Below are 55,055 nucleotides of genomic sequence, written 5' to 3'. Positions count from 1 at the left end.
CGGTTTGTGGGGCGGTTACAATGGCGCAGGCTCGAAAACCGTGATCCCGTCCGAAGCCCATTGCAAGATCACCTGCCGTCTGGTCGGCGACATGGACCCCGACTCCCTGCGCACCAAAATCCGCAAACATGTCGAAGACCGCCTGTCACCTGACGCGAAGGTTGTGTGGGATAACGATCTTGAAGGCGCCCCTGCGTCGGTCATGAACCTGGACCGTCCAGAGTTCGAAGCCGCACGCGGCGCACTCTCGGATGAATGGGACCGTGAGGCTGTCTTCACCGGTATGGGCGGCTCGATCCCTGTCGTCGGCTACTTCGACAGCGTTCTGGGGCTGGATTCCATGCTGGTTGGTTACGCCAATGACGACGACGCCATCCACTCGCCGAACGAAAAGTATGATGTCAAAAGCTTCCACAAGGGCATCCGCTCTTGGGCGCGCATTCTGGAAGCTTTGAATAAGTAAAAGCACTTTGCGAGGCTCTGCCTCGCGCACCGAGGTATTTGAGGCCAGATGAAGTAAGGATCCCTCGCTTGATCTGGCTGAAAATACCTCGGGGGAGTCGCCGAAGGCGGCGGGGGCAGAGCCCCCTTCCCTTACATGTGGATCACACGACCGTAGGCGTCCAGCACACTTTCGTGCATCATCTCTGACAGAGTCGGATGCGGGAAGACTGTGTTCATCAGGTCTTCTTCCGTGGTTTCCAGCTGCCGGCCGACCACATAACCCTGAATCAATTCAGTTACCTCTGCGCCGATCATATGCGCGCCCAGCAACTCGCCGGTTTTTGCATCAAAGACCGTTTTGATCAGGCCCTCTGGCTCACCCAATGCGATGGCTTTGCCATTGCCGATGAAAGGGAACCGGCCGACCTTGATGTCGTAGCCCAGTTCCTTGGCCTTCGCCTCGGAATAGCCGACCGACGCAACTTGCGGCTGGCAATAGGTGCAGCCAGCGATGCTTTCAGGTTTTACCGGATGGGCGTGCTTGCCCGCGATCAATTCAGCGACCATAACTCCTTCGTGGCTGGCCTTGTGTGCCAACCAGGGTGCGCCGGCGATGTCGCCGATAGCGTACAAACCGTCAACGCCGGTGCGGCAGAACTCATCTGTCACTACATGGGTACGATCGATTTTGACGCCCAGAGCTTCGAGACCGAGGTTTTCGACATTCCCCACAATTCCGACGGCCGAAATCACGGTATCAAAATCGTGCTTCTCAACTTTGCCACCCGCTTCGATATGTGCGGTGACTTTGCCTTTGCCACGGTCCAACTGTTTGACCATCGCCTTTTCCATGATGGTCATGCCCTGCTTGGTGAAGGCTTTCTTGGCCAAGGCACTGATCTCAGCATCTTCAACCGGCAATACGCGATCCATCACCTCGACGACCGTCGTGTCTGCGCCCAATGTGTTGTAGAAGCTGGCAAATTCGATGCCGATCGCACCAGACCCAATAACCAGCAGCTTTTTGGGCATCCGAGGGGGTTGCAGCGCGTGCTTGTAGGTCCAGACCAGATCGCCATCGGCCTCAAGCCCCGGCAGTTCGCGCGCGCGCGCGCCTGTGGCAAGAACGATGTTCTTGGCCGTTAGTTCCTCGGTGCCCTTGTCGGTCTTGACGGTGACCTTACCCTTGGAAGGGATCGTGGCCTCGCCCATAACCACAATCACTTTGTTCTTTTTTAACAGGTGGCCGATGCCCCCAGAAAGTTGCGCCGCCACACCACGCGAGCGTTTTACGACCGCGTTCAGATCGTAGCCAACTTTGTCGGCACTCAGCCCGAAATCCTTGGCGCGCTCCATCAAGTGGAACACTTCGGACGAACGCAACAGGGCCTTTGTCGGGATACATCCCCAGTTCAGGCAGATGCCGCCCAGATGCTCACGCTCGACCACGGCCGTTTTCAGGCCCAGTTGGGCTGCGCGAATTGCAGCCACATAGCCGCCTGGACCGGCGCCGATTACGATCAGATCAAAAGATTGTGCTGCCATGTTTCCCTCTCGGCGCAGGTCGATTCAGAAATTAGTTTACCATTAAACTAATTTCTCGAACGCATCAATATATTGCTCCCGCGACAAAAGAGACGCCGGGTAAACTAGCGCAGATTGCGCTGAATTCAGCCTATACCGCGCGTGGTCGAATGGCTAGAACATAGGTACCGGCCCTGCCCGGACATTGCGAAACCCAAGTTATTCGAAAGGCTTACCATGGGCAAAACGCTCAAAGATCTGTTGCTCGCTCTATTGAACGCCACACTCATACTGGTCGCGCTGTGCCTGTTTTTGGGGTGGAAATTGGCATCTACAGTCGACGACATCACGGGTACATTCGCCGAAAAGGTTCAGATCGTTGCGCCTTTGAAAGAAGAAGTTCAGGGGGTCAGAGGCGAACTGACAGCTCTGCGTAGCGACCTGGCTTCCATTCAACTTGGGGAAACCGTCGCCAACAGCGCCACCGCCCAAAAGATTTCAGAGAGTTTGGCAAAACTGGACGGGCTGGAAGAAAAACTACAGGCGACGCAGGCGCGTATCGCAGATATTACGGAAACTCCGGACCAATTGGTAAACATCGCCATAGAGAACTCGGCCGACGTCATCGCCGACCGGATCATTGCAATCCGAGGCTGTGAGCCGGCGTCTTAGCCGGCTGCCTGCAGTTCGCGTACCGTCGATCCATATCCACCCATGTCGACATAGGCGGCCTCGTGCTCGGTCATCGGCCGTGACAATGCATCGTTGCGATACGGGAACCGACCGAATTTGCGGATCACCTCGCGATGCGCACGTGCGTGCAACAGGTTGCCGTCGTCGCTGTTGGTCATGTTCTGACACATCAGGCGCACACAGCGTTCCTGGTCACACAGGTTTTCCGAATGCATCATCGGCAGATAGAAGAACTGCCGGGCCGGTTCATCGATCTTGAGATCCCAACCCTTGTCCACAGCACATTTTGCCGCCGACAATGCCGCACGATCCGATGCAAAAGCCTTTGCGCTTCCGCGGAACATGTTGCGTGGGAACTGATCCATCAGGATGATGTACGCCAAAGCACCACTTGGGTATGTCAGCCACAGGGAAAATCTGCCTTCAATTGCAGCCTCCCAAGTGGTCAAGAACCTCTCGCGGATCTCTGTGTCCAATGCGTCGTCCTGTAAATACCAACCCTTCGGACCGACTTCATCTAACCAATAACTCAATACTTCTTCAGGACTTGCCATGCCCTTAACTCCGTCGTGTTTCCCACCCCAGGGACGTAGGGTCATTTAAGAACGTTTTACAGAGTTGTTACAGTAAAATATTGCAACACTTGCGACATAAACTTGTGTCTTAGGCAACATCTTGCGTCTCCTGCTCAGCTTCGGCGGCTTCGATGGCCACTTCTTGCGCAACTTCAACTGCAACCGGTGACGCTGTTGGATAGACCGGAGACATGGTTCCCGTTTCGTCGACCGGGATCGCCGCACGCTGTGTCGTACGGTACAGAGCGTACACCGCCATCGTGGCCAGCAGCGCCGCAATGAACAGGAAAAAGCCGGGCGGGCCAAACACCGCGTCGCCCATGAGCCAACCGGTAATCAGCGGGCCTGCGATCGCACCCAGACCATTGATAAACAGCAGCCCGCCCGAGGCGGCAGCCATGTCCTCATGATCCAGAAAGTCGTTCGCGTGGGCGATCAGCAAGGAATAAAGCGGGTTCGACATTCCGCCGATCACAAAGGCCGACACCAGCAGTAGCGGGAATGTCACGCCGAATACCATGCCCACTAAGGCCGCGCACGTCCCGACGCCGGCGACCAGCATGATCAGGAAACGGCGATCCATGCGGTCCGACATCCAGCCCAGCGGGTATTGCAGCACTAAAGCACCGACATAGAAAGCTGCAATGAAAGTCGAAATCTCGACCAGCGTCAGGCCCGCACGGGCACCATAGACCGACGCCATGCCGAACTGAGCCGAGAAAACGCCCCCCAGAAGGAACATGCCGACGCAACCCAGCGGCGAATACCCGAACAGCTCGCGCAGGGTCATCGGTTTCGTGGTGTCGAACGCTGGCGTGGGCGAGATGGACAAAAGGATTGGAGCAAAAGACACTGAAACCAAAATGGATGCGATGACAAAGGTATCGAAACCGGCTGGGTCGCCTAACAATACCAGCCCTTGGGCGCTGATGATGCCCATCATCTGGAAGATCATGTAAAGTGACAGCGCCTGACCGCGGTTTTCGTTGCTGGCGGCGTTATTCAGCCAGCTTTCCGCAGTCACATAAACACCGGAGAAGCAAAAGCCGATGACGACTCGACCCAGAATCCATACGATTGGGTCCGTCATCAGGGGGTAGAGGATCATGACGGCAGAAATGAATGATGCCAGCGCCGCAAAGACCCGCACATGTCCGACGCGCCGGATCATTTCTGGCGCAAGGCGCGATCCGCCCAAAAATCCCATAAAATAGGCCGACATCACAAAGGACATTTGCAGCGTCGAAAAACCCTCGATCTCGCCACGGACACCCAGAACCGTTCCTTGCAGGCCATTCCCGACCATCAACAGGCCCATACCAAGCAAAAGCGCCCACGCGCTGGAAAGGACCTGAATCATTTGGGCCTCCGAAAAGTTTCGACCTAGACTATGACGCCGTCCTGCAATCAAAAACGGCTTTGATCATGCTTGTCTACGACATTGGAAAGATTCGATCCCGACAACACGGCCTTTACGGGATCAAAAGCGACGCATCCCCGTAAGAGAAGAACCGGTATTTCTGTTCAATGGCGTGCGCATAGACCTGACGCATCCGCTCCTTCCCCATCAGGGCCGAGACCAGCATCAGCAAGGTAGATTTCGGCAGGTGGAAATTGGTCATCAGCGCATCGGTCACGTGGAACTGAAAGCCAGGGTAGATGAAGATATCGGTGTCCCCCTCCCACGGTTCGATCTCACCGGAGCGTGCCGCGCTTTCAATCAGTCGCAGGGCTGTAGTGCCCACGGGGATGATCCGTCCACCGGCGGCTTTGGTCGCGCGAATCTCCTGAACGGCGGCGGCGCTGACCCGTCCCCATTCAGCGTGCATTTTGTGCGTGGTCACGTCCTCGACCTTGACCGGTAAGAATGTGCCGGCGCCCACGTGTAGCGTGACGTGGCTGATTTCGACGCCGTGCGCGCCCAGCGCCTGCATCAGTGTTTCATCAAAGTGAAGAGAAGCCGTCGGTGCCGCAACCGCACCCGAGTTCCGCGCCCAGATCGTCTGATAATCCGTTTTGTCCTGTTCGTCTGCCGGACGTTTGGCCGCGATATACGGCGGCAGAGGCATTGCCCCGGCCTGTTCCAGGGCGGAGTCAAAGTCGTCGCCGGACAGATTGAACTTCAAATAGGCCTGCCCATCTTCGACGCGTTCCAGCGACGCGCTGAGTTGATCCGAAAACTGAATGTCCTCACCCAACTTCACCTTTTTCAGCGGCTTAATCAGCGCTGCCCATGTGCCGTCGGCTTGCGGGTCCAGCAATGTCGCCTCGATGGCCGCAGAAACCGGACCCTGCGCGCTGTCCCGGTGACGCCGACCGTTCAGGCGTGCAGGGATGACGCGCGTGTCGTTCAGCACCAGACGGTCGCCGGGCCGCAGCCAGTCGGGCAAATCAAACACATGCGCATCCGAGATCCCCTCGCCCTCGGCCACCAGTAGGCGCGCGGACGAGCGCGGGCTGGCGGGGCGTGTGGCGATCAGGTCTTCGGGCAGATGGAAATCAAAGTCGCTGAGTTTCATGGCCGCGCCATACAAGGCCGTACCGGATTCAGCAACAGCCCATTCAATGGTCTTTGGGGGGAGAGCCAAAGGTCTTTTTCGGCTCATCCGGTTTTGTCGGCTGCGCGTTTGGTCCGTCCGACACCGTTGGCGCCGGCGCACGCATCAGGTTTCGCAGGAACAGTGGCGCAAGTCCCGAAAGCGGGTTTACTGACACCTTCGGCTTTGTCAGCGGCCCAGTCAGGCTGTAGTTAAAGCCGATGACACCTTCACCCTTTCGGGTGAAAACACTCCCGATCGCATTCACCAAGTAGATCGGAGAGATCGCACCGCGCAAGTTCAGCATCCCTGCGACCGTATCTATCGTTCCGTCGAAGGACAGCCCCATGGACGGACCGACGGCGCTGCCGCTGAGAACCTTGATTTCGGTCGGCGTGATCCGCATACGGCTTTCGATCGCCGAGAAAAAGATCCCCTGCCCGGTCAATTCATCCAGCAAACCAACTACGCTGATGGCATCAAGCAGTGCGGCCATCGCGGGGGCATCGGTAATGCGAGTGTTCACGATTTTCAGTATCACGTCGTAGTTTCCCGGCGCGTTCACCGGCTCGAGCTGCATATCCAGCCCTCCACCACGAGCCTGCGTGATCACGCCGGCCGACCGCAATACGGCACCCGCATCATTCGACTTTATGTCGACCGCGCTGCGCCCGCCGCGCGGTGACACCTGACCGCTGACCGAAGCACCACCATTCACCTTCGCCGAGAACGTTCCGTTGACGCCCCCGGTGGTTTGGAAAACACCTCTGAACCCGGTGAGAGACACATCTTCGGTCACTTGAAGCCGATCCAGCAGGACATCGATCCTTGGACCAGGGCCAGACGCGCCACCTCCGCCACCCCCTGACCCGAAGGTTGCGCGACCCAGATTCATCACACCGCCCTGCACGACAATATTGGGAACAGGGCCACCGGTGTTGATCAGTTCTGCCGGAACCGCGAGCCAGCTGCCCAGTTCGAATGAGCTGAACCGCATCCGGTCGAACTGGCCGCCGTCTTTGAACGAGATTGTCGCCGTGCTGCGCAGACCGGCAACGTTCAGCGTAAGGTTATCTACTCTTGGCTGCTTGCCCAGCGTCGCGTCCAAGGACATCGTACCTGTCGCGCCTGTCCCCTTTCGCCAACCAAGCTCCGGGATTGCAAGACCAACACCGGCCAGATTCGACGTCGCAGTCAGTTTGATTGGTTCGTCCGCACCAATACCCACAGTGATGTCCGCCTTGCCCTTTCCGGTCAGCATGCCCGAGGGCAACGGCACCTTCAGTTCGGCCATCAACAGCGGTGACAGCTCGATCTGACCGGTCAGCGCACTACGTTGCGGCCCGGTGCCGCCAATCGGCTGACGCCACGCCGCCTGTATCGGAACCTGCCCAAACAGCCCATAGCCATCGATTTCCACCTCGGTTTGATTTCCGGACAGGTTGAGCTGATCCGCGCTGACCGAATAACCGGGAACCAGCTTGTCACTTTGGACATCATCGATATCGCCGGTGTAGTGGAACTCGGTATCCTCGAATTTCAGGCCTTTTTTCAAAGGCAGAGACAAGGTGCCGGAAAGGCTTACTTCACCTGACGCCAGATCAACCGGCAAATTGGCCTTGGTCATCAGACTTAGAGGCGGCCGGTCCAGCAATGACAATGCCGCCTCCACGTTGCCGCGCGCCTTGATCCGGGCCACTGCGGGCGTTGCCCCCTTGGCGGTCGTGTCGGGAATAATGAACGAGGTTCCGGACGCATCCACCTGACCACCTTGATCGGCAATTACGACGCCGCTTTCCGCAGTGACGGTGAAACGGTCTTTCAGCAGGCTCAGACGCCCCTGCGTGTTTTCAATCGGTGGCAGGGTTTTGGCAAATCTGATCTCGGCCTGCTCGAACCCGAGACCAAGATAGACATCCGGCTTGCTACCGGGTCTTACCCGGAGCGCGAATTCGACATCCGAAAACTGGCCTTTGAACAGGTTTTCGGCCACCCATTTCCTCGGGTTCGGTGCCAGCTGCTCGGGCCAATACCTCAGCAGGTTTTCAGACCCCATTTTGTCCAGTTGTGCATCCAGTTCCGCCACCCAACCGTCGGGCTGGCCGATCAGCTTGCCCGTGGCGTGAAGTTCATGATGGGCGTCCTTGATGGTCATCTGCCCCAGCCGCACCTCAAACGGCGCAAGCTTCATCTGGAAATCCAGATCCGCCCGCGCCGTTTCAAGCGATTCCGGGAACAGGCCGCCCGGATAGATATCGATACTGTTAAGCGTCAGTTGAGCTGTCAGGCTTTCCAGAACACCATTCTCAATTCCATTCAGAAACGCTTTGCCCTCAGCCTGTACCGCGCCAAGGTCAGAGACGACCGACGCCTCATTAAAGTCCAGAACCTGCCGCGCAGGATCATAGGTGAAATAGGCCCTAGCCGAGTCAAAGCGAATGGGCCGCGTTTCCGGAGTGGGTTGCACCACGCCCTCACCCAGGTTCAGCGTCGCAAAAAGCGGACCCAGCGCGGCCTGACCATCGACACTGCCCCGCAGCGCGCCTGAAATCGGCGCATTGAGCACCTGCAGCCAGGACAGCGCCAGACTTTGACCCGCGATATCCTCGGATGGCAAATCAGTGATCGAAACGCCAAACGTGGCCTGAGGGGTACCAAGCACGCTGGTATAGTTTGCCTCAATCGTGCTGGCATAGTCGCGCCCGGTCAGAACCGAGAACCCGGTTGCGAGACGCATTTCATAATCCTCTCGAGTGATCGAGATGTGCCCGCCGTCAAACACCCAGGCCCGCCCCAGCCGCAGGTCCTGATAATCCAGTGTCAGGGACTCCAGTTCGACGGACCGCAACCCCGACAGGATTGGCGACAGGAACACATCGTCGGATTCCTCGATAAGCTGGGCCAGCGTCGGCGCCTTTTGAACCGGAGTGCTTCCCGACCCCACGGTCAGCGACAGCGCACCGTCCTCTCCTCTGGTCAGTGCAATTTGCGCGCCAAGTAAAACAATCCGCCGGGGCCGAATCTGGCCGCGCAACAGGCCGCGCATCGACAACCGGGTCCTCAGCTCGGATACCTGAGCGATCTGTCGACCAGCGGCATCGCTGATCGTCACGTCCGTCAGCCGGATTCGCGGGCGCCAATTCTCGTTGACGATAAAACTGGCGTCCCCAAACGTGAACTTCAGGCCCCCAAGGCTCTGCTCAAGGCGTGCTTCGACTCTTTCCCGCACCCATTCGGGCGCATGCAACTGCTTGCCGATCAGAAAAAACCAACCTGCACCGGCCAGAAGACACAAAAACAAAGTGGCTACGATGGCCCAGCGCGCGGCGATACGGCGGCGCGACCGCCGGCGCACAGGCTTTTGTGGCCGGTCGGCACTTGTGTTTTCGTGCTGAACCAAATTTTTATCCACGTCTTTCAACCCGCTCGCGTCGCCCTATTATGCCGGGCAGCACTTAAAAACCTTTAGCGGAGTTTCCAATGCCCGACGTTACAGACATCGCCCCTGATTTCACATTACCCCGCGACGGAGGCGGCGAGGTGACCCTTTCGGACCTGCGCGGCGGCACCGTCGTGCTGTTTTTCTATCCCCGCGATGATACGCCGGGCTGCACCAAGGAATCCATCGGTTTCTCGGAACAACTTCAGGAGTTTGCCAATGCGGGCGCTCAAGTTTTCGGCATCTCGCGGGACAGCGTCGCCAAGCACGACAAATTTGTCGCCAAACACAACCTGACCACGCCGCTGCTGTCAGACGAAGGATCGACTGTCTGCGAGGATTACGGCGTCTGGGTTGAAAAGAACATGTACGGCAAGAAATCGATGGGCATTCAGCGCTCGACCTTCCTGATCGACGCCGAAGGCAAGATCGCCAAGGTCTGGCGCAAGGTCAAAGTCCCCGGCCATGTGGATGAGGTGCTTGAGGCCGTGCGCGCCCTGTAACGCTCTCGACCACGGTCGCCATCCGGTTTATGAGCCGCCAACCCAGATCAGCGGAGACAACACGGTGTCCAAAACACTGACTCAGATGGCGACCGAGGTCCTGACAACGGCGGATGGCCGCGAGAAGACCACCCTGTCCAAGCGGTACGCCGCCGAGTGGTTCGCATCGCGAAAAGGCGACGCGCCTGCGATTGAGGTCGGAACAGCAGCACCGCCCCTGAACCCGGCGCGCCCGGACAAGCCGGAACTGCTGTCACCTCGCGACGTCCCAAAGCGCCGTCCGGGGACCGAGGCAGGCCGCATCGCCCTGCTTCACGCAGTTGCGCATATCGAACTGAACGCTGTGGACCTGCATTGGGACATCATCGCGCGTTTTGGCCACGTGCCCATGCCGATCGGTTTCTACGACGACTGGGTTAAATGTGCCGAAGAGGAATCGCGCCATTTCGAGATGGTCTGCGATTGTCTGCAACAGATGGGCAGTCACTACGGCGCACTGCCAGCGCATGCCGGAATGTGGCGCGCAGCCGAGGACACGGCTGAGGACTTGATGGGCCGACTGGCCGTTGTCCCGATGGTGCTTGAGGCGCGCGGTCTGGACGTGACACCCGGCATGATCGACATCTTCCGCAAGGCCAAAGCGGAACAGGCGATTGCCGCGCTTGAAGTCATTTATGCCGAAGAAGTCGGCCATGTGGCCTATGGGTCAAAATGGTTCCATTTTTTGTGCGGGCGCGAAAACGCCGATCCCAAAGACGTGTTTCACGAACTGGTGCGACGCTACTTCCACGGCGTGCTCAAGCCCCCCTTCAATGAGGAAAAGCGCGCCGAAGCCGGGCTGCCGCCGGATTTCTATTGGCCTCTTACCGAAAATCTGCCTCCGCCCGGACAAGCGCAATAGTCCTGCGCAAGTTGACGTAATCGGCAATTTCCCGCCTAGAATTGGCGGTAAAATCCACTAACGCAGGGTCGGCTGGTTAACAAACTTGCCCAAAGCCCCCTCTCCATCTATGCACTTCGCCCAAGGGACGGCTATCACTCACGACCGGCCCGATCTTTGGGGATGGAGAGGTAAGACGCGTGAGAACACGTCTGGCAATCAAACTACACTCACTGCTCGAGCGGCATTTTCCTGAACGCCGTGTATTTCTGAAATCGGACAACGATACGCGATTCATCCGGCTCAGCTCGGAAACGCAGATTGTTGCTGTTGCCGGTGTCGGGCTGTTTGTCGCCTGGACGGCTGTTGCAACGGCGATCCTTTTGATGGACAGCATCGGGTCTGGCAACTTCCGGGAACAGGCAAAGCGCGATCAGGCGACTTATCAGGAACGCCTGAACATCATGTCCGCCGAACGCGATGCGCGCGCGCAAGAGGCCCTTGCCGCGCAGGACCGGTTCAATGCGGCACTGGATCAGATCTCGGCCATGCAGTCGGAATTGCTGGCCTCGGAAAACCGTCGCCGTGAGCTTGAGACCGGCATCGAGGTCATCCAGACGACCCTGCGCGCCACAATGAAACAGCGCGAAGAAGCCCGCACTGAGGTGGCCAAGCTGCAGCAGGAAGCCGGCGAAGGCGACATCTACATGGCCGCCGTTGCCAACCCCGAACAGATGAACTTCATGACCGAGGCCTTGTCCCGTACCGCTGAGGAACGGGACAAGATCGCGGCAAATGCCAAGGACGCGCTAGAACAGCGCGACGATCTTGAGCTGGAAATCCAGCTGATGCAGGAACGAAGCGACGAGATCTTCCGCCAGCTTGAAGAAGCTATGGTGATCTCGGTCGAACCGCTGGACAAGATGTTCCGTCAGGCCGGTATGCCCACCGACCGCATCATCGAAGAAGTCCGCCGCGGTTACAGCGGCATGGGCGGCCCCCTAACCCCTATCTCTTTTAGCACGCGCGGTGAGGAACTGACCCCCGACGAGATCCGCGCGAATACTCTGCTGCAGCAAATGGATCAGCTGAATCTGTATCGCATCGCAGCCGAGAAAGCGCCGTTTGCAAGCCCCGTCAACGCCGTCGTACGTTTCACGAGCGGTTACGGGACTCGCCGCGACCCCAAGACCGGTGGTCGCCGCATGCACAACGGCGCTGATTTCGCCGGTGCCCACGGCACCGACATTTTTGCCACCGCCGACGGCGTGGTCAGCCACGCCGGCTGGCAGTCCGGATTCGGACGGCTGGTAAAAATCAAGCATGCGTTCGGAATTGAGACACTTTATGCCCATAACACGAAGATACGTGTGAAGGTTGGTCAAAGGGTCTCGCGCGGGGATCATATTGCTGATATGGGTAGCACCGGACGGTCGACCGGCACGCATTTGCACTATGAAGTTCGCGTGAACGGAAAACCTGTTAACCCAATGACTTACATCAAGGCTGCGAGAAATGTTTTCTAAGAGCAAAATCAACGAGCCCGCGTCCACTGCCCCCGAGGCGGCAAAACCCGCTGCACCGGCGACTCCGGCGACCCCTGCACCGGCAGAAAACAAGGCCAGCACCGCGCCCAAGCCCAAGCCACCGGCATCGGTTCTGTCCTCGGACCTGCACATCACGGGCAACCTGAAGACATCGGGCGACATCCAGGTTGAAGGCACAGTCGAAGGCGACATCCGTGCACATCTGCTGACTATTGGCGAAACCGCTACCATCAAGGGCGAAGTCACCGCCGATGACGTCGTGATCAACGGCCGTATCGTTGGCCGCGTACGTGGTCTGAAAGTCCGTCTGACCTCGACCGCACGCGTCGAAGGCGACATCATCCACAAGACCATCGCGATCGAAAGCGGCGCGCATTTCGAAGGTTCGGTTCAGCGTCAGGACGACCCCCTGAACCCGGGCCGCAGCGGCAAGTCGGGCGCGAACCCGGCAGCCGAGGTCAAGCAGTAACGCTGACACCCAGCTAAAGTTCTGAACGCCGCGGGGAGACCCGCGGCGTTTTTCATTAGTAGAGGAGGATTGGGTTTTCCGGTTCCAACCGGCGGGAGGGTCCCTATAGTGATCCCCATGCTGTTTTTCTTTATTGCGCTTGCGCTTATCGCCGGATTCTTTCTGTATCGCCAATGGTCCAAATCCCAGGCGCGGCAGCAGCTTCTGTCAACCCGGCTTACGGACCATCAACGCATGATCATCGAACAGCAGGTGCCGCTTATCCGTCGCCTACCTCTGGACCTGAGCGTCAAGCTGGATGGCAAAGTGAACCTGTTTCTGGATCAGGTGCGCTTCTATGGCTGCGACGGGCTCGAGGTCATTGAAGAGATGGAACTGGCCATCGCCACACAGGCTTGCCTGCTGATCGTCAACAGCGACCTCTGGTATGACAATCTCACGACCATCCTGATCTACCCGAACGCCTTCAAGTCGCGGCAGCGCCGACAGGAAGGGTACGTGGTCAGCGAAAAGGAAATCGTGCGAACCGGCGAAAGCTGGGACCGCGGGCCTGTCATCCTGTCCTGGACACACAGCAAGCTGGGTGCCTTGAACGACCATGACGGGCAGAATGTTGTTCTGCATGAATTCGCCCATCAGATCGACGATCTGTCCGGCGGCACCAACGGCGTTCCCATCCTGAGCGACGGCCAAAGCTTTGCCGAGTGGGAACGCGTCTTTCTGACCGCCTATGACGACCTTGTCCGCGCGGTAGAAAGCGGGCGGCACACCGTCATTGATGCTTACGGTGCGACGGGACATGAAGAGTTCTTTGCCGTCTCGGTCGAAGTTTTCTTTGAGAAGCCCCGAGCGCTAAAGGCCGAGGCGCCGGATGTGTACGAACAACTGTCCAAACTGTTCCGTCTGGACCCCGTCAGTTGGAATTAACGCGCCAGATTCAGCACTCTCTGACAGGATGAACGTGTCACCTGAAGAAACCGGTGGTACCCTCATCGCTTTTTCCAGCTCGAGACGGAGCGGACCCCGTTCCCATCCAGTGCTCTATTGGCAAGAATAAAGCGTTCGCGCACCAGATTGATTTCATCGTCTGAATACAGGCCGTCCCCATCTGAATCCGCGGCGCTGGCTGCCGCCCAAAGCGGTTCGGTGAACTCCGCAAAAGTCAAAACTGCATCCCCGTCTGTGTCAAACTCCTCCAGATACGGTACCGGTTTCGGCTGAGCCGTTTCCTCTGCCCCGGTATATCCGCCTTGCGGGTCATCAACTACGATTTCTCCGGTCGCCGGCCCCCCATGAGATCCCGGATATAAGCCGTTTGTTGTCCAAGTTTATCCTTAAACCGTTCCGTCGCCGCTTCGAACGTTGCACCTTGCTTGTATTCATGAGCGGCTGATTTCCAGGCGTCTTTGGACCAGAAGACCTCAAGCTCAGATTGCGTGACGACGCTGTCACGATCCGGATCATACCGCGCCGGTTCTTTGGTAACTGAAAACGAATATTTGTTTGAGACCACTCGCAAATAGTCAACGGAATCCGCATGAGACAGCACGATATCCGCGTTAGACATCAGCGCGAAAAAGTTCAAAGCAATTTGCCCACGTACTTCTTCGGTTGAGACCTCAGACTGCGGGAATGTCAAGACACTGCGGAAGGGCGCCCCAAGGAAGAAATCCAAGCCCGCGCTTTCTGCCTGTTGCTGAGCATAGGCCGGGATCGGCGCAGCAAGACTCAGAACAGCGCAGAGAGGCGCGCAACGCGTCAGTTGAAACTGTTTTGCCATTCTTTATTCTAATCTAGCTCAAAAAATTCCTTCAAACTCACTCCATCTCATGAAAAGCGCGGCGCCAAGCGCTGTTTTTTTTTCAGAAGAGTGACGCAAATCCGACAGCGTTCCTCTCGAAATCAGTCGGCATAGAGAAGGGCGAGTATTGAAGGGGATCGAGTCAAAACCCAAACCACCGGGGAACAAATCAACCACTGAGGTAGTTACCCAAAAGAAATACTTAAACAGAAAAAACGTCCCTCATTTTCAAGTATTTCAAAAATTGTGTTTATTGAATTAACCTTAAATCAGTGTTTTCTGGAGGATTTTTCATGTCATCAAAACTCATGGCCGAGTTCTTCGGCACGTTCTGGTTGGTGCTGGGCGGTTGCGGTAGCGCCGTTCTGGCGGCTGGCGTGGCCGATGTGGGCATCGGATGGTTGGGCGTTGCCTTCGCCTTTGGCTTGACCGTTCTGACAATGGCTTATGCGGTTGGGCATATCTCGGGCGGGCATTTCAACCCGGCGGTCAGCCTTGGGTTGATGATTGGCGGAAGGTTCCCAGCCAAGGATTTGCTGCCCTATTGGATCGCGCAGGTTATTGGAGCAATTGCAGCCGCAGCCGTCCTTTACCTGATTGTCAGTGGCGCGCCGGGGTTCGAAGGCGCCGGCAGTTTTGCGTCAAACGGGTACGGAGAGGCTTCGCCCGAAGGGTACTCACTGACGTCGGCCCTAGTGATCGAGATCGTGATGACCGCCTTCTTCATCATCATCATTCTGGGCGCGACGTCTGCGGGCGCACCGGCGGGCTTTGGGCCGATCGCCATCGGTCTTGGCCTGACACTGATCCACCTGATTTCGATCCCGGTGACAAACACATCCGTCAACCCGGCTCGGTCAACTGGTGTGGCCCTGTTTGCAGATGGGCCGGCGCTGGCACAGCTCTGGCTGTTCTGGGTCGCGCCTTTGATCGGTGGGGCTATCGGTGCCCTGATTTGGAAAGCAATGGGCGACGACTAAAAAAGGCGGCGGGGGATTTTCCCCCGCGGCTCACCTTCCTCAGCTATCATCTCCGGCAGAACCGCGCCGCCCACGTGGCGTATGGCCCCAAGCAGAGAGATGCTCATGTTTCGATTTATTACGGCAATTGCGGTCATTCTGACCTCAACGGCAGCGTTGGCGCAGGACGTCTGGTTGACAATTCCCGAACCACCTTCGATGCCCGAAGCGGTGACCGGCGGCACCGCCAGCGTCAATGGTGTCGACATGTATTACGCCACCTATGGCGCATCGGGGGGCACTCCTGTGCTTCTGATCCACGGCGGTCTGGCACATGGTGATATCTGGGCGGCGCAAGTGGCTGACCTTTCCACTGACCATAGCGTGATCGTCGCGGATACACGCGGACATGGCCGATCCACTAATGACGGCAGCACCTATTCTTACGACCTTCTGGCGCAGGATTATTTGGCGTTGCTGGATCACCTAGGCGTAGATCAGGTGCATCTGGTCGGGTGGTCGGACGGAGCTAATATTGGCTACACGATTTCGTCTACGGCGCCCGAACGTTTGGCCAGCCATTTTGCGCATGCGGGAAACGTCACCCTTGATGGCATCGATCCATCGGTGGAAACCAACGAGCTCTTCGGTGCTTACGTCGGTATGATGGCCGAAGATTATGCTGCCATGTCCCCCACTCCGGACGGGTTCGACGCGTTTCTGGGCGGTGTCGCGGCCATGTGGGCCACAGAAAAGCCCGGCGGGCTTGAAGGGCTGAACTCATTAACGGTTCCTACCCTTGTCGTGCAGAGCGAACATGATGAAGCGATCCTCACCGAACACTCTGAGGTAATTGCTGAGGCAATCCCCGATGCTGATCTTCTGATTATGAAAGACGTCAGCCATTTTGCGTCGTTCCAGGCGCCGGACGCATACACACAGGCGATAAGGGACTTTATCGTCCAATAAGGAAAAACCCGGCGCCTATGTCAGTGCCGGGTCTAATCATTATTCGGTCACAGTGACTTTTTTCATCACGTCCGGTTGGCCGATCACGGCGCCATTCTGACCCTCTCCTCGTTTGATCGCGTCGACCACATCCATTCCGTCGGTCACCTGACCAACAACTGTATATTGGCCGTTCAGGAACGGGCCGGGCTCAAACATGATGAAGAACTGCGAGTTGGCGCTGTTCGGATCCTGCGAACGGGCCATGCCAACCACGCCCCGGTCATATTCATAGTCCGAGAACTCGGCAGGCAGGTCGGGACGGTCCGAACCACCGGTGCCGGCGCGGCGCATGTCGCCACCCAAACGGCCATGCTCGACATCACCAGTCTGCGCCATGAAGCCATCGATAACGCGGTGGAACACCACGCCATCATACTTGCCTTCGTTGGCCAGAGCCGAGATTTGCTCGACATGCTTAGGGGCCAGGTCATCGAACAGATCGATGGTGACAGTGCCGTTGGCCCCTTCACCTTCAATCTCGATCTCCAGGCCCGTGGCCAGCGCAGGGCTGGCCAGAAGGGCAAATGCAGCGGCCAGTTTATACATCGGCTGCTACCTTGACGCTGATCATGCGATCAGGGCTCATCGGCGGCTCGCCACGTACAATGGCGTCCACATGTTCCATCCCGTCGATGACGCGGCCGTAAACAGTGTACTGACCGTTCAGGAAGTGGTTGTCCTTGAAGTTGATGAAGAACTGCGAGTTGGCCGAGTCCGGGTTCTGCGAACGGGCAGCACCCAGCGTGCCGCGGTCATGCGGCAGTTTCGAGAATTCCGCCGGAACGTTCGGAAGAGACGAACCACCGGTGCCCGCCATACGCAGGTTGAACCCGTCTTCCATATCGCCGTGCTGCACATCGCCGGTCTGTGCCATGAAGCCGTCGATCACACGGTGGAAAGCCACGTTGTCATATTCGCCAGCCCGTGCCAGTTCCTTCATCCGCGCGCTGTGCTGCGGTGCCACGTCCGGCAGCAGTTCGATGACGACGTTGCCGTCTTTAAGCTCGACGATGATTGTGTTTTCGGGATCCTTGATCTCGGCCATGAGGCCCTCCTGTCGTTTTATCTTGCGCAAATACCTATGCGCCGGACGCGGGAATGCCAAGTGACGCATTGACCTGAGGGCAAAATGCAGGAAAAGAACCGCCTAAATGGATTTCACTTTTGTCGAGGATTGCGCGATGGGCTGGAAAACACTGGACGACATGGACCTGAACGGCAAACGCGTGCTGGTGCGCGTGGATATCAACGTGCCGGTGGTCGACGGGGTGGTCACAGACGCCACGCGCATCGAGCGCATCGTACCAACCGTGAAGGACATTCTGGCGGCTGGCGGCAAACCCATCCTGTTGGCCCATTTCGGACGCCCGGGCGGTGAACGCCGCCAGAACCTGTCGCTGAAACAGCTTGTTCCGACGCTGGAAACCGCCTTTGGCACCAAGGTGCGTTTCGGCGATGACTGTGTTGGGATCGAGGCGGAAACCGCGGCGGCGAACCTGGGCGCTGGTGAAGTGCTTTTGCTGGAGAACACCCGCTTTCACGCTGCTGAGACCAAGAACAGCCCTGAACTGGCTGCGGGCATGGCTAAGATGGGTGACGTATATTGCAACGACGCATTTTCGGCCGCACACCGCGCACACAGCTCGACCGAGGCTCTGGCGCGCCTGCTGCCCGCCTGTGCGGGCCGTCTGATGCAGCAAGAGTTGAGCGCGCTGGAAGCCGCACTTGGCTCGCCGAAACGCCCCGTGACAGCCGTTGTGGGTGGAGCCAAAGTCTCGACCAAACTGGATCTGCTGGGCAACCTGATCGAAAAGGTAGATTACCTGATCATCGGCGGTGGGATGGCGAACACCTTCCTCGTCGCGCAGGGCGTGAACGTCGGCAAATCGCTGGCGGAAACGGCAATGAAAGACACAGCCGCTGAGATCATGGCCAAAGCTGAAACAACTGGTTGCCAAATCGTTCTCCCCCGCGATGTCGTCGTCGCCGAGAAGTTCGAAGCCCACGCGCCCAACCAGACTTTGCCAGCCGATCAGTGCCCGGATGACAGCATGATCCTGGACGCCGGCCCTGAAACCGTTGCGGCCATCACCAAGATTTTTGACAAAAGCCAGACGTTGATCTGGAACGGCCCGCTAGGCGCGTTCGAGATCGAACCGTTTGACGCGGCCACCAACGCAGCAGCGCTGGAAGCTGCGGAACTGACACGGTCCGGGCAACTGGTCTCTGTCGCCGGTGGCGGTGATACGGTGGCCGCGCTGAATGCATCCGGCGCTGCAAAGGACTTCTCATACATCTCGACGGCTGGTGGCGCATTCCTCGAGTGGATGGAAGGCAAAACGCTGCCCGGTGTCGCCGCACTGGATCAATAACCCCATTCTGGCTGGCAATCTGCATTCATGGTATTCTTCCGCAAACCGGGAGATGAGCCATGAAAGCCGTTGCCGTCCTTGCTGTCATCCTTCTGCCCACTGCCTCTGGCGCGCAATCCCATTGCGCTGGTCAAACTCAGATCGAGGCCACTTTCTGCGCCAAGGAGAAATGGGAAATCGCAGATAAAGAGCTGAACCGCCTCTGGAAAGAGATCAAACCAGCGGCGGATACGCGCGGTAGCGGTCAGGCTTTGTTGAACGAACAGCGCGCCTGGTTAAAACGCAGGGATGCAACCTGTGACCCCGAACTAAAAAGCGATGGCAGTGCAGCGCAGATGTTCTACTGGGCCTGCATGGAAGAACAGACCCTGAAACGAAATCAGGAACTGGCCGCTTGGCGGTGATGCGTTGCTTGCGCCGTCACAACCCGCAGAAGATCACATTTCTTCGTCGAATTGCAAAAAGTGCGAATCGAGGGATTCACAAGCCGAATCACCTGTGACATAGTGCTGACAGATGCTCGAAAAGGGCACGTTATTGAGGCAGACTTCATACGGCGGTAAACAGAGTGTCCCGTTCCCATCGGCCCGGTTTGGGCGCAGTTGTATTCTTCATGGTGGCTTTCATGCTTGGTGTTTATTTCACCTTCGCCGCTGTGCAGGGCGACTATGGCCTGTTCCGGCGGGTCGAGATCGCAGCGGAACGGGACGCCCTGTCGCGCGACTTGGCCAAGCTTGAGGCTGAGATCTCAGAGATGGAAAACCTGACGCGCCGCCTGTCGGACACCTATCTGGACCTCGACCTGTTGGATCAGCAGGCGCGTTCTGTGCTTGGTATGATCCGATCGGATGAAATCGTCATTCGCTGATCCCCTCCCCAAGACCTTCACAACCGGCAAACACTCAGAATCACGCTAAAATCTGCGCGGCGAAACGCTGCGTCACATTTCCACTCGCCAGAAAGCGCCAAATGCTTTATGAGATAGTTTAACGCTAAACTATCTTGCCTAGAGGGGGAGATCGCCACAATGGCTGCGCGAAAAACCACAAAGAAACCAAATGTTTCTGCGGAAGAACTTACCGAATATTACCGTGAGATGCTGCTGATCCGCCGATTCGAGGAAAAGGCCGGTCAGTTGTACGGCATGGGCTTGATTGGCGGTTTCTGCCACCTTTACATCGGTCAGGAAGCGGTTGTTGTCGGCCTCGAGGCTGCGGCCGAAGAAGGTGACAAGCGAATTACCTCCTATCGCGACCACGGTCACATGCTGGCTTGCGGCATGGACCCGGGCGGCGTGATGGCCGAACTGACCGGGCGCATCGGTGGCCTGTCCAAAGGTAAGGGCGGCTCGATGCACATGTTCTCGAAAGAGAAGCACTTCTATGGCGGTCACGGCATCGTCGGCGCGCAGGTTCCGCTGGGCGCGGGGTTGGCATTCGCTGACAAGTACAAGGAAAACGGTCGCGTGACCTTCACCTATTTCGGTGATGGTGCGGCGAACCAGGGCCAGGTCTATGAGACGTTCAACATGGCGGCTCTTTGGGCCCTGCCTGTTGTTTTCGTGATCGAGAATAACCAATACGCCATGGGCACCGCTCAGGCGCGATCGACCTCGACCAAGGACATCTACCACCGGGGCGAAGCCTTCGGCATCCCCGGTGAGATCGTCAATGGCATGGACGTGCTGGCCGTCAAGGAAGCCGGTGAGAAAGCCGTCGCGCACTGCCGCGCGGGCAAAGGCCCTTACATCCTGGAAATCAAGACTTACCGCTATCGCGGTCACTCGATGTCCGACCCGGCCAAGTACCGCACCCGAGAAGAGGTTCAGAAGGTCCGCGAGCAAAGCGATCCAATCGAACATGTACGCGAGCTGTTGCTGTCCGGCAAACATGCGACCGAGGATGACCTGAAGGCGATCGACAAAGAGATCAAGGAGATCGTGAACCAGGCCGCCGAATTCTCGAAAGAAAGCCCCGAGCCTTCCGTCGAAGAGCTCTGGACCGACATTTACGCCTGAGAGGACGACTAAGACATGGCAACCGAAATTCTCATGCCCGCCCTTTCGCCCACCATGGAAGAAGGCACGCTGGCCAAATGGCTGGTGAAGGAAGGCGACACCGTATCGTCCGGCGATATCATGGCCGAGATCGAAACAGACAAGGCGACGATGGAGTTCGAAGCCGTCGATGAAGGCATCGTCGGCAAGATCCTGATCGCCGAAGGCACCGAAGGGGTCAAGGTGAATACCCCCATCGCGGTGCTGGTCGAAGAAGGCGAAGACGCCTCAGCCATTCCCGCGGCTGCACCCGCATCCGCGGCGGTGGCCGAAGCCGCCCCCGTGGCGACAGAAGCCCCAGCCACAGCCGCTCCTGCTGCGCCCAAAGTGGATCTGTCGCCGGACTGGCCGGCAGATGCGCCGATGATCCAGCAGACTGTGCGCGAAGCACTTCGCGATGCGATGGCTGAAGAAATGCGCAGCGACGAAGATGTCTACCTGATGGGCGAAGAGGTTGCCGAATATCAAGGCGCCTACAAGATCAGCCAGGGTATGCTGGATGAGTTCGGCTCCAAGCGCGTCATCGATACTCCGATTACCGAGCACGGCTTTGCCGGGATCGCGGTTGGGTCCGCCTTTGGCGGTCTGAAGCCAATTGTCGAGTTCATGACCTTCAACTTCGCCATGCAGGCGATCGACCAAATCATCAACTCGGCCGCTAAGACGCTTTATATGTCCGGTGGTCAGATGGGATGCCCAATCGTGTTCCGTGGCCCCAACGGCGCCGCTGCGCGCGTGGCCGCCCAGCACAGCCAGGACTACGCGGCTTGGTACATGCAGATCCCCGGTCTGAAAGTGGTGATGCCCTATTCGGCAGCCGATGCCAAAGGCCTGCTGAAATCGGCGATTCGCGACCCCAACCCGGTCGTGTTCCTGGAGAACGAAATCCTCTACGGTCGCAGCTTTGACATGCCACAAGTGGATGACCTTACGGTCCCGCTGGGCAAGGCACGCATCTGGCGTGAAGGCTCGGACGTGACCATCGTCAGCTTCGGCATCGGTATGCAATATGCGCTGGAAGCCGCAGACAAGTTGGCCGAGGAAGGCATCAGCGCCGAAGTAATCGACCTGCGCACCATCCGCCCGATGGATACCGGTGCAATCATCAACTCGGTGATGAAAACCAACCGTCTGGTCACAGTCGAAGAAGGCTGGCCGCAGGGTTCGGTTGGCAGCTACATCTCATCGGTCGTGATGCAAGAGGCGTTCGACTATCTCGACGCACCGGTCATTAACTGCACCGGCAAGGATGTTCCGATGCCCTATGCCGCAAACCTCGAAAAACTGGCCCTGATCACCACCGATGAGGTGATCGCCGCCGTCAAACAAGTGACCTACCGGTAAGGAGCGAAAAACAGATGCCCACCGAAATTCTGATGCCCGCCCTTTCACCGACCATGGAGGAAGGCACGCTCGCCAAATGGCTGGTCAAAGAAGGTGACACCGTCTCCTCCGGCGACCTGCTGGCTGAGATCGAAACCGACAAGGCCACGATGGAGTTCGAGGCCGTTGACGAAGGAACCATTGGCAAAATCCTGATCCCCGAGGGCACCGAAGGGGTCAAGGTCAACACCGCCATCGCGGTATTGTTGGAAGATGGCGAAAGCGCAGATGATATCGCGACCACACCGGCTGCTGCTCCTGCGGCTGCACCCGCAGCCGCTGCGGGCAACGAGGCTGCCGCGCCAGCGGCACCCGAGGCGCCCGCCCCTGCCCCTGCAGCTCCGATCAAAGCGGATGGCGAACGTATCTTTGCCTCGCCACTGGCCCGCCGGATTGCAGCGCAAAAAGGCCTTGATCTGGCGCAGATCACCGGTTCGGGACCGCACGGGCGGATTGTGAAAGCCGACGTCGAAGGTGCAACTGCCACAGCTCCGGCTGCGGCACCCGCACCTGCTGCTGCAGCTCCTGCACCCGCCGCTCCGCCGGCTGGGCCGTCCGCGGATGCTGTTGCCCGGATGTATGAAGGTCGCGAGTACGAAGAGATCAAACTGGACGGGATGCGTAAGACCATTGCCGCGCGCTTGTCCGAAGCCAAACAGACCATCCCTCATTTCTACCTGCGCCGCGATATTAAGCTCGATGCGCTGCTCAAGTTCCGCAGTCAGCTGAACAAGCAGCTGGAAGGCCGTGGCGTCAAGCTGAGCGTCAACGACTTCATCATCAAGGCTGTCGCCAACGCGCTGCAACAGGTTCCGGCCTGCAACGCTGTTTGGGCTGGCGACCGGGTGCTGCAACTGAAACCTTCGGACGTGGCCGTCGCGGTCGCTATTGAAGGCGGTCTGTTCACGCCGGTCCTGCAGGATGCTGACACCAAATCCCTGTCCGCTCTGTCGACCGAGATGAAGGACCTCGCTGCCCGCGCCCGCGAGCGTAAGCTCGCCCCGCATGAATATCAGGGCGGCACTTTCGCGGTATCGAACCTCGGCATGTTCGGCATCGACAATTTTGACGCCATCGTGAACCCGCCGCACGCCGGTATTCTGGCGGTCGGAACGGGTGTCAAAAAACCGGTTGTCGGCGACGATGGAGAGTTGACCGTAGCGACTGTCATGTCGGTCACCATGTCCGTTGACCACAGGGTCATAGACGGAGCATTGGGTGCCGAATTGCTCAAAGCCATCGTGGAGAACCTGGAAAACCCGATGGTCATGCTGGCCTAACGCCTATCAATTCAAGCACAAAAAAAGCCGCCTCACTTTCATGAGGCGGCTTTTTTCGTTTTCAGGGGTCGGATTACTGATCCTTGCCCAGCATGTGGTCCATCGAGATCGACGGCTGATCACATCCAGCCTCGCCCACGATCTTCGCGGGAATTCCAGCTACGGTTTTGCAGGCAGGAACCTCTTGCAGGACAACAGAACCGGCCGCGATGCGGCTGCAATGGCCGACCACAATATTGCCCAGAACCTTTGCCCCTGCGCCGATCAGCACGCCGTCGCCAATGGTCGGGTGACGCTGTTCTTCTTCTTTGCCGGTCCCGCCAAGGGTCACCGAATGCAGCATCGAGACGTTATCGCCGACGACAGCCGTTTCACCGATCACGATCGAGTGCGCGTGGTCGATCATGATCCCTTTGCCGATACGGGCTGCAGGGTGGATATCGATCCCAAAAATCTCGGACGACCGCATCTGGAAGAAATAAGCCAGATCGTAACGTCCCTTGCGCCACAGCCAATGCGCAACCCGATAGGCTTGCATCGCCTGATATCCCTTGAAGTAAAGGATCGGCTGCAACAGTCGGTGGCAGGCAGGATCGCGTTCGTAGACAGCCATGAGATCCGCACGGGCGGCCTCGATTAGTAACGGATCGTTGGCATAGGCCTCGTCCACGATCTCGCGCAGCACCATCATGGACATTTCGTTCGAGCACAGCTTGGCCGACACCCGATACGAAAGCGCCCGTTCGAGGCTACGGTGGTGAAGAATACAGGCATGCACCAACCCACCCATCAATGGCTCTTTTTCAACGGCCGACTGAGCTTCGGTCGTGATACGATCCCAAACCGGATCGACAGGGGTCACGTGACTGCGCGTTTCCAACATGGTTTTTCTTCCTTTGCTGCGCCTAGAATGCCATTTAGTTGGAAAAACGCCAAACGCAAACCCGTGATCTGCAGGGTAACGAAAATGAATGAAACGCAGTTGGGCCAATTCAAAGCCAGGATACGCGCGCGGTTGGAGGAACTGAAAGACCAATCGGCGCTGGCAAATGAGTCTCAGTCGGTTGTTGAGTTAGACCAGCAGGCGGTTGGACGTCTGAGCCGAATGGACGCCCTGCAAAACCAGGCCATGGCAAAGGCGCAGCAGGCAAATCGGGATATTGAGGCACGCAGGTTATCGGCGGCACTGATCCGAATTGAGGACGGTGAATTCGGCTATTGCGAAGATTGCGGCGACGAGATCCCGGCTGGTCGCCTGAACCTGAATCTCGCCGCCAGCAAGTGCGTCACCTGCGCATCCGGGTAACGTGGAATTGAACCAGGCACCGCAGAACCAACTCAAAACACTGACAATATTGCAGATCGTCAAAATTCGGCTCCTCAGCCAGTTGCCAGTTGCGCGCCGACGCCATCAAAGAGCCATTTCCGAACAACGGATGAAGACGCCCGGTCTGGCCGACATGTGCGTCGGCCAGCTGGGCTTCGTTTATCATTCTGATGCAGAGCTGTTCACGGTCCGCGGGCGGCGCGTTAAGCAGAGCCCGCGCCGCAGCACTCACGTCACCGTGCAGAACAGGACGCATGATTGCCTCAGCCGACCGAAAGGCGTGCAGCCGGGCCGGGCCCGTAACTGGCCGAGACCTGCGCTACTTCAGCCTCATAAGCTCCGGTGGCTCCATCCGCGGCTTTCATTGCGGTCGTATAGAGCCATCTTGGCTGCGCTGAGACATATTCGCGCGTGATCGCGCCGTTAACCCGGATTTTCACCAGATAGGATTCGGTCTCTTCGCCCAGAGGAACGTCCAACCCGGCCCAGTCGTCGCCGTCCACCCGAGTCCGGCGTATCCACGACAGCTCGTCGCCGGTACCGGTCGACGTAATCTTGAGGTGCGCTGGCGCATAGGGTCGCAATCCATTGCCGTCGAATGCATGAACCTGATGGACATAGGACGGATCGTCATATCCTCGGGTCCCGGGGCCAATTCGATAATGCTTGGCCACGCGCCTTTCCGACCGCAGCAACCCGGTTTGAAAGACCCGTTCGTCCAACAGCACAAAGGTTGAACCGTCGGGCCAGACATCCGGCATGGCGGCATCCGTTCCTAACTGCCCACGCAAACGACCGGACAGAGTGTAGATCCCCTGATCCTGAAGTTCGGCATTGGCGAACTGGAAAAGCTCCCAGTTTCCCGGGGTTCCGTCTCCGATTGCCGCCAGGTTGGCCCCGTTCAGCAAAGCGTCCCTCGGACGGGATTCCAGCAAGCCGGCGACCAAACGGACGCGCAGTGGTACCCCATCGTCCCAGACACCAACGCTGGCCCGTCGCATGGGCGTTTCAGTGAACCCGATGACAGCCTGACCCGAGATGACCTCTTGCAGGGCATAATCCTCGTCGTTTGCTGCCGAGTACACCGCCGCGCTTCCGGGCCAGGGGTCTGCGGATACTGCAATGTACGGCGCATGCGGTACTTCGGAACCGGTCAGCAGAGGCAGATCCATAAACACCGGCAGAACCGGGACCGGAGCAACAAAAGGCTTTGCGGACACCTTGTCGTCGGGCAAATCCGACGGCGCATAAATTCCCGGCTCAATCCTGACGGCATCTGCCAACTGCATTTCGGCCTGTTCAAGACGGTCGATCCGAAAACGCGCGCCCCGCCCCCCCTCGGTCAGGCTGATGACATCCCCCGCACCGATGTGTCCCAAGGAGGGCGGCAGGGCAAAGCGTACGGTTTCGCGGGACACCCGCGCCTCGCTCAGCCACCGTTCTGCCGTCTGCCGTCCTTCAGAACGTGTCATGGACAGGGGCATTTCGTTGACCGAAACAGAATGCGTGCGCGTGTCCGGCAATACCGCCTCTTCCGCCACGATTTCATGGTCCGCATCCGACTGCACAAAACGAAGACGAACTCGGCCTGTCATTTCAGCTTCGGCTTCCCGGCGATGCTCGATACCACCTTCAATGTCGGAATTGATGGCGAGCCGTTCCTGATCCAACGCAATCGCGCGCTGGCCATTGCGCATTTGAAACCGCAACACGCCGTCACGTTCGATCGCGTCAAACCCATAGCGCAGCATAAGTGGTTGCAAGGCCGATCGTGCGTCGGACACCTGCTCAAGTGCATAGCCCCTCACAACCCCATATAGGCGCGACGTGTCGATGTCGGTCACTCCGGCCCCGTGGCAAATCTCCGTCACAACCGACGCCAACGTGCGCGAACCTGACCGGCCGTTCAGCCAGTGACCGCGCGGATAGTTTTCACCATCGCTCCACTGGCTTTGCAGGTTCGGAAAGATTGGATACGGTCGCGCGTCCCAGGCCCAGACATAGGCGTTTGACAGATCGATCATGCGACCACCATAGGCCTCTGAAGTCGGGTTGTTTCTAGAGTCGGACCAATAGCCCAGAATTGCTTTCAGATATTGCACCTGCATGAAGTCGTCACGCAGGCCGTTCGAGTAGCGCGGCAGCTTGGATTCCGAGGACTTCGGATCAAGAAATTTGTTGGGCTGGTTGGTGCCTTTGTCGACGGCGGCACAGCCGAGTTCCGTGAACCAGATTGGTTTCGAGCCCGGCACCCAAGCCGTGCGATTTTCCTGCCGCACCCCTCCAATCCGCTCGTGATGGGGTTGCGACCACCAGTTGCGCAAATCCTTGTATCGCCAGATCCAAGCCTCGTCATGGGCCTTGTCTTCGATCGGAGACCGGATCTGTGCCTTGGCTTCCTCGGGCGAGGCATAGTACCAATCGTAGCCCTCTCCGCCTTCGACATTGCTGCGCAGGTAATCAAGGTTGTAAATCGCGTCCACTCCCGCCTTGGTGTCGACGTGATCCTCGCCGTCGCGCCAGTCGGACAGGGGCATGTAATTGTCGATCCCGACGAAGTTGATGTTGTCGTCGGCCCACAGCGGATCAAGGTGGAAATACCGGTCGTTTCCCGCGTCAGCGGGCTTATAGCCAAAATACTCGCTCCAGTCGGCGGCGTAGCCAATTTTGGTATCCGCCCCAAGAATTTCCCTCACTTCAGCCGCTAGAATCCGCATCTGCGCCACGGCAGGAAACCCGGTCGCGCCCCTGACTTGCGTCAGCCCGCGCATCTCCGAGGCGATACAGAAGGACGTCACGCCACCTGCAGCCTTACAAAGCGCCGCATAGTGAAGAATGAACCGGAACAGGCCCCACTCCTGCGGGCCGCTGTAGGTCACGATCCCATCGCCAACGGAAAAATCGCTCGCCCGGGCCTGGCCAAAGAACTGCGCAACCTGCGCGTCGGCCTCGGTGGTCTTGTCCGGGGACCCCGTGCGCCCCGGTGCTTCGCTGAGCGTGATGCGCCCCCGCCACGGCAGATGCGGCTGACTGGTGGCATCCGACCACGGGTCGGGTAAGCCGTTGTTGCGCAATTGGTCCATCAGGATGAATGGATAGAACATCACCCGTTTACCTGAGCTTTTCAGATGTCGGATCGCCTCAATCACAGATGCATCTGCAGGCGTCGCTCCGTAGACTGGGCGGTCGTTTTCAATCTGAACGACTTGCGCCGCAGCGCGAGAGACACCCGACACGCTCCAGGGCATGTTTTCGCCATCAAATTCCTTATGCAGAACCTTTGGCTGAACCTTGCAATGTCCGCATCGCAGATCGTCGCCGAACCAGGAAACGACCAGCGAAACCGCATCGCAGGCCGGCATTTCCGCGTTCAACGCCTGCGTTGAGGTAACCAGATCAGAAACACCAGAGGCGGAATGCACATTCGCAGCCCAGCTTTGCCCCTGCCCCTTGGAATAGTTCACCTGAGAACTGGCCAGCGAATACTCCCCCGTTCCCGGGATCATCGCTACACCGCGAACGATCCGGGAAACGGCGTCAGGCGTATCCGGCAGCCCGGGCTGTTCCTGCCGAACCACTTCGAAGGAAAACTGTGGAACCCGGTTTCCGAAGGAGGCCAGATGAAAGTCCTCAATAACTACATAAGCCGTGCCCCGATACGCCGGAACCTGGCCGGTGCCCTCAACGGACTCGATTAGTGGGTCCGGCAACTGGTCATTGGTGCCTTTGTAGACGCGCATGTTCAGCCCGGCACGCTCCAACTCCTCACCATCGGCCCAGATACGCGCGACGTCGGAAATCTGCCCGGCGCCAACCGCGATGGCCAGCGAGATCGAATAGCTGTAAGTATGCGTGGTCGTGGTTGTTGTGGTCGAGCTTGGACGTCGCGACCCTTTCCCGCCACGAGTGGACTGTGTTGTCGTGCTGGTGCTGCGGGTTTCCAGAAAGTCAGAGGCCCAGATCACCTGACCGCCGACGCGCATTCGCCCGAATACAGTTGTGACCGGAGCACCCTCTCCGGTTTCAGTCAGGCGGAAGCGATCGAGTCGCCCGGTTTCAACAACTTCGCTGCCGCCCCCCATCACCGATTGGCTCATCAACCGCTGGTCGATGACCCGACCGAGAGTGGCCCCGACCGCGCGGCCGATGATCGCCGTGGAAAGGCCCGCGACAGTGCCACCGATCGAGCCACCAATGGCAGCCCCGGCTGCCGAAAGAACAATCGTAGCCATTTACTTGACCTCCAGCGGAAATGCGAAACATGCGACAACCCGGCGACGCCAAGGCTCACTCAGCGCGTTTTCAACAACGCCATGCCCGGAATATGCGTGAATGAACCGAGGCACCGCCCCGGTTTCACTGACAATGCTCACATGCTTGGCGACGCTACCGTCTCGCATGCGAAACAACAGCACGTCCCCAGGTGCCAGTTCTTCAGGCGCTTTGGACGTCAGATGACGGCAGGCAGCGGCCCACATACGCTCCTCTCCCTGCGGCTCCGACCAATCCATGCTGTAGTTCGGAACGGCCTCCGGTTCGGCCCCATAAAGCGCGCGCCAGATACCACGCAGCAATCCAAGACAGTCCGCCCCCGCGCCTTTTACGGATGCTTGATGCACATAGGGCGTACCCAACCAACTGCGTGCTTCTGCAACTATGTCTTGCCGGCCTGACATCATCGCCTGCTGCCCCCTTTGTTCGGTTTGTCTTTCTTCGGCACAGCCATTACCCAGTCTTCGCCTGGCAAGTCCGGAAAACCTTGAAAATTGATAAGGTTGTTGAATTTCTTCCGGCAGGTCTCCATGCGCTTGTCGCAGCCGGCGGTCAGCCTGACGCGATCTCCGACGGTCAACCCGCCACTGATCCCGGACCACAACGTCACATTGCGCCCGCCCGAGATACGCTCATCCTGTTTGACAGACGCCCAAAGCCCAGCCGCCGTGCCAGAAATCACATCTAACCGGCCTCGTTCGAACCATGCCGTATCCGACGCCTCGGCCCCTTTCAGTTGCAATACGCTGCCCGCGGTCAGGCTGACGATCTCAGCTTCCGCCTGAAACCCGGGCGCAACCACGTTAAACCGGCAGGCGGCGTCAGCCAGAACTGCGGTACATGGCTTTTGGTAGATGCGGCCCAGAGGCCGGTTCAGCAGATCCGTCAGTCCGCGCAATTCGGCATGAAACGCCCCACCGCCGCGACGCATCTCACCGATCGAGCCCCGAAATTGCAGGACTCGCTGCTCGGGCGCGGCCCAGTTTACCAGCCAGGCGCGAACCTGTGCTCCGTCAAACCGACCTGCTTCGATGTCATCTTCTTTGATCGCCGCATCGGACAGCGCGCCCATTGCCTCAGAGTTGTCGATGGACAGCCCGGTGGCCTGTTCAATCGCTGCCGCCGTCAATCCGGTGCTGGCTTTGAACGTCAGCCCGTCAAAGCGCAACTCCATATCGTGATCGGTAAAACCGTAAACCTGCCCATCCGTTCGCCCGATTGCCCAGCACCGGCAAGTTGTCGTTATGCCACTTTGCAGATGTGCTTGCAGCGCCTGACTATCACCACTCATCTGACACGTACCTCGACCACCGGAACATTTGGCACGTCGCCTGCATGAAAGCTGGCCACGCTGGTCTGAATCTTGTCCGTGTCGAAACGAACGGGCACATCAAACTCAAAACCTGCCGTGATATCGACATCCTCTGGTGGAGCGATCGTGAACATGACCCGGCCGCGTGCCAGATCGACCTCGAAATCCACGCCTTCGCGCATTTCATCCTGCTCAAGTCCAAGCTTGACGGTTCCCAGCACCGGTTTGATGATCGGGCGGACGTATTTAAACCCACCAGAGCTGTAGGTTTTTACCAATTGGAATTCGGTCGTCTTGCCATCGCCCTGCGCAATCACTTGATCGGCCTTATCCACTTCGGCCGTTGCTGCGCCGGATTTGAAATCCGACCAGTCCTTCCACCGGAACCCAAACATCTGCCCCTGTCGCGCCTCAAAAAACGAGATCAGCGTTTCTATATCGTCCAGCGAGCGCATCCCAAGCCCGGCATCATATCGCCGCCGAGAATGCGCCCAGGGTGTGTTGCGTTCCTCGAACCCGTTGGCCAGCGCCACGATATCCGTGCGCCGCTCGGGGCCACCCACCGAACCAAAGCTCAGGCTGGCGGGAAATCTCACCTCGTGGAAATTCATGACATTCTCCCTCGTGTTACCTGTTGCGATTGCCGCGCCCCAACGCGCGGCTCATCTGGGCCGCGATCTGGCTCTGACTTCGGCGGAAGCCTTGCACGTCCGGGGTCGTTATATTCATGACGACGTTAACAGCACGCCCGCCACCCGAGTTGCGAACGCCCAGCTTGCCGTCCGGACCACGGGCCAGAGGCATGATCGCTTCGGGCCCAGCCTCGCCCATCAACCCGGTGGCGCCGCGCATCGGAAACATGGTCGGACCGCTCACAACGCCGCCATTGGCAAAAGGCATCACCCGCCCCTGCGAAAAGCTGCCGCCATCAGCGAATGGCAAAAGACCCTGCACCAGACCGCCTACCGTACCCGCTAACATCCCGCCAAAATGGTCCGTTACTGGCTTGATCGCCGCCGAGTAAGCCGTTCGGATCATCGAGTTCTTCAGTACATCCAGGGCATCCGACAAATTCATGCCATCCAAAACCACTCCATCGAGAGCCTTGCGCAAACCGCTGGACATACCGCGTTCCAGCGTGGCGACATCCTTACCGGTTTCTTCAAACGCCGCGCTGATCCGCTTCATCTGTCCGTCAAAGGCCGCCGCCATTGACGCCGCATCGCTCAGCGAGTCGCCTAGCGCTTCGCCGCGCTCCTGCAGGTCCTCCAGACCTTCACGCTCAGTCATCACGCTCTCCTATTGTTTTGTCCGGGTAGGCCGCCAAAAGCGCGTCCAACCCCGCCCGGTTCATCGAGGGCATCCCTGCGCCCTGCCCAAGCATCAGTCGCAGTTCAGCCGGTGTCAGACGCCAGAACTGATCCGGCGCCAGACAGAGACCGGTCATCCCGGCGCGCATCAGGGCGGGCCAGTCAAAGCCACTCATGCCTGACCGGGGACCATGAAGGCGCGCGCCAGCAACTCGGCGGCTGCCCGCGCACCGGCCATCGGGCCGCCCTCGATCTCGGCGCTCAGCAGGTCGGCGCGGTTCACATCAGCGCCGCCACCACGCAACCCGGCCACGATCAATGCCAATACATCGCCGCTGGAATAGGCCCCGCCTTCGAACCGTTGCACCAGTTCTACCAGGGAACTTGTGCCCAGTTCCTGCTCCAACTCCGCCAATGCACCCAGCGTCAGCTTGAGTACTCGCTGCTCTCCATCGATGGCCAAAGCCACCTCGCCCGTCCACGGATTGGCCATCGGATTTACAGTGCCGTGAAGGTCAGAGCACCGGCGCTTGCCAGGCTCATTTCATAGGTCGCCTCACCATTGTGCGAACCGGCGTACTCGATACCGGTCACCTGAAACGGCCCCTCGACGATACCGAAATCGGGGATGATTACCTGAAAACCCGGCGTCTCTCCGTCAAAGAACAATTGCCGCGCGCGTTCATCCGTGCCCGCATCCTTGAACACGCCCGAGCCGGAAATCGACGCCGATTTGACACCCGCCCCCGACAGCAGCTCGCGCCAGCCGCCCTGGCTTTCCAGACTTGTGACATCCACGCTTTCCGCGTTGAAACTGACCCGCGTAGCGCGCAGCCCCGCGATGGTTTCGAACAGGCCTGAGCCGTTCATATCCACTTTGACCAACAGGTCCTTGCCGTTCTGGGCACCCATATGCTCTCTCCGTTGATTAATTAATCGTCTTCCACGCGGGCGCGGAATCTCAGGTCGATCTGGCGGATCGCTCCTCCGGTCCCGGTGCGCCGCGCCGAGGCGCGCTCGAACCACAGCCCCACCAGGCGTCCGCGATCGAGACTGGGCGTAGCACCATCCAGCGCGTCACACACCGCGCCTGCCAGCGCTTTGGCAGCCCCAAATCCCGCGGCTTCGGAAACAACCGAAACTGAAAACCGGTGCACTGCGCCTACGCCCGACCTGTCAGAAGCATCACGCACGTCTTCCGGCCCCAGGGTCACGTAGGTCTGTGGCACAGAGCCAGCTGGCACCGCGTCGTAAATTGCGCCTCCCGACAAGGCACTGACCTGCTTATCCTCTGAAATCTGCTTGAACACCGCCGCCTGCAGGGCGGCCGAGACACCATAGCTCATGCGGCCACCTCCTCATCCGCGAAACAGGTCAGGTACTGGCCACTCGAGTCACGCTCGGCGACGGCGCGGATGACAAAGCGGCGCGTGCCCTCTGCAAAGCGCTGATCCGGCGATGGTCGCATGGTCGATCCTGTGGGGGCACCTCGGACCACGATGCGATAGCCAACCCGCGATACGGGAATGCCTGCCACATGCCGCTCAGAACCGCTGCGTGCGGTCACCTCGGCCCATACAGTGCCCAGCGTCGCCCAGGTCTCGGTGTATCCACCTGACCCATCCGCAACGCGCACCGGCGCTTCCAGCACAAGCTTTCGATTCAGTCGCGGCTTCTTCATTGCATCACTCCAGCGCCAAACCGAACCGTGCGATAACGCTGGATCAGGCTGGTGACGCCAAAGGGCATACATCCCGCACCCAGAGCAGTCTCATCGCGGTATTCGTAGTAATGCGCAGCCAGCAGTAGAACCGCCTGCCCCAGATCAGCAGGCAACCCGCCCCAGTCCACAGCCATTCCTGCAGTGAAGACGATCTTCACCGATCCACCGGTCCTGATCGCTGGCAATACCGATCCCACAGGCCGCAGCCGAGGACGCTGACTGTCGTGTTCCAGCCGATACGTCGAGGTTTTCGCCGCAGTTTCGGCTCCAGCGGCGTCCGTCAGCGTCACCGCATCAACGTAGCCCACCGGCGCCACCGGCAGAACCTCACCCGCCGGATCACGCCAGCCATTCACGCTCCACGAGAAATCCCGCTCTATCAACACTTTGCCGGTGCGCGCCTCTATCGCTGCAATCGCCGCGCGCAGAAATCCCTTCAACACCTCGTCCTGCACACTGCCTTCGGCAAACCCTGTGCCCAGCCGCAGGTGCGCCTTGAACTGATCCACCGGCAACGCCGCATCCGCGATGGCGGTTTCTTCGATCAACATCATCTATTCACTCCGCAATCTCGGACCCCTCCGGGGCCACTTGAGGAAAATGACGGGCACGTGCCGCCCCACGTTGCTCGGACGGAGGGGAGCAGCTAGACAACGCAGGGGATCTCACCCCGGCCCGTACCCGCCGCCCGAGGGGCGCAAAGCCCCCCGGATCCGTCACCGTTTAGGCGGTGCCGAATTTCACCAATTTGATCGCGGCAAAGTCGCTCACGTCGCCGCCAACACGTTTGGTTGCGTAGAACAGGACATGAGGCTTGGCGCTGAAGGGATCGCGCAGAACGCGGAGATCAGGACGCTCGGCGATGGTGTAGCCCGCCTGGAAGTCCCCAAAAGCAATCGAGAAACTGTCGGTGCCGGCGTCCGGCATATCCTCGGCAATCAGCACCGGATAGCCCATCAGGCGTGCAGGCTCACCCGCGGCCAAACCGTCCGACCACAGGAAGCGGCCGTCACTGTCCTTCAGCTTGCGGATCAGGCCGGCGGTCTTCGAGTTCATCACGAATGTCCCGTTGACGCGGTACTGCGCGCCCAGCGCGTAGACCACATCGACAATCGCGTCCGCGTCGATGCCGCCCGCCGTGCCGGTCGGGACATAACCGATATTGCCCCAGGTCCAGACATCATTGTCGACCTTGCCGTGGTCCAAAATGCCCTTCGGCTTTTCCGAGCCATCGCCGCTAATGAACGCCGCCGCCTCGGCACGGGCGAACTTGTCTGCGATCCGCCCGGCCAGCCAGCCTTCGACATCAAATGCGCTGTCATCCAACAACCGCTGCGAAGCCTTGGGCAGCGCGCTCAGCTCGTGCAGCGCGATGGAAATTCGGTCAATCGAAGGCGTCGCTGTTTCGGTCGCGGCCGAGGTCTCATCCGCCCAACCCGCACCTACATCGGTATGGTCGATCAGCACATCAAACGAGTTCGCCTCGACATTCACCACTGATGCAATCGAGCGGATCGAAGCAGTGGATTTCAGCACGGATTTGATCATCTCGGCAGTCTGCGGATCAACCAGATACCCGCCGTCGCTGTTGACTGCACCGGAAAGCGATTTGGCCTCCATTTCCAGCCCGCGCAGCCCATCATCGTCACCCGAACGCACATAAGCGTCAAAGGCCTTCTGGTGCGGTGCGCCGTCTTCGATCGAGGTCGAAAGGTGCGGACGCGCCGCGATGGTTGATTTACGATCCAGCATAGTCAGTCGCTCTTCTGTCTGTTGCAGTTTAGTATTAACTTCAGCCTTCAGGCCCCTAAATTCATTCACGAAGCCAGCCATCGCCTGCTTCACCTCCTGAACCAGGGGCGCACCCTCTACGGTCAAGGCCGGGGTATCGGTCTTGCTCATCAGCACTTCCTTTTTGGGTGGGTTTGAGGCGCGCTAGATTCGCGCCAGCTCCTGCCGGGCGTGATCGAACACCTCGGCAATACTGCGCCAGGTGTTATCGGCCTCGGGGTCCGCCCCCTTCGCCGCAACCCGCGCACTGGAAAGCATCGGAAAGGTCACCAAAGACACCTCCCACAGCTCCAGTTCGGTCAAGAGCCGCTGGCCCTTTTCATTCTTCACGGCACGCTTGGTGCGGTAACCAATCGACAACCCGTCAATTGCGCCGGCTCGGATCAGTTCCGCAGCCTCACGACCTTGCTGTGTGCTCTCCAGCAGCCGGCCCTTGACCCACAGACCGCGCTCATCCTCGCGCACCTCATCCCAGACACCGATGGGTTGTGCCGGATCATGTTGCCACAGCATCTTGACTCGCTGACCAACCGCTTTCAGACCTTCCAGCGATCCGCGATAGGCCCCTTTCTGCACCACATCACTGCCATGGTCGACCTGACCGAACAGACTGGCATAGCCTTCTATCACCGCGTCTTCGGATACGGACAGCCCGTCACCAAGCCGCGCAAACTTGTGCTCTAAGTCCATAAACTTCTCCATGTAACCCGCTGAACTCATGGTGTTACCGTAAGAAATGATTGAAACGCCTGCGCCAAAATCACTGCGGCCACACCGTAGACCGTCAACCATAGTCGCCGCTCCAGCCGCTCCATCATCTCTTCGATCTGATCCAACCGTCGGCACAGATGCGCATGCTGAATCTCGGCCACCCTCTCATGCGCGGCCAGACGCAGGCCCGGCGCGCATTCGAACGGCGGATACCCTTCAGCCATCCGCGTTATCTGCCAGCGCTGGCAGCCCAAGCAACGAACGCTTTTCAGCCTCTGTCAGGAATTCTGCCTGGCTGACCCGCGCCCATTGCGCGTCGCGTTCGGCGGCCAGTGCAGGCACCTGATCCAGATCGGGCTTCAGAACCATCTCTTCACCTGTGAAACCCGAAAGCCATTCGGACACCGCCGCCGCCACCCGCGTCACCAGGGGCAGAACGGTCAGGCGATAGAACGCCCGGTTGGCCTCCTGATAGTTCGAATAAGTCGCATCGCCTTGTATCCCCAGCAGCATCGGTGGGACCCCAAAGGCCAGCGCGATCTCGCGGGCGGCGGCTTCCTTGGTCTTTTGAAACTCCATGTCCGAGGGCGAGAAACCCATCGGCTTCCAATCCAATCCCCCTTCCAGAACCATTGGCCGCCCGGCATTACGTGCACCGCGATAGTTCTGCTCGATCTCATCTGACAGGCGGCGGAACTGGTCCTCGGCCATCACGCCATGCCCGTCACCGCCCTTCCAAACCAGCGCTCCCGAAGGCCGCGCCGCATTGTCCAGCAGCGATTTCGACCACCGGGACGCGCTGTTATGCACGTCAATCGCCATCGCCGCCGCCTGCATGGGCGAGAATCCGTAATGGTCATCCTGGGGGTGGAACGATTTGATATGGCAGATGTTTTCCGCCGCGAACCGGTGCTTCTTTCCACCCACCGCGTAATCATAGGCCTTGGGCCAACCATCCGCCCCCGGCACCACACTCATCCGGTCCGAGCGCAACACGTGCAGCTCAACCGGCAACCCTTCATCGGCCTGCACAGCCTCGACATAGGCATTTCCCGACAGCAGCAACTGCCCGAACAGAGCTTCCATCAACTCCGCCCGCCCCTGCGCCGCATTCGGACGACGCATCAGCGACAGGATCGGATGAGTATCATACCGCTGCGCCTGATCCTGCAACACCAGAGGCAGAGCCGCCGCCGCCTCAGCAATCAGTTTGACCGAGCGAAACCCCACCGGGTTCCCGGAAAACCCCGTCCGCGTCAGCGACACCGCATCCCTAGGGCTCCACGCCACGCGCCCGCCCGTCTGCCACGCTACCACAGGCCCCGCCGCGCTCGCCTTCGCCTCGGGTGCCGCCTCAGCCGATCCACGACGCAAGAAATCGAATACCATCTGTGCTCCTTTCTGCCGCCGCTCTGCCCGGCTTGTTGAAAGGAGTTATGACAGAAAGAAGTTTAGCGCTTGGGAACGGGGCGTACGGGGGGTGGGCAACACGTCAGAGAAAAAATTCTGCGATAGGCGGACGTTCGGAGGGCGACCCCAACTCGACAAAAACCGGGCGCTCTTTCAAAGATACAGCTACTCAATTTCATTCTGTTCGTTAGATACTACATCCAATATGGCGTTATAACGGTATCATGGGGATCGTAGACCACAGCTGTTTCATCAAACACTTTCCAAGGCGTATTCGGCTTACGCCCGGGCTGACCGCTTAGAAGAATTTTCGGCTCAAAGTCTCTTGCATCGGTCTCATTAACAATAGAGTACTTTCTTGCAGATAACTCTGCTCGAGAAAAATCACCTCTCCGAAGTCGATCAATAGCTAAATTGAAGGCATCCCGTTCGCGGTCAGGCCCATCAGAGTCAGGCGCATATCTATATTGCCCACTACCAGAGTAAACCGGGTAGACCTTTCCGCCATTTCTCTCCGTATTCCAACCAAATACCTCTAACAAAAGCATTGCAGTCGCCCTATCCACTTCTGGCTGCTCTATCACCCATATAGCGAGCGGATACACCACGCCTGTGTCAGGGTTCATTTGCGTTAAGCATAAGTGCCAGAGGTCTGGGTCCCGTTCTTTGCGAAAAAGTTCCAACAGGGCATCGCTACCTTCGGCTTCAAAGCCGATAGGAAGACCTGACAGCGAGGGAGTAGTAGAAGCAGCGGTCACAATTCGCTCCTATGCATGAAAAACCTTTGAGCATTTGCAACTTATTCGAGAACACAGTCAATGTTCTCTATTCGCTGCGGTTACAAACTCCGCACCCTAGGCCGCCGATACGCCCCAGCAGGCCCCACAACCAACTCATGCAGCGCCCAGACCAGCGCGTCGACCCTGTCGGGCGAGCCCTGCCCCTCGAACCCGCGCGCGGTCATCTGGCACATCTGCTCCTCCAGCGCGACCAGCCCCGCCACATGGCACACCCGCCCCTGTTCGTACAGCGCCGCCACAGGCTCGGCCCGCGCGACCTTGCCGCGTGAGGCACGCACCGCGCGGAAGGGCACCAAAGGGTCCACCTGCCGCACGACCTCTTCCACCAGTTGTCCGCCCTGATTGACCTCGGCCACCAGCCGCTCGGCCCCGAACTCGTCCATCGCGTCAATCGCCGCCTGCGCCCAGCCCGCCGGGCCAACGCCCTGCACCGTCCGGTCGGCCAGCACGAACGCCCGCCACTCCTCGGGTGGCCCTTGTAGCTGCGCGCCCACAACCACGATCCCGCAGGCATCTGCGTCGGACCCCGCCGTTACCGCTGGGTCCAGCGCCACCACGACGCGGTCCAACTCAGGAACATGATCCACCCGAGCCGCGTCCAGCATCGAACCGGTCCACAACGCGCCCTCGGCATCCGACAAAAGCATCCCGTCCAATTCCTGCCGCCCCAGCCGCGTGCCTGCATAACGCGAGTGCACCTCGTCCAGAAACGACGCCGCCAGGTTGGCCCGGTTCGCCTCGGTTGGCGCATGGGTCTGCACGGTGGACGGAGATGCCAGCAATTCCTTCAAAACCTTCACATTGCGCGGCGTCGTGGTCACACAGACCCGAGGCCGATCGCCCAACCGCAACGCAAATTGCAACATATCCCAGGTCTCGCCTGCCTTCTTCCACTTGGCCAGTTCGTCCACCCAGGCCGCATCAAACTGCGGACCCCGCAGCCCCTCAGGGTCATACGCCGAAAACGCCTGCGCCTCGGCCCCGTTGGGCCAGATCAGCCTGCGTTCCGATGCCTTCCACTGCGGCCGTCGATCCGGTGGCGAACACTGCAATATGCCGCTATCGCCAAAGATCATCACATCGCGCACCTGATCAAAAGTCTCACCGACCAAGGCCACCCGACAAGCTTCTCCTCGATCCAACGGCTTTGCCCCCTCAACCATCGATCGCACCCACTCGGACCCTGCGCGTGTCTTGCCTGCGCCGCGCCCGCCCAAGATCACCCAGGACCGCCAGTCGCCTTCGGGCGGCAGTTGGTGCGGCAACGCCCAGAACTCGAACAGGAAAGGGAGGGCGCACAGCCCCCCCTCCCCGATCTCACTCAGAAATCTCTCCCGAACCGCAGCAGGCGCGGAGGCGAGCCAGCCTGCACCCGACTTCAAATCGAGCGCGCTCAAGGTCGAGCGCATACCCCCCTTGGGCAATTCCGGCTTGTCTGTGATGTTGTTCGACAAAGCTTGTCTCCACTTTCTGACAGGTTCGGATCAGCCCCTCTAGCTGCCCGAGTTGCTTGGCTGAACCAGCAAGATCTGCATCCTCCCCGGTTCCGATTTGCCTGCGCAGTTCTTCCGCTGCCTGGCGCAAACCGCGAATGGATGTCTCAAGCGACTGCAAAAGTTCCGCCGTCTGGGACATCCTCTCTTCCGGGGTAATCAAAGTCATGTTTGCCTGTGACCTCATGCGTGAGTTTTTCCGCACGAGAGAAACGAAAAACGGCCACCGGGTCTCCCCGGGGCCGTTGCCCACTTCTTCTAGCATGACACACTTAGTACGCGAAAAAGCGCGCAAAGTCAATGCTTTGCGCAACATGGTCGCAACAGGCACCGTTCAAAAACTCCTATGAATTTCTTAACGGAGCCACTGCCCTGACTGGCATCACGCCTTTAAAACGGGTCTCAGGCCGCGTCAGAAACAGCCGGAAGGCTCCATCGAAAGCCGACCAATTCTTCACTTCTGACCCACAGCGCCGCTTGCTTTTCGCGATCCAGCGCATGATCCATGACCTTGGCATCGCTCACCGGCCCGCGCGCCTCGTGCATCTTTTGCGGCCCGTAATAGGCACCAGCTTTGGCTTCGGTTCCTGCCGCCGCCAGAACCGTCGGGGTCGCACCGGCCTCGGGACTTTGCGCCATCAGTTTGTTGGTCAATGCCATGAGACCCTTCAGAACACCCTTGGGTCCTGTGCTTTGCAGGTTTGTCTGGGTGTATCCCGGGTGGCAAGCTATACAGGATGCCTTGCTGCCCGGGGTATTGAGGCGGCGATCTAACTCGAAAGCGAACATCAGGTTTGCCAGTTTACTCTGGGCATAGGCTTTGGTCGGCGAGTAATTCCTGTCTGACATAAGATCATCCAGATCCAGCGGTCTAAACTTGTGAGCCATGCTCGACAAGACAACAACACGACCCTCAGCCGCCTCAACCAAATCCAGTAAAAGTCCGGTCCACAGGAAATGACCCAAATGGTTGGCCCCCATTTGCAGGTCAAAACCGTCTACTGTCTTTGTCTGCGGCGTCATCATAATGCCGGCATTGTTGATCAGCGCATCAATCTTGCTGTAGCGGCCGCGCAGTTCTTTGGCAGCACTACGAACTGAAGACAGATCTGACAGGTCCATCAAGATCAGATCCAATTTGCCTTTGACACGTGCCGAAAGCTTGCGTTGCGCAGCTTCACCTTTTTCGCGCGACCGGCATACCATGACGATGTTTCCGCCCTTTTCGCCAAGCATCCGCGCAGCTTCAAATCCGATGCCCGAATTCGCCCCCGTAATCACGAAGGTCCCGCCGGTCAGATCGGGCAGTTGCGCGTGCGTCCAATTCGCAAATCCGGAATCGCTGATTTTCTGTTCCATAGTTCAATCCTGAGGTAAGGCTTGTTGGAGGTAACCCGGTCGTGTACCATGTTTACAATTTGGACCCAAAATGTTAAATACGAAAATGCCCAACGATAGCAACGCCCTGAATGTTCTGACACTTTTTGCCAATTACGGGTTTCGCAAGGCATCGATGAGTGAAATCGCAACCGCCGCAGGGCTGTCTCGACAGTCGATCTACAACCAGTTTGGCTCAAAAGAGGCGGTTCTTGATTGGGCGGTGACCAGTTTCCTTGACGCGATTATCGACGATGCCCTTCACTGCCTCGAAACGATGGACGGCTCTGCATCCCAAACCCTTGTATCAGCCTATCAGGCTTGGATCGGTGATCACCTTCCCTTGATGCGCGGAACACCGCATGGGTCCGAGCTTCTGGACCAAACGAAATCTGCCGCCGAAAGATCAGCGCGCGACTATGAGGGGGAGTTCACCCGAGCGGTCGAGTGGTTCCTTTTGGCCCAAGGTATGGCACCCTCTGAAGAAGCGGCCAAGGATGCGGCTTATGTGCTCAACCTCGCCTCAAAGGGATTGCTGCTCAAGGTCGGCACACCGGAAAACTATGCTCAAAGTCTGAAACGCGTGATCGGCGTTCTGTTTCGCTGAATACATTGCAATCCTTAGAGCCGCTTGACATTTGACGTCTAAACTTGCATCTGCCCCGGATTACAGCGCCATTGCGTGAGCTTTCGCGGATAAGACCGCCCCAACAGTGCGCTAAACATTTCCCAGTTCCCCATCACGCAGGGTTCTTGATGCGACGGCCGGATGCCACAGGACTCGCCTGTGCAACCCGAGGCTTCGTAAAAACCCTGCCGGTCTCGCAGTTTGCGGGATCAAACACTATTGTCCGTGGTTGACCTTTCGCCATGGGCCGCAAAGGAATGACACTTGTTCGACTTCGACATGCTGGGCCTCGCCCCGGCCCTGAATGAAGCGCTGGAACGCGCCAACTTCACCCAACCGACTCCGATTCAGAACCAGGCGATCCCGTTGGCGCTAAAAGGCCACGATATCCTCGGGCTGGCCCAAACCGGCACCGGCAAGACACTGGCCTTTGGCCTGCCGCTGATCGACCACCTGCTGGCCCAGCCCGGCAGACCAGCCCCCAAAACGGCCAAAGCGCTGATCCTCGCCCCCACACGCGAACTGGTCAACCAGATCGCCGAAAGCCTGCGCAACCTGACACAGAAATCCAAGCTGCGCGTCGCCACCGTTGTTGGGGGGCAGTCCATCGGAAAACAGATCTCATTTCTGTCCCGCGGGACCGATATTCTGGTCGCCACTCCCGGTCGTCTGATCGACCTGATGGAACGTGAGGCGGTAGACCTCAGCCAAGTGCGCCATCTGGTTCTGGACGAAGCGGATCAGATGCTTGACATGGGTTTCATTCACGCGCTCCGCAAAATTGCGCCCAAGCTGGGAACCCCGCGCCAAACCATGCTGTTTTCGGCCACGATGCCGAAACAGATGGAAGAGATCAGCCAGGCCTATCTGACGAACCCCCACCGGGTGCAGGTTTCACCTCCGGGCAAGGCGGCCGACAAAATCGCTCAGTCGGTGCACTTCCTCAGCCGGGCTGAGAAGCCTGTGAAACTGCGCGAAATCCTGTCGGCGGACATGGGTGCTCTGACTTTGGTCTTTGCACGTACCAAACACGGTGCGGAACGCCTGATGAAAGACCTCGTCAAAGACGGCTTCAACGCCGCCTCCATTCACGGAAACAAAAGTCAGGGGCAACGTGACCGCGCCATCAAAGCGTTTCGCACCGGAGAGATCAACGTACTGGTCGCCACCGATGTCGCCGCGCGCGGCATCGACATTCCGGGTGTCGCTTATGTGATCAACTATGACCTGCCCGAGGTGCCGGACAATTATGTTCACCGTATCGGCCGAACGGCCCGTGCCGGTCGCGAGGGCGAAGGGATTGCGTTCTGCGCCCCCGATGAGCTGGATCAGTTCCGTCAGATTCAGAAACTGATGAAAATCGAAATCCCTGTCGCGAGCGGCACGATGCCCGAAGTTGCAGAACCCAAAAAGTCCCGCGGACGCGGCGGTTTCCGGGGCCGCGGCATCAAACCCAAAGCTGCGAACACGGCGTCCAAGCCTGCGCCTTCCAAGCGTCGCCGGCCGCGTCGACGCCCCGCTGCCTAAGCCAAAGCATGGAGCCACGTTTGCGGCCAAGCCTCTTACCGGGAGTGTCGCAAAGCCTGAACAACCCAAGGCGCAGCGGGCTCTAACAAGAAAAACACCCTCGCAAATATCTGCGAGGGTGTTTTGGTTTAAAGCTTTGACTATGTAGAAGAACAGGAGGATAGGATTGGCTGGTGCGGACGTAATGTTGGTCAGATCATTTCATGGTCGGCATATCTGAAAGGTCCAAATAGACTGACTGCAGGTCCTCAGAAAACCAAGCGGGAGTTACTTTCAGGTTTTCCGTGGTTGGTCCTGCTTTCGGGCGCCCCCACATATCGAAGTGCACGGCCTGGCAAGGATCAAGAAAGCCGTCGTAATCGCCGACCTTCGGATGTACAATGCACCCATATCCGCCGACGTTTATGGGGCTAGCAATGAACCATTCTAAACGATTGTAAGCTTCCGGCCCTATCTCAAACGCAAACGTTCCGTCGTTCAGCACATTCAACCATTCTTCCTTTGAAACGTCTGGATCAATCTGTGCCATCGCAGCCGCAATTTCTGTGATATCTCGACGCCACAACACAATTGGTTTTTCGTCAAGACGCAGAGTCCTGACATCGCCGGGCTTCCAGTTTTCCAGCCAAACAGAGTGTACATCGTTTCGATAACGTGCTTCGACATCAGCAGTTGGTTTCATACTAGCTGATAGGAAAAATATCCCCGAGCCGACCACAAACACAGAAAACGCCGCTGTGACGTAATAAAGAAGGACTCCGCGCTGTTTCATTGGCCACCTGCACTATTGGCCCAATCAGTTGCCAAGATCAAAATGGAACCTTCACTGAAATGACTTACTCAGCCATTGATTTCCGAAGAAAGCAATTTTCATCACGGTTAGTAATCTCTGAATTAAAATTCAAGACCGTGGCTTTGGACTCGAACCTGACATGAAGGAGCCGCCGATCTCGCAACCGCTGTCGCGTGATCAGCAACTCGTCTGGCTAAAGGCTTGGTTTCCGGCGCGGCCTTATTTAGTTGCCTGAACTTTGCCGCTCGGCCTCAATCTCACGCCACTTGGCAACGTTGCGATTGTGTTCCTGCAGAGTTTCCGCAAACGCGTGACCGCCCGTTCCATCCGCAACGAAGAAGACGAAATTGGTGTCTTCGGGCGCGACGGCTGCCTCAAGGCTGGCCAGTCCGGGGTTTGCAATCGGTGTCGGTGGCAACCCATCGATCACGTAGGTATTCCAAGGCGTTGCCCGACGCAGCTCACTACGACGCAGACCGCGACCCAGCGTACCCTGCCCCTTGGTGACGCCGTAGATGACCGTTGGGTCCGTTTGCAGCTTCATCCCCTGTTCAAGGCGGTTCACAAAGACACTGGCAACCTGACCGCGCTCATGTGGAACACCGGTTTCCTTCTCGATGATAGAAGCGAGGATCAGCATCTCTTCTGGGCTGCTGATAGGCAAATCTTCTTGACGGCCTTCCCAAACAGCGTTGATGCGCAGTTGTTGTTTGTCCTGCATCGCCTGCAAAATGGCCGCCCGGTCAGCGCCGGGGGCCAGTTCGTAGCTGTCGGGTGCCAACATGCCCTCGGCCGGAATTTCCCCGATTTCGCCGGTCAGAGTGTCAATTCCTTTGAGCCCCTCAACCACCTGCCAGGACGTCACGCCCTCAGCAACCGAAACGCGATACCGGGTGTCGGCATCGCCTCGCTTTTCTGTGTACTCGGCGGGAATGTCCTCGTCAGTTGCATCAAACGAAGCGATTTCGACAAAGTCCAGCGTTGCAGGGTCCAGTTCGCGCACGCGCGTCTGAATCCGGGTGACGCCGATACGATACTCGATCTCGGAGCCACAGGTGCTGGCACCGCTGCTGGTGATTTCGTCGATGATCTGCTCCATCGACGCGCCTTCGCGCACCAGAAAGCTGCCGGCCTTCAGTTGCTGGGCTTTGTCGGTGTAGTCCGCCGCCATCCGGAAGATCGTCGCATTGCTGATGGCACCTTGATCTTCCAGTTCGCGACTCACCTTTGTCATGTTCGAACCGCTTTTGACCTGCAGGCACATGGCGGTTTCCAGTGGGCCCTCGACCTTATATTGCGACTGGCCCCACAGGATCAGCCCCCCCATCAGGAACAGGCCGACGATCAGCAGAGTCAACGCGTTCGAAGCAAGAGCCCGGAACATTTAGCTGACCTTTCCGAAGATCACGCTGGCGTTGGTGCCGCCAAAGCCGAACGAGTTCGACAGCGCCACGTTGATTTCCCGCTCGCGTTTTGCGTTCGGTGCCAGATCAATCGGCGTCTCAACCGCCGGATTGTCCAGGTTGATCGTAGGCGGAGCAACCTGATCGCGGATCGCGAGGATCGAGAAGATCGCCTCAATCGCGCCAGCCGCACCCAACAGGTGGCCGGTGGCCGATTTGGTCGAGGTCATGGTCGCCTTGCTGGCGTGATCGCCCAGCAGGCGCTCAACCGCACCCAGCTCGATCGTGTCGGCCATGGTCGAGGTACCATGCGCGTTGATATAGTCCAGATCTTTCGGCTCCAGCCCGGCGCTGCGCAGCGCGGCTTTCATCGAACGTTCTGCACCGTCACCATCTTCAGACGGGGCGGTGATGTGATAGGCGTCACCGGACATACCGTAGCCCAGCACTTCCGCATAGATCTTCGCGCCACGTGCTTTAGCATGCTCGTATTCTTCCAGAACCACGATGCCTGCGCCCTCGCCCATGACGAATCCGTCACGATCCACATCGTATGGCCGGCTCGCTTTCTTCGGATCGTCCGCGTATTTGGTCGACAGCGCCTTGCATGCGTTGAAACCGGCAATACCGATTTCGCAGATGCAACCTTCGCCGCCGCCTGCAACCATGACGTCCGCGTCACCTGCGCGAATGATGCGGCTCGCGTCGCCAATGGCGTGCGCGCCGGTGGAGCAAGCAGTCACGACCGAGTGGTTCGGCCCCTTGAAGCCATGACGGATCGAGACCTGGCCAGATGCCAGGTTGATCAGAGCCCCGGGAATAAAGAACGGCGACACGCGGCGCGGACCTTTGTCGCGGATCAGGTTCGCTGTTTCAGCGATAGAGCCCAGCCCGCCAATACCGGAACCAATCAAAACGCCTGTGCGCAGGCGGTCCTCTTCACCCTCAGGCAGCCAGTTGGCGTCCTGACAGGCCATGTCGGCGGCCGCGATGGAATAGAGAATGAAGTCTTCGATCTTGCGCTGCTCTTTCGGCGGCAGCCAGTCATCGGGGTTGAATGTCCCGTTGGTGCCATCGCCGCGCGGAACTTCGCAGGCATAGGTCGTGGTGACACCGCTTGCTTCGGCATCAAACTGCGTGATCGGGCCCGCGCCGGATTCTCCATCCAGCAGCCGCGACCAAGATTCCTCGACCCCGCTGGCCAAAGGAGTGACCAATCCCAGACCGGTTACAACGACTCTGCGCATGAAATGCCTCTTGCCTGCTTCCTATTTGAGAACCGCTCATACCCCGGCCCGGGGTCCGGGGGCAAGAGCAACGGCACATTCCGCACCGGCACCATTTCGCCGGAAGTTCCGGCAGGAAGCTATGTGCCGGAACGAACTGCCCCGCCCCTTCCCTGAAAAGAATGAGGCGGGGCTTGTAGAATTGACGTGGTATTACTGGAATTCGGCGATCGGTTCGTGCGCTTGCGCGGCGACTTCCAACGCGTCCGACAAATCGATCGTCTTACGGAACAACGCCCGCCCGACCAATGCACCCGAAATGTTATGAACATACGCCAGGCGCGAGATATCATCGACGGTGCGAACAACACCGCTGGCGATAACCGGGGTACGTGATGCTTCTGCAATACCAGAGATCAGACCCAGCTGCGCGTCAACATCTTCAATATCACTGTCGATGTCAGTCACCAGAATTGCCGCGAACGGCGTGCCTTCGAAGGCTTCGATGAAAGCTTCGGGTGTAAACGCACTCTGGCTGCGCCAGCCTTCTGTCATGACCTGGCCCTGCCAAACATCCACGGCCAGAACGATCTGGTCCGGGTACAGCTTGGCCAGTTCCTTGACCAGGTTTGGATCCCAAGCGGCCAGCGTTCCGATCACAATCCGACCCGCGCCCTTGTCGATCCAGTGTTCAACCTGTTCCCTTGTCCGCATACCGCCGGCCAGTTGCACCGACATTTCGGAAGTGCGGATAATTTCTTCGACCAACGCGGCGTTGGCATCGCTGCCTTCGATCGCGTCAAAATCCGTCAGGTGCATCCACGTGGCCCCGGCGGCAGACCAGCTGCGTGCCGTTTCCGTCGGATTCACATGCCAGATCATCGCTTCGTCCAGACGGCCCTTGTCCAGTGTGACACACCGGCCGTTCTGCAATTCCATCGTGGGGTAAATCCTCATGAGCTTGCTCCTCCGCTCAATCGCTCTGCAAATCCAGAGTACCATACACGCGGAAGATCAGCCCGATGTTACCAAGATCGGCAAACTACGGCCGGTTTGCGGCATCCCGAAGTCTCAAAGTGTCAGTGACGGGCGGGTGGCCCGTTGCGGCGGAAAAGTGTCACCTCACTGCCGTTGAAATCGCATTCGCGCATGGGAACATACCCAAGCTTTCCAGCCAACTTTTGCGAGGCCTCGTTCGCCGAATTTACCATTGCAACCAATGGGCCGGGCATAATTCGGTCAAACCAGTCGTGCGCGGCCTGCGCGGCCTCGAACCCCAGCCCCTGCCCCTGCGCCTCGGGAACCAAAATCCATCCGGCCTCGGGGAAACTGTCGAAATCTTCACCGATTGAACGGTTACCGTAGAAAAAACCGGCCTGACCGATCATTTGCCGATTCGATTGCTGAACCACGGCCCATTGACCGAACCCAGCCATCTGCCAGTGCCCCGCATTGCGAAGAAAAGAATCCCACGCCTCACCACGAGAACGCGGTATGCCACCGATATGCCGCACAATACACGGGTTCCGCCAAATCTCGGCGAACCGGTTGAAATCCTCTGGCCGCATGGCGCACAGCGTCAGGCGTGCCGTGTTTATCATCGGGGTGGATCGTATCATGCCCTGCCCGCTCAGAAATTTAAGCCTCACATAAATGGTTGCGAACGAATGCCGCAGCTTGCAAGCCTGAATTTCTAACGGACAATAAAAAACGGCGCCTCCGTTGCCCGGAAGCGCCGCTTTTTAACGTTTTCGAAGCTCTTAGGAGGCTTCCGAGATGAATTTGACGGCGTCGCCAAATGTCTGGATGGTCTCGGCTGCGTCATCAGGGATCTCGATTCCGAATTCTTCTTCGAAGGCCATAACCAGCTCAACAGTATCCAGGCTGTCTGCGCCCAGATCGTCGATGAATGACGCGTTTTCGGTCACTTTGTCTTCTTCAACACCCAGGTGCTCAACAACGATCTTTTTTACGCGATCTGCGACGTCGCTCATGTCTATTCCTCATTCCGTTTTCAGGGCCTAGTGCCCGGTTCTGCCCTTGCCCGCTCAGGCTGGCTTTGATTTGCCCGGTGCGGGCGGTTGGCTCCCGGATGACCGGGAAAGTAGAAGGCCGACCGTTTGGTCGACCTCAGCATTTATGCGCCGCCTATAACATAGACAACGCGCGAGGCAAACGCTTTCGCACCTGCCCCTGTCCGCGCTCACAACATGGCCATACCGCCGTTAACATGCAAGGTGGTTCCGGTAACATATCCGGCTTCGGGGCTGGCAAGATACAGAACAGCCGCCGCAATTTCCGATGCATCGCCCATGCGTCCGGCCGGAACCTGCCCCAAAATGCCTGCCTTTTGATCGTCGGTCAGCTTGTCGGTCATGGCCGTGGTGATGAAGCCAGGCGCAACCGCATTGGCAGTGATCCCGCGGCTGGCAACCTCATAGGCCAGCGACTTGGTCATGCCGACCATACCTGCCTTGGACGCCGCGTAATTTGCCTGACCGGGGTTACCAGTGGCGCCAACCACGGACGAGATATTTATGATCCGACCCCAGCGGGCCTTCATCATGCCCCGCAAGACGCCTTTGCACAGCCGGGCGGTCGAGGTCATGTTCACGTCGATCACGCTCTGCCACTCGTCGTCCGACATACGCATGAACAGGTTGTCCCGCGTGATCCCGGCGTTGTTGACCAGAATATCAACCGAGCCCATCGCCTCGGCCGCCTGTTTCGGCAGCGCGGCCACGGCCTCACCATCGCTCAGGTTGCACGGCAGGACATGAGCCCGGTCGCCCAGCTCAGCCGCCAGCGCCTCCAGCGGCTCAACCCGCGTACCGGACAACGCAACGGTCGCACCCGCGCCGTGCAACGCACGTGCGATCTCGCCGCCAATCCCACCGGACGCACCGGTGATCAGCGCATTCTTACCTGTCAAATCAAACATTCGATCTTCCTCTTGGTGCACAACTTGCGTCGCACGTTGTCCTTACGATTCGCTCTGAATCACATTCTGCACGTCATCCGGCGTGCCAACAGCCTTACCGGCAATCGAGCGGTCGATCTTGCGGATCATGCCCGACAGCGCCTTGCCCGCGCCGACTTCCCATGTCTCGGTTACACCCTGTGCTGCCATATACTGCACGCTCTCGCGCCAGCGCACGGACCCAGTGACCTGCTCGACCAGCAACTGCCGGATCAGGTCCGGGTCACTGACGGCCTCAGCTCGGACGTTCGCCACCAACGGAACCGCCGGAGCTTTGATTTCCACAGCTGCCAGCGCCTCGGCCATCACATCCGCGGCAGGCTGCATCAATGCACAATGGAACGGAGCGCTTACGGGCAACATCACAGCACGCTTGGCGCCTTTTTCCTTGGCAATCTCAGCAGCACGTTCCACGGCGGCCTTGGCGCCCGACACCACAACCTGAGTAGGATCATTGTCGTTCGCGGCCTGACAGACCCCATTCTGTGCAGCCTCTTCTGCAACGGCACGCACGGCCTCAAGATCCAACCCAAGGATCGCAGCCATCGCGCCCTCGCCCACCGGCACCGCGCTTTGCATCGCTTGACCGCGGGTGCGCAACAGACGCGCGGTGTCAGCCACAGTCAACGCTCCTGCCGCTGCTAGGGCCGAATACTCACCCAGAGAGTGACCGGCGACATATGCCGCATCTATCACCGCAACGCCCTCAGCTTCTAATGCGCGCATTGCCGCCATCGAAGTTGCCATCAGGGCCGGTTGCGCATTCTGGGTCAGCGTCAGCTCTGCGATGTCACCTTCCCAGATCAGGCTGCTCAGCTTTTCGCCCAGCGCGTCGTCAACCTCATCGAAAATGGCCTGAGCAGTCGGATAGGCCTCAGCCAGTGCTTTGCCCATGCCGATGGTTTGGGCGCCCTGCCCCGGAAAAACGAACGCGCGTGTCATTGCAACCTCTTGGATGACGTTAGGTTGCGTGGGGGTGTAAACCGAGTGAACGAGCGGCACAAGCTCTGCATCCTGACACGCAATCTGTGCGCTAGACGCTATTGTGTCGAAACGCTGTGCAATTAGGTTAGCACCAGCAAACAGACCGGAGCTTTTCACCAATGTCCCTTGCCAACACCGCCCAAAGCTATGGGGGCGTTACCAAAACCTTTCACTGGCTGACGGCCTTGTTAATTCTGTCGGCCTTCCCGATAGGTTGGTTCGCAAACCGACTGGCACATGCCATTGAAGACCCGGCCATTCCGACAACACCAGAAGACCTTCAGCAAGCCGCGCAACTATTCTCGCTGCACAAAACGATCGGCGTCACCGTGTTCATTGTTGCACTGGCCCGAATCCTGTGGGCGCTGAGTCAACCCAAACCCGGCCTGCTGAACGCCGAAAACAAACCCGAGGCCTTTGCGGCAGAAACTGTGCATTGGTTGTTGTACGGCTCGCTGGTTCTGGTTCCTCTGACCGGTTGGATTCACCATGCGGCAACCGAAGGCTTCGCTCCGATCCTTTGGCCGTTCGGACAAAACCTGCCTTTCGTTCCCAAGTCCCCCGAAGTGGCCGAAGTGACCGGCGGCTTGCACAAAGTACTGATGCTGGTTTTGCTGGGTGCCTTGGTGTTGCACATCGCCGGCGCCCTCAAGCACCACGTTATCGATAAGGACAGCACGCTGCGCCGTATGTTGCCCGGTCGCATCGAGCTACCGGAACCACCGCAGCAATGGCATTCTCCCGTCCCTGCATTCGCCGCCATCGTGATCTGGGGCGCGGCTCTGGCCGTCGGTTGGTTTGACGGGGTCTATTCTGCGCATCCGACTTCAGATCACACGTCAGCCGAGTTGGAAGCGGTGCAATCCGACTGGCAGGTGCAGGAAGGCACGCTGGGCATCACGATCACTCAGTTGGGCAGCCCCGTAAACGGCGGGTTTTCCGAGTGGACCGCCGCAATCACCTTTGACGATCCGGCTGAACCCGGGCCTGCGGGGTCTATTGACGTGACAGTCGCCATCGGCTCTCTAAGCATTGGCACGGTGACAGATCAGGCGTTGGGCGCCGATTTCTTTGACAGCAGTCAGTTCCCCACCGCGCAATTCACAGCCGACCTGTTCAAGACCGACCTAGCCTATGAGGCGCGCGGCACATTGACCATCCGGGACAAAACCATGGACGTCGTGTTGCCGTTTGAACTGGACCTGCAGGACGGCACCGCGAAGATGCAAGGCGAACTCGAGCTTAACCGGCTAGACTTCGACATCGGAAAATCACAACCGACCGAAGACTCTCTGGCGTTTGGCGTCAAAGTGGCCGTTGAACTCACGGCGACGCAGGCAGAACAATAGCTTCTATGCAAAAAACCGCCGGAGCCTTTCGGTCCCGGCGGTAATCTTTGGGTTTGACGCAGGCTTATTCGGCCTTCTGTGCTTCAACCGAGATACGAACTTCCACTTCGTCGCCCACAAACGGCGCAAACTGCCCCAGATCGAACTCGCTGCGGACCAATGTGGTGGTCGCATCGAAACCGGCCCAGGGTTTGCCCGCCATCGGATGCTCGCCAACTTGATTCAGCTTTGCGTCCAGAACGACCGACTTAGTCACGCCGTTCATGGTCAGATCGCCGGTGATGTTCGCGGTATTGTCGCCGGTCACTTCAATGCCGGTCGAGGTGAACGTGATCAGGTCACCTTCGGCAACGCCAAAAAAGTCTTCGGTCATGAAGTGATCTTCGCGCGGTTTCCATCCGGTGATCATTTCGACGACTGGCATCGAAACACTCACGCTGGAACCAGCCGGGTTCTCTTGATCGAACATGATCTCGCCCTCAAAGCCCGAGAACATGCCGGTCGTGGTCGAGAAACCAAGGTGGTTGTAGGTAAAGACAACCTGGCTGTGGCTGGGGTCCAGAACGTATTTCTCGGCGCTCGCAAATGCCGAGGTCGCCGATACGGCCAGTGCAGCAGCAAGAAGGGTGGATTTCATGACAATCTCCAAAAATGTTGTGGATGCAAACCAGTTGGAATGCTCGATAACGAAAATGTGCCGCCCAAGGGCGGCACACAAGACTTAATCTCTCACATTTTCTGTTCTTAAATGAACAGAAAAGAAATCAGGCAAAGATTGTTACACTTCCGCTGAGTTGCCCCTTCAGCGCTCGGCTGACATCCGCCGATTGTAGCGGCAGTTTCATCAGCAGGCTGCCATCCACGTCGTACAGTTCGACCTGGTCATCCGCAAACCGGGCACCTCCCAAGGTGTCGTAGCTGCGGCGCAACACCGTCTGAGGGCGTCCGTTTTCATTCTTTTGCAGAACCCGAACCTCGCGACGGATCGGATCGAAATAGGCATCAGGGCGCGGATCCAGAACCTGAATGGTCAGCAGGCTCACGCCAACAAGAAGAAACATAAGCGACGCAGCCAGTTTAATCGGCCAGACCTCAGTTGCCATCACTGCGCCAGACATCAGCCACATCGAGAATGCAACGACGATCAGAAACGCTCCTGCGACACGTGCAAGAATGATCCGGGCCGGCCAGTTTGGCGCGAATGCGATAAGAACTGGAACCGATTGCTCATAGTTCGCGGTGGTCGCGGACTTGTCGTAGGTATTCGTGTTTATCGCGGTCATTTCACTGTACCCTGTTTCAGGTTGCCGTCTTTAGGTTCGTTCTGTCCGGCTAGTCCCCGGTATGCAAAACAACTTTGAGCCGAAAAGAGTCAGGAATTGGGCGGTGCAATGTTAATTGAATGTTAATAGCGCGACTTCGCAAAGGCATTTGTGGCAGGGCTTGCCCCCTGCGCGCAATCGTGTATATGGGGCCATCCTTCGCAAGAGTTATGAATCGCGCAGCCTCTCGTGGCAGGGTCGCGAAGGACCAGATGGCCCCGCCTTTGAAATGCGCCTTGATATAAACAGGAGTGCACATGCCACTGTATGAGCATGTAATGATCGCGCGTCAGGACTTGTCCAACGCGCAGGCAGAAAGCCTCGTCGAACATTTCGGCACCGTTCTGGCTGACAACGGCGGCAACGTCGTCGAAAGCGAGTACTGGGGCGTCAAGACGATGGCCTACAAGATCAACAAGAACCGCAAAGGCCACTACGCCTTCCTGAAGACGGACGCCCCCGCTGGTGCCGTTCAGGAAATGGAACGCCTGATGCGCCTGCATGACGACGTTATGCGCGTTCTGACCATCAAGGTCGACGAGCATGCCGAGGGCCCCTCGGTCCAGATGCAGAAGCGCGATGAGCGCGAAGGCCGCCGCGAGCGCCGCTGATCTAAGCCTGACAAAAGGACATACACCATGGCCGCAAAACCATTTTTCCGCCGCCGCAAAGTTTGCCCGTTCTCGGGCGACAACGCGCCGAAGATCGACTACAAAGACACCCGTCTGCTGCAGCGCTACATCTCTGAGCGTGGCAAGATCGTTCCTTCGCGCATCACCGCCGTTTCGGCGAAAAAGCAGCGTGAACTGGCCCGTGCTATCAAGCGCGCCCGTTTCCTCGCCCTGCTGCCCTACGCCGTGAAGTAAGGAGAGACTGACATGCAAGTTATCCTTCTCGAACGCGTTGCGAAACTGGGTCAAATGGGCGACGTCGTTGACGTCAAGCCCGGCTACGCCCGCAACTTCCTGCTGCCCCAGGGCAAAGCGCTGAGCGCATCGGACGCTAACATCGCGTCGTTCGAAGCTCAGAAAGCGCAGCTTGAGGCGCGCAACCTGGAAACCAAGAAAGAAGCTGAAGCACTGGCTGAAAAGCTGGACGGTCAGCAGTTCATCGTGATCCGCTCGGCATCGGATGCCGGCGCTCTGTACGGCTCGGTCACCCCGCGTGACGCAGCAGACGCTGCAACCGAAGCTGGTTTCACCGTCGACAAGAAGCAGATTGCCCTGATCGCTCCGATCAAGGAACTGGGTCTTCACTCGCTGGCAGTCAAGCTGCACCCCGAGGTCGAAGTTGAAATCAAAATGAACGTCGCCCGTTCGGAAGAAGAAGCCGAACTGCAGGCGTCGGGCAAATCGATCCAGGAACTGGCAGCTGAAGAAGAGGCCGCCGCTGAATTCGAAATCGCTGAACTGTTCGACGATATCGGTTCCGCCGCCTCCGACGACGATGATCTGGTTGCCGAAGAAGCCCCGGCTGAAGAAGACGAAGCCAAGGCCTGATCTAGCTAACCTGAGTTTTAAAAGGCCGCACTCAACGTGCGGTCTTTTTTCGTACACACGCAAGACGGGCAGAAATCAGCCAGAGTTTTTACCTATGCTTGCGGTCACGGTATCAACTCATATCATCGGGTCCAGAAACTCGGAGTTCCCTGATGAATAACTTTTTGCGCCGAAGCGTTATGGCCATGTTACTTGCCGCGCCCCTCGCTGCCTGTGGTGGCCCTGACACTTCGGCCCGTGATGCCTTTGATCCCCCTCTGTACCCCAATGAGACCCCCGAGCTGCGCGCGTCAATCAACAAATGGGCCGACCACTACGAATTGCCGCGTGAGTTGGTTCACAAGC

The 55,055-nt window shown here is 58.5% G+C and carries 62 protein-coding genes (2 of these 62 cut by a window edge); 23 read left to right on the top strand and 39 right to left on the bottom strand.

From position 1 onward, the window contains the following. A protein-coding gene (locus ACR0AA_RS01440; protein WP_480755300.1) for a dipeptidase crosses the window boundary here: on the top strand, positions 1 to 463 show its final stretch. It extends 923 nt beyond the left edge of the window; only the last 463 of its 1,386 coding nucleotides appear in the window; its start codon lies off the left edge, out of view; the stop codon is at positions 461 to 463. A gap of 131 nt (positions 464 to 594) precedes the next feature. Here ACR0AA_RS01440 and lpdA read toward each other — a convergent pair whose 3' ends face one another. Continuing rightward, a complete protein-coding gene (gene lpdA / locus ACR0AA_RS01435; RefSeq protein ID WP_480755299.1) occupies positions 595 to 1,989 on the bottom strand; it encodes a dihydrolipoyl dehydrogenase in 1,395 nt (464 codons plus the stop codon). 216 nt (positions 1,990 to 2,205) lie between these two features. On the opposite strand from lpdA, the gene ACR0AA_RS01430 reads away from it, so the two are divergent. Continuing rightward, entirely contained in the window at positions 2,206 to 2,640 is a 435-nt protein-coding gene (locus ACR0AA_RS01430; protein WP_480660765.1) for a hypothetical protein, read from the top strand. Here ACR0AA_RS01430 and ACR0AA_RS01425 read toward each other — a convergent pair. The 4 genes from ACR0AA_RS01425 to ACR0AA_RS01410 form a co-directional block, all read right to left on the bottom strand. Beyond that, the gene (locus ACR0AA_RS01425; RefSeq protein ID WP_480660767.1) at positions 2,637 to 3,215 is read right to left on the bottom strand and encodes a DUF924 family protein; all 579 of its coding nucleotides are present in this window, start codon (positions 3,213 to 3,215) and stop codon (positions 2,637 to 2,639) included. The two genes, ACR0AA_RS01430 and ACR0AA_RS01425, sit on opposite strands and share 4 nt — an antisense overlap. Before the next feature lie 109 nt (positions 3,216 to 3,324). Continuing rightward, positions 3,325 to 4,596: an MFS transporter gene (locus ACR0AA_RS01420; RefSeq protein ID WP_480660769.1), complete on the bottom strand. Its 1,272-nt coding sequence runs from the start codon at positions 4,594 to 4,596 to the stop codon at positions 3,325 to 3,327. Between the two features lie 112 nt (positions 4,597 to 4,708). After that, positions 4,709 to 5,755, bottom strand: coding sequence for a tRNA preQ1(34) S-adenosylmethionine ribosyltransferase-isomerase QueA (gene queA, locus ACR0AA_RS01415; RefSeq protein ID WP_480755409.1), 1,047 nt, complete (start codon positions 5,753 to 5,755; stop codon positions 4,709 to 4,711). A gap of 43 nt (positions 5,756 to 5,798) precedes the next feature. Beyond that, positions 5,799 to 9,185: a YhdP family protein gene (locus ACR0AA_RS01410; RefSeq protein WP_480755298.1), complete on the bottom strand. Its 3,387-nt coding sequence runs from the start codon at positions 9,183 to 9,185 to the stop codon at positions 5,799 to 5,801. 68 nt (positions 9,186 to 9,253) lie between these two features. On the opposite strand from ACR0AA_RS01410, the gene ACR0AA_RS01405 reads away from it, so the two are divergent. The 5 genes from ACR0AA_RS01405 to ACR0AA_RS01385 all read left to right on the top strand — a co-directional run bounded on the left by ACR0AA_RS01405 (position 9,254) and on the right by ACR0AA_RS01385 (position 13,538). Then, entirely contained in the window at positions 9,254 to 9,715 is a 462-nt protein-coding gene (locus tag ACR0AA_RS01405; RefSeq protein WP_480660773.1) for a peroxiredoxin, read from the top strand. Between the two features lie 85 nt (positions 9,716 to 9,800). Beyond that, positions 9,801 to 10,616, top strand: coding sequence for a ferritin-like domain-containing protein (locus ACR0AA_RS01400; RefSeq protein ID WP_480755408.1), 816 nt, complete (start codon positions 9,801 to 9,803; stop codon positions 10,614 to 10,616). A 179-nt stretch (positions 10,617 to 10,795) separates the two neighbouring features. Further along, entirely contained in the window at positions 10,796 to 12,121 is a 1,326-nt protein-coding gene (locus tag ACR0AA_RS01395) for a DUF5930 domain-containing protein (RefSeq protein ID WP_480755297.1), read from the top strand. Further along, positions 12,111 to 12,611 carry a bactofilin family protein gene (locus ACR0AA_RS01390; protein ID WP_480660778.1) on the top strand — a complete coding sequence of 167 codons (501 nt, stop codon included), beginning with the start codon at positions 12,111 to 12,113 and terminating at the stop codon, positions 12,609 to 12,611. The genes ACR0AA_RS01395 and ACR0AA_RS01390 overlap by 11 nt, the downstream gene beginning before the upstream one ends. A gap of 117 nt (positions 12,612 to 12,728) precedes the next feature. Next, complete coding sequence (locus ACR0AA_RS01385) at positions 12,729 to 13,538, top strand: M90 family metallopeptidase (RefSeq protein WP_480755296.1); 810 nt, start codon at positions 12,729 to 12,731, stop codon at positions 13,536 to 13,538. Positions 13,539 to 13,600: 62 nt separating this feature from the next. Here the strand turns inward: ACR0AA_RS01385 and ACR0AA_RS01380 are convergent, their stop codons facing one another. Both ACR0AA_RS01380 and ACR0AA_RS01375 read right to left on the bottom strand, forming a co-directional pair. Then, the gene (locus ACR0AA_RS01380) at positions 13,601 to 13,777 is read right to left on the bottom strand and encodes a hypothetical protein (protein WP_480660782.1); all 177 of its coding nucleotides are present in this window, start codon (positions 13,775 to 13,777) and stop codon (positions 13,601 to 13,603) included. Between the two features lie 98 nt (positions 13,778 to 13,875). Continuing rightward, positions 13,876 to 14,391: a hypothetical protein gene (locus ACR0AA_RS01375; RefSeq protein WP_480755295.1), complete on the bottom strand. Its 516-nt coding sequence runs from the start codon at positions 14,389 to 14,391 to the stop codon at positions 13,876 to 13,878. A 314-nt stretch (positions 14,392 to 14,705) separates the two neighbouring features. Between ACR0AA_RS01375 and aqpZ the strand changes: the two genes are divergently transcribed. Continuing rightward, positions 14,706 to 15,392 carry an aquaporin Z gene (aqpZ, locus tag ACR0AA_RS01370; RefSeq protein WP_480660785.1) on the top strand — a complete coding sequence of 229 codons (687 nt, stop codon included), beginning with the start codon at positions 14,706 to 14,708 and terminating at the stop codon, positions 15,390 to 15,392. Between the two features lie 105 nt (positions 15,393 to 15,497). After that, complete coding sequence (locus tag ACR0AA_RS01365) at positions 15,498 to 16,340, top strand: alpha/beta fold hydrolase (RefSeq protein WP_480755294.1); 843 nt, start codon at positions 15,498 to 15,500, stop codon at positions 16,338 to 16,340. Between the two features lie 39 nt (positions 16,341 to 16,379). On the opposite strand, the gene ACR0AA_RS01360 is transcribed toward ACR0AA_RS01365, so the two are convergent. Then, entirely contained in the window at positions 16,380 to 16,928 is a 549-nt protein-coding gene (locus ACR0AA_RS01360; RefSeq protein WP_480660789.1) for a peptidylprolyl isomerase, read from the bottom strand. Beyond that, complete coding sequence (locus ACR0AA_RS01355; protein WP_155151010.1) at positions 16,921 to 17,427, bottom strand: peptidylprolyl isomerase; 507 nt, start codon at positions 17,425 to 17,427, stop codon at positions 16,921 to 16,923. Before ACR0AA_RS01355 ends, ACR0AA_RS01360 begins: the two co-directional genes overlap by 8 nt. A gap of 136 nt (positions 17,428 to 17,563) precedes the next feature. On the opposite strand from ACR0AA_RS01355, the gene ACR0AA_RS01350 reads away from it, so the two are divergent. The 6 genes from ACR0AA_RS01350 to ACR0AA_RS01325 all read left to right on the top strand — a co-directional run bounded on the left by ACR0AA_RS01350 (position 17,564) and on the right by ACR0AA_RS01325 (position 23,473). After that, complete coding sequence (locus ACR0AA_RS01350) at positions 17,564 to 18,754, top strand: phosphoglycerate kinase (protein WP_480755407.1); 1,191 nt, start codon at positions 17,564 to 17,566, stop codon at positions 18,752 to 18,754. A 59-nt stretch (positions 18,755 to 18,813) separates the two neighbouring features. Continuing rightward, positions 18,814 to 19,158, top strand: coding sequence for a lysozyme inhibitor LprI family protein (locus ACR0AA_RS01345; RefSeq protein WP_480755293.1), 345 nt, complete (start codon positions 18,814 to 18,816; stop codon positions 19,156 to 19,158). A gap of 164 nt (positions 19,159 to 19,322) precedes the next feature. Then, on the top strand, positions 19,323 to 19,622 hold the full coding sequence (locus ACR0AA_RS01340; RefSeq protein WP_480660793.1) for an FtsB family cell division protein: 300 nt from the start codon (positions 19,323 to 19,325) through the stop codon (positions 19,620 to 19,622). Positions 19,623 to 19,781: 159 nt separating this feature from the next. Beyond that, a complete protein-coding gene (gene pdhA / locus ACR0AA_RS01335) occupies positions 19,782 to 20,771 on the top strand; it encodes a pyruvate dehydrogenase (acetyl-transferring) E1 component subunit alpha (RefSeq protein ID WP_480660795.1) in 990 nt (329 codons plus the stop codon). Between the two features lie 15 nt (positions 20,772 to 20,786). Then, entirely contained in the window at positions 20,787 to 22,154 is a 1,368-nt protein-coding gene (locus tag ACR0AA_RS01330; RefSeq protein ID WP_480660797.1) for a pyruvate dehydrogenase complex E1 component subunit beta, read from the top strand. A 14-nt stretch (positions 22,155 to 22,168) separates the two neighbouring features. Then, a complete protein-coding gene (locus ACR0AA_RS01325) occupies positions 22,169 to 23,473 on the top strand; it encodes a pyruvate dehydrogenase complex dihydrolipoamide acetyltransferase (protein WP_480660799.1) in 1,305 nt (434 codons plus the stop codon). 73 nt (positions 23,474 to 23,546) lie between these two features. Here ACR0AA_RS01325 and cysE read toward each other — a convergent pair whose 3' ends face one another. After that, on the bottom strand, positions 23,547 to 24,356 hold the full coding sequence (cysE, locus tag ACR0AA_RS01320) for a serine O-acetyltransferase (protein ID WP_480660801.1): 810 nt from the start codon (positions 24,354 to 24,356) through the stop codon (positions 23,547 to 23,549). A gap of 84 nt (positions 24,357 to 24,440) precedes the next feature. Between cysE and ACR0AA_RS01315 the strand changes: the two genes are divergently transcribed. Then, a complete protein-coding gene (locus ACR0AA_RS01315) occupies positions 24,441 to 24,779 on the top strand; it encodes a TraR/DksA family transcriptional regulator (RefSeq protein WP_480660803.1) in 339 nt (112 codons plus the stop codon). On the opposite strand, the gene ACR0AA_RS01310 is transcribed toward ACR0AA_RS01315, so the two are convergent. From ACR0AA_RS01310 to ACR0AA_RS01220, 19 genes are all read right to left on the bottom strand, one after another. Continuing rightward, a complete protein-coding gene (locus ACR0AA_RS01310) occupies positions 24,760 to 25,056 on the bottom strand; it encodes a DUF7742 family protein (protein WP_480660805.1) in 297 nt (98 codons plus the stop codon). The genes ACR0AA_RS01315 and ACR0AA_RS01310 overlap by 20 nt on opposite strands. Before the next feature lie 7 nt (positions 25,057 to 25,063). Beyond that, positions 25,064 to 29,032: a baseplate multidomain protein megatron gene (locus tag ACR0AA_RS01305; protein WP_480660807.1), complete on the bottom strand. Its 3,969-nt coding sequence runs from the start codon at positions 29,030 to 29,032 to the stop codon at positions 25,064 to 25,066. After that, positions 29,033 to 29,476 (bottom strand): NlpC/P60 family protein, encoded by a 444-nt coding sequence (locus tag ACR0AA_RS01300; RefSeq protein ID WP_480660809.1) that lies wholly within the window; start codon positions 29,474 to 29,476, stop codon positions 29,033 to 29,035. It abuts the gene before it with no gap. Next, entirely contained in the window at positions 29,476 to 30,363 is an 888-nt protein-coding gene (locus ACR0AA_RS01295; RefSeq protein WP_480660811.1) for a DUF2163 domain-containing protein, read from the bottom strand. Before ACR0AA_RS01295 ends, ACR0AA_RS01300 begins: the two co-directional genes overlap by 1 nt. Further along, positions 30,360 to 30,995, bottom strand: a complete 636-nt coding sequence (locus ACR0AA_RS01290; RefSeq protein ID WP_480755292.1) for a phage distal tail protein, Rcc01695 family — start codon at positions 30,993 to 30,995, stop codon at positions 30,360 to 30,362. Before ACR0AA_RS01290 ends, ACR0AA_RS01295 begins: the two co-directional genes overlap by 4 nt. Positions 30,996 to 31,011: 16 nt before the next feature. Continuing rightward, positions 31,012 to 31,674, bottom strand: a complete 663-nt coding sequence (locus ACR0AA_RS01285) for a phage tail tape measure protein (protein ID WP_480755291.1) — start codon at positions 31,672 to 31,674, stop codon at positions 31,012 to 31,014. Then, positions 31,667 to 31,870 (bottom strand): rcc01693 family protein, encoded by a 204-nt coding sequence (locus tag ACR0AA_RS01280; protein ID WP_480660817.1) that lies wholly within the window; start codon positions 31,868 to 31,870, stop codon positions 31,667 to 31,669. The genes ACR0AA_RS01285 and ACR0AA_RS01280 overlap by 8 nt, the downstream gene beginning before the upstream one ends. Then, a complete protein-coding gene (locus ACR0AA_RS01275) occupies positions 31,867 to 32,187 on the bottom strand; it encodes a gene transfer agent family protein (RefSeq protein ID WP_480660818.1) in 321 nt (106 codons plus the stop codon). The genes ACR0AA_RS01280 and ACR0AA_RS01275 overlap by 4 nt, the downstream gene beginning before the upstream one ends. A gap of 5 nt (positions 32,188 to 32,192) precedes the next feature. Next, a complete protein-coding gene (locus ACR0AA_RS01270) occupies positions 32,193 to 32,606 on the bottom strand; it encodes a phage major tail protein, TP901-1 family (protein ID WP_239343675.1) in 414 nt (137 codons plus the stop codon). A 20-nt stretch (positions 32,607 to 32,626) separates the two neighbouring features. Then, entirely contained in the window at positions 32,627 to 33,040 is a 414-nt protein-coding gene (locus tag ACR0AA_RS01265) for a DUF3168 domain-containing protein (RefSeq protein ID WP_480755290.1), read from the bottom strand. After that, on the bottom strand, positions 33,037 to 33,375 hold the full coding sequence (locus ACR0AA_RS01260; protein ID WP_480755289.1) for a phage head closure protein: 339 nt from the start codon (positions 33,373 to 33,375) through the stop codon (positions 33,037 to 33,039). The genes ACR0AA_RS01265 and ACR0AA_RS01260 overlap by 4 nt, the downstream gene beginning before the upstream one ends. After that, entirely contained in the window at positions 33,372 to 33,971 is a 600-nt protein-coding gene (locus ACR0AA_RS01255; RefSeq protein ID WP_480755288.1) for a head-tail connector protein, read from the bottom strand. The genes ACR0AA_RS01260 and ACR0AA_RS01255 overlap by 4 nt, the downstream gene beginning before the upstream one ends. A 169-nt stretch (positions 33,972 to 34,140) precedes the next feature. Then, entirely contained in the window at positions 34,141 to 35,319 is a 1,179-nt protein-coding gene (locus ACR0AA_RS01250; RefSeq protein WP_480660824.1) for a phage major capsid protein, read from the bottom strand. Between the two features lie 33 nt (positions 35,320 to 35,352). Then, positions 35,353 to 35,898 (bottom strand): HK97 family phage prohead protease, encoded by a 546-nt coding sequence (locus ACR0AA_RS01245; RefSeq protein ID WP_480755287.1) that lies wholly within the window; start codon positions 35,896 to 35,898, stop codon positions 35,353 to 35,355. Positions 35,899 to 35,924: 26 nt separating this feature from the next. After that, positions 35,925 to 36,143: a GTA head formation protein, RCAP_rcc01685 family gene (locus ACR0AA_RS01240; protein WP_480660828.1), complete on the bottom strand. Its 219-nt coding sequence runs from the start codon at positions 36,141 to 36,143 to the stop codon at positions 35,925 to 35,927. Further along, positions 36,136 to 37,308 (bottom strand): phage portal protein, encoded by a 1,173-nt coding sequence (locus tag ACR0AA_RS01235; protein WP_480660830.1) that lies wholly within the window; start codon positions 37,306 to 37,308, stop codon positions 36,136 to 36,138. Before ACR0AA_RS01235 ends, ACR0AA_RS01240 begins: the two co-directional genes overlap by 8 nt. Before the next feature lie 215 nt (positions 37,309 to 37,523). Beyond that, positions 37,524 to 38,087: a hypothetical protein gene (locus tag ACR0AA_RS01230; protein WP_480660832.1), complete on the bottom strand. Its 564-nt coding sequence runs from the start codon at positions 38,085 to 38,087 to the stop codon at positions 37,524 to 37,526. A gap of 80 nt (positions 38,088 to 38,167) precedes the next feature. Next, a complete protein-coding gene (locus ACR0AA_RS01225) occupies positions 38,168 to 39,538 on the bottom strand; it encodes a DNA-packaging protein (RefSeq protein WP_480755406.1) in 1,371 nt (456 codons plus the stop codon). A 486-nt stretch (positions 39,539 to 40,024) separates the two neighbouring features. Further along, complete coding sequence (locus ACR0AA_RS01220) at positions 40,025 to 40,981, bottom strand: oxidoreductase (RefSeq protein WP_480660833.1); 957 nt, start codon at positions 40,979 to 40,981, stop codon at positions 40,025 to 40,027. A 70-nt stretch (positions 40,982 to 41,051) separates the two neighbouring features. Here ACR0AA_RS01220 and ACR0AA_RS01215 point away from each other — a divergent pair, with 70 nt between their 5' ends. Next, positions 41,052 to 41,606, top strand: a complete 555-nt coding sequence (locus ACR0AA_RS01215) for a TetR/AcrR family transcriptional regulator (protein ID WP_480660835.1) — start codon at positions 41,052 to 41,054, stop codon at positions 41,604 to 41,606. A 285-nt stretch (positions 41,607 to 41,891) separates the two neighbouring features. Further along, positions 41,892 to 43,154 carry a DEAD/DEAH box helicase gene (locus ACR0AA_RS01210; RefSeq protein ID WP_480660837.1) on the top strand — a complete coding sequence of 421 codons (1,263 nt, stop codon included), beginning with the start codon at positions 41,892 to 41,894 and terminating at the stop codon, positions 43,152 to 43,154. 196 nt (positions 43,155 to 43,350) lie between these two features. On the opposite strand, the gene ACR0AA_RS01205 is transcribed toward ACR0AA_RS01210, so the two are convergent. The 8 genes from ACR0AA_RS01205 to fabD all read right to left on the bottom strand — a co-directional run bounded on the left by ACR0AA_RS01205 (position 43,351) and on the right by fabD (position 50,498). Continuing rightward, positions 43,351 to 43,926, bottom strand: coding sequence for a Rieske (2Fe-2S) protein (locus ACR0AA_RS01205; RefSeq protein WP_480660839.1), 576 nt, complete (start codon positions 43,924 to 43,926; stop codon positions 43,351 to 43,353). A gap of 244 nt (positions 43,927 to 44,170) precedes the next feature. After that, entirely contained in the window at positions 44,171 to 45,331 is a 1,161-nt protein-coding gene (gene mltG, locus ACR0AA_RS01200; RefSeq protein ID WP_480755286.1) for an endolytic transglycosylase MltG, read from the bottom strand. After that, complete coding sequence (gene fabF, locus ACR0AA_RS01195; protein ID WP_480660842.1) at positions 45,332 to 46,597, bottom strand: beta-ketoacyl-ACP synthase II; 1,266 nt, start codon at positions 46,595 to 46,597, stop codon at positions 45,332 to 45,334. Between the two features lie 192 nt (positions 46,598 to 46,789). After that, positions 46,790 to 47,533 carry a 1-(5-phosphoribosyl)-5-[(5-phosphoribosylamino)methylideneamino]imidazole-4-carboxamide isomerase gene (locus ACR0AA_RS01190; protein ID WP_480660843.1) on the bottom strand — a complete coding sequence of 248 codons (744 nt, stop codon included), beginning with the start codon at positions 47,531 to 47,533 and terminating at the stop codon, positions 46,790 to 46,792. Positions 47,534 to 47,655: 122 nt separating this feature from the next. Beyond that, complete coding sequence (locus ACR0AA_RS01185; protein WP_480660845.1) at positions 47,656 to 48,195, bottom strand: GNAT family N-acetyltransferase; 540 nt, start codon at positions 48,193 to 48,195, stop codon at positions 47,656 to 47,658. A 141-nt stretch (positions 48,196 to 48,336) separates the two neighbouring features. After that, the gene (locus ACR0AA_RS01180) at positions 48,337 to 48,570 is read right to left on the bottom strand and encodes an acyl carrier protein (RefSeq protein ID WP_005982462.1); all 234 of its coding nucleotides are present in this window, start codon (positions 48,568 to 48,570) and stop codon (positions 48,337 to 48,339) included. Between the two features lie 209 nt (positions 48,571 to 48,779). Next, entirely contained in the window at positions 48,780 to 49,517 is a 738-nt protein-coding gene (gene fabG / locus ACR0AA_RS01175; RefSeq protein ID WP_239343691.1) for a 3-oxoacyl-[acyl-carrier-protein] reductase, read from the bottom strand. Between the two features lie 42 nt (positions 49,518 to 49,559). Next, positions 49,560 to 50,498, bottom strand: coding sequence for an ACP S-malonyltransferase (gene fabD / locus ACR0AA_RS01170; protein WP_480660847.1), 939 nt, complete (start codon positions 50,496 to 50,498; stop codon positions 49,560 to 49,562). Between the two features lie 161 nt (positions 50,499 to 50,659). Here fabD and ACR0AA_RS01165 point away from each other — a divergent pair, with 161 nt between their 5' ends. After that, a complete protein-coding gene (locus ACR0AA_RS01165) occupies positions 50,660 to 51,889 on the top strand; it encodes a cytochrome b/b6 domain-containing protein (protein WP_480660849.1) in 1,230 nt (409 codons plus the stop codon). Between the two features lie 64 nt (positions 51,890 to 51,953). Here the strand turns inward: ACR0AA_RS01165 and ACR0AA_RS01160 are convergent, their stop codons facing one another. Further along, positions 51,954 to 52,526, bottom strand: a complete 573-nt coding sequence (locus ACR0AA_RS01160; protein WP_480660851.1) for a YceI family protein — start codon at positions 52,524 to 52,526, stop codon at positions 51,954 to 51,956. Between the two features lie 127 nt (positions 52,527 to 52,653). After that, positions 52,654 to 53,172: a hypothetical protein gene (locus ACR0AA_RS01155; RefSeq protein ID WP_480660853.1), complete on the bottom strand. Its 519-nt coding sequence runs from the start codon at positions 53,170 to 53,172 to the stop codon at positions 52,654 to 52,656. Between the two features lie 296 nt (positions 53,173 to 53,468). On the opposite strand from ACR0AA_RS01155, the gene rpsF reads away from it, so the two are divergent. The 4 genes from rpsF to ACR0AA_RS01135 all read left to right on the top strand — a co-directional run. Further along, entirely contained in the window at positions 53,469 to 53,822 is a 354-nt protein-coding gene (gene rpsF / locus ACR0AA_RS01150) for a 30S ribosomal protein S6 (RefSeq protein ID WP_155151103.1), read from the top strand. A 27-nt stretch (positions 53,823 to 53,849) separates the two neighbouring features. Further along, complete coding sequence (rpsR, locus tag ACR0AA_RS01145) at positions 53,850 to 54,077, top strand: 30S ribosomal protein S18 (RefSeq protein WP_005982441.1); 228 nt, start codon at positions 53,850 to 53,852, stop codon at positions 54,075 to 54,077. A gap of 12 nt (positions 54,078 to 54,089) precedes the next feature. Beyond that, positions 54,090 to 54,710, top strand: coding sequence for a 50S ribosomal protein L9 (gene rplI, locus ACR0AA_RS01140; RefSeq protein WP_475064066.1), 621 nt, complete (start codon positions 54,090 to 54,092; stop codon positions 54,708 to 54,710). A 152-nt stretch (positions 54,711 to 54,862) separates the two neighbouring features. Continuing rightward, positions 54,863 to 55,055: the 5' end (the start) of a transglycosylase SLT domain-containing protein gene (locus ACR0AA_RS01135; protein WP_480660856.1), read on the top strand. It continues 284 nt past the right edge of the window; 193 of the gene's 477 nt are visible here — the first part of the coding sequence; it begins with the start codon at positions 54,863 to 54,865; its stop codon lies off the right edge, out of view.

It is taken from the genome of Ruegeria sp. CE8 (assembly GCF_056537465.1).
This window is presented reverse-complemented; position numbering and strand designations above follow the sequence as displayed.

Bases quoted from the DNA above. Each gene is read 5' to 3' on its own strand.
- lpdA (WP_480755299.1), bottom strand. From the start codon at position 1,989: ATGGCAGCACAATCTTTTGATCTGATCGTAATCGGCGCCGGTCCAGGC.
- ACR0AA_RS01430 (WP_480660765.1), top strand. From the start codon at position 2,206: ATGGGCAAAACGCTCAAAGATCTGTTGCTCGCTCTATTGAACGCCACA.
- ACR0AA_RS01425 (WP_480660767.1), bottom strand. From the start codon at position 3,215: ATGGCAAGTCCTGAAGAAGTATTGAGTTATTGGTTAGATGAAGTCGGT.
- ACR0AA_RS01420 (WP_480660769.1), bottom strand. From the start codon at position 4,596: ATGATTCAGGTCCTTTCCAGCGCGTGGGCGCTTTTGCTTGGTATGGGC.
- queA (WP_480755409.1), bottom strand. From the start codon at position 5,755: ATGAAACTCAGCGACTTTGATTTCCATCTGCCCGAAGACCTGATCGCC.
- ACR0AA_RS01405 (WP_480660773.1), top strand. From the start codon at position 9,254: ATGCCCGACGTTACAGACATCGCCCCTGATTTCACATTACCCCGCGAC.
- ACR0AA_RS01400 (WP_480755408.1), top strand. From the start codon at position 9,801: ATGGCGACCGAGGTCCTGACAACGGCGGATGGCCGCGAGAAGACCACC.
- ACR0AA_RS01390 (WP_480660778.1), top strand. From the start codon at position 12,111: ATGTTTTCTAAGAGCAAAATCAACGAGCCCGCGTCCACTGCCCCCGAG.
- ACR0AA_RS01385 (WP_480755296.1), top strand. From the start codon at position 12,729: ATGCTGTTTTTCTTTATTGCGCTTGCGCTTATCGCCGGATTCTTTCTG.
- ACR0AA_RS01375 (WP_480755295.1), bottom strand. From the start codon at position 14,391: ATGGCAAAACAGTTTCAACTGACGCGTTGCGCGCCTCTCTGCGCTGTT.
- aqpZ (WP_480660785.1), top strand. From the start codon at position 14,706: ATGTCATCAAAACTCATGGCCGAGTTCTTCGGCACGTTCTGGTTGGTG.
- ACR0AA_RS01365 (WP_480755294.1), top strand. From the start codon at position 15,498: ATGTTTCGATTTATTACGGCAATTGCGGTCATTCTGACCTCAACGGCA.
- ACR0AA_RS01360 (WP_480660789.1), bottom strand. From the start codon at position 16,928: ATGTATAAACTGGCCGCTGCATTTGCCCTTCTGGCCAGCCCTGCGCTG.
- ACR0AA_RS01355 (WP_155151010.1), bottom strand. From the start codon at position 17,427: ATGGCCGAGATCAAGGATCCCGAAAACACAATCATCGTCGAGCTTAAA.
- ACR0AA_RS01350 (WP_480755407.1), top strand. From the start codon at position 17,564: ATGGGCTGGAAAACACTGGACGACATGGACCTGAACGGCAAACGCGTG.
- ACR0AA_RS01345 (WP_480755293.1), top strand. From the start codon at position 18,814: ATGAAAGCCGTTGCCGTCCTTGCTGTCATCCTTCTGCCCACTGCCTCT.
- pdhA (WP_480660795.1), top strand. From the start codon at position 19,782: ATGGCTGCGCGAAAAACCACAAAGAAACCAAATGTTTCTGCGGAAGAA.
- ACR0AA_RS01330 (WP_480660797.1), top strand. From the start codon at position 20,787: ATGGCAACCGAAATTCTCATGCCCGCCCTTTCGCCCACCATGGAAGAA.
- ACR0AA_RS01325 (WP_480660799.1), top strand. From the start codon at position 22,169: ATGCCCACCGAAATTCTGATGCCCGCCCTTTCACCGACCATGGAGGAA.
- cysE (WP_480660801.1), bottom strand. From the start codon at position 24,356: ATGTTGGAAACGCGCAGTCACGTGACCCCTGTCGATCCGGTTTGGGAT.
- ACR0AA_RS01315 (WP_480660803.1), top strand. From the start codon at position 24,441: ATGAATGAAACGCAGTTGGGCCAATTCAAAGCCAGGATACGCGCGCGG.
- ACR0AA_RS01310 (WP_480660805.1), bottom strand. From the start codon at position 25,056: ATGCGTCCTGTTCTGCACGGTGACGTGAGTGCTGCGGCGCGGGCTCTG.
- ACR0AA_RS01305 (WP_480660807.1), bottom strand. From the start codon at position 29,032: ATGGCTACGATTGTTCTTTCGGCAGCCGGGGCTGCCATTGGTGGCTCG.
- ACR0AA_RS01300 (WP_480660809.1), bottom strand. From the start codon at position 29,476: ATGTCAGGCCGGCAAGACATAGTTGCAGAAGCACGCAGTTGGTTGGGT.
- ACR0AA_RS01295 (WP_480660811.1), bottom strand. From the start codon at position 30,363: ATGAGTGGTGATAGTCAGGCGCTGCAAGCACATCTGCAAAGTGGCATA.
- ACR0AA_RS01290 (WP_480755292.1), bottom strand. From the start codon at position 30,995: ATGAATTTCCACGAGGTGAGATTTCCCGCCAGCCTGAGCTTTGGTTCG.
- ACR0AA_RS01285 (WP_480755291.1), bottom strand. From the start codon at position 31,674: ATGACTGAGCGTGAAGGTCTGGAGGACCTGCAGGAGCGCGGCGAAGCG.
- ACR0AA_RS01280 (WP_480660817.1), bottom strand. From the start codon at position 31,870: ATGAGTGGCTTTGACTGGCCCGCCCTGATGCGCGCCGGGATGACCGGT.
- ACR0AA_RS01275 (WP_480660818.1), bottom strand. From the start codon at position 32,187: ATGGCCAATCCGTGGACGGGCGAGGTGGCTTTGGCCATCGATGGAGAG.
- ACR0AA_RS01270 (WP_239343675.1), bottom strand. From the start codon at position 32,606: ATGGGTGCCCAGAACGGCAAGGACCTGTTGGTCAAAGTGGATATGAAC.
- ACR0AA_RS01265 (WP_480755290.1), bottom strand. From the start codon at position 33,040: ATGAGCTATGGTGTCTCGGCCGCCCTGCAGGCGGCGGTGTTCAAGCAG.
- ACR0AA_RS01260 (WP_480755289.1), bottom strand. From the start codon at position 33,375: ATGAAGAAGCCGCGACTGAATCGAAAGCTTGTGCTGGAAGCGCCGGTG.
- ACR0AA_RS01255 (WP_480755288.1), bottom strand. From the start codon at position 33,971: ATGATGTTGATCGAAGAAACCGCCATCGCGGATGCGGCGTTGCCGGTG.
- ACR0AA_RS01250 (WP_480660824.1), bottom strand. From the start codon at position 35,319: ATGAGCAAGACCGATACCCCGGCCTTGACCGTAGAGGGTGCGCCCCTG.
- ACR0AA_RS01245 (WP_480755287.1), bottom strand. From the start codon at position 35,898: ATGGACTTAGAGCACAAGTTTGCGCGGCTTGGTGACGGGCTGTCCGTA.
- ACR0AA_RS01240 (WP_480660828.1), bottom strand. From the start codon at position 36,143: ATGGCTGAAGGGTATCCGCCGTTCGAATGCGCGCCGGGCCTGCGTCTG.
- ACR0AA_RS01235 (WP_480660830.1), bottom strand. From the start codon at position 37,308: ATGGTATTCGATTTCTTGCGTCGTGGATCGGCTGAGGCGGCACCCGAG.
- ACR0AA_RS01225 (WP_480755406.1), bottom strand. From the start codon at position 39,538: ATGCGCTCGACCTTGAGCGCGCTCGATTTGAAGTCGGGTGCAGGCTGG.
- ACR0AA_RS01220 (WP_480660833.1), bottom strand. From the start codon at position 40,981: ATGGAACAGAAAATCAGCGATTCCGGATTTGCGAATTGGACGCACGCG.
- ACR0AA_RS01215 (WP_480660835.1), top strand. From the start codon at position 41,052: ATGTTAAATACGAAAATGCCCAACGATAGCAACGCCCTGAATGTTCTG.
- ACR0AA_RS01205 (WP_480660839.1), bottom strand. From the start codon at position 43,926: ATGAAACAGCGCGGAGTCCTTCTTTATTACGTCACAGCGGCGTTTTCT.
- mltG (WP_480755286.1), bottom strand. From the start codon at position 45,331: ATGTTCCGGGCTCTTGCTTCGAACGCGTTGACTCTGCTGATCGTCGGC.
- fabF (WP_480660842.1), bottom strand. From the start codon at position 46,597: ATGCGCAGAGTCGTTGTAACCGGTCTGGGATTGGTCACTCCTTTGGCC.
- ACR0AA_RS01190 (WP_480660843.1), bottom strand. From the start codon at position 47,533: ATGAGGATTTACCCCACGATGGAATTGCAGAACGGCCGGTGTGTCACA.
- ACR0AA_RS01185 (WP_480660845.1), bottom strand. From the start codon at position 48,195: ATGATACGATCCACCCCGATGATAAACACGGCACGCCTGACGCTGTGC.
- ACR0AA_RS01180 (WP_005982462.1), bottom strand. From the start codon at position 48,570: ATGAGCGACGTCGCAGATCGCGTAAAAAAGATCGTTGTTGAGCACCTG.
- fabG (WP_239343691.1), bottom strand. From the start codon at position 49,517: ATGTTTGATTTGACAGGTAAGAATGCGCTGATCACCGGTGCGTCCGGT.
- fabD (WP_480660847.1), bottom strand. From the start codon at position 50,498: ATGACACGCGCGTTCGTTTTTCCGGGGCAGGGCGCCCAAACCATCGGC.
- ACR0AA_RS01165 (WP_480660849.1), top strand. From the start codon at position 50,660: ATGTCCCTTGCCAACACCGCCCAAAGCTATGGGGGCGTTACCAAAACC.
- ACR0AA_RS01160 (WP_480660851.1), bottom strand. From the start codon at position 52,526: ATGAAATCCACCCTTCTTGCTGCTGCACTGGCCGTATCGGCGACCTCG.
- ACR0AA_RS01155 (WP_480660853.1), bottom strand. From the start codon at position 53,172: ATGACCGCGATAAACACGAATACCTACGACAAGTCCGCGACCACCGCG.
- rpsF (WP_155151103.1), top strand. From the start codon at position 53,469: ATGCCACTGTATGAGCATGTAATGATCGCGCGTCAGGACTTGTCCAAC.
- rpsR (WP_005982441.1), top strand. From the start codon at position 53,850: ATGGCCGCAAAACCATTTTTCCGCCGCCGCAAAGTTTGCCCGTTCTCG.
- rplI (WP_475064066.1), top strand. From the start codon at position 54,090: ATGCAAGTTATCCTTCTCGAACGCGTTGCGAAACTGGGTCAAATGGGC.